This window comes from Eisenbergiella massiliensis (genome assembly GCF_003435485.1).
Genome location: NZ_QVLV01000004.1, coordinates 58,182 through 115,852 on the forward strand (window position 1 = coordinate 58,182; position 57,671 = coordinate 115,852).

At 46.3% G+C, this 57,671-nt stretch carries 43 protein-coding genes (1 of these 43 only partly in view); 34 read left to right on the forward strand and 9 right to left on the reverse strand.

Annotated elements, in window-relative coordinates; all coding sequences use genetic code 11:
* The 4 genes from DXC51_RS07300 to dgoD form a co-directional block, all read left to right on the forward strand.
* On the forward strand, window positions 1–620 hold the 3' portion of the coding sequence (locus DXC51_RS07300) for a carbohydrate ABC transporter permease (RefSeq protein WP_021637996.1). The gene continues 232 nt to the left of window position 1, outside the view; the window shows 620 of its 852 coding nt (coding positions 233–852); the start codon falls outside the window, past its left edge; the stop codon is at window positions 618–620.
* 32 nt (window positions 621–652) lie between these two features.
* Complete coding sequence (locus tag DXC51_RS07305) at window positions 653–1,225, forward strand: RpiB/LacA/LacB family sugar-phosphate isomerase (protein WP_021637997.1); 573 nt, start codon at window positions 653–655, stop codon at window positions 1,223–1,225.
* A gap of 475 nt (window positions 1,226–1,700) precedes the next feature.
* Window positions 1,701–2,342, forward strand: coding sequence for a bifunctional 4-hydroxy-2-oxoglutarate aldolase/2-dehydro-3-deoxy-phosphogluconate aldolase (locus DXC51_RS07315; RefSeq protein WP_243003149.1), 642 nt, complete (start codon window positions 1,701–1,703; stop codon window positions 2,340–2,342).
* Between the two features lies 1 nt (window position 2,343).
* Window positions 2,344–3,492, forward strand: a complete 1,149-nt coding sequence (gene dgoD / locus DXC51_RS07320) for a galactonate dehydratase (RefSeq protein ID WP_117544193.1) — start codon at window positions 2,344–2,346, stop codon at window positions 3,490–3,492.
* Between the two features lie 131 nt (window positions 3,493–3,623).
* Here the strand turns inward: dgoD and DXC51_RS07325 are convergent, their stop codons facing one another.
* The 4 genes from DXC51_RS07325 to DXC51_RS07340 form a co-directional block, all read right to left on the reverse strand.
* Window positions 3,624–4,904: a Gfo/Idh/MocA family protein gene (locus DXC51_RS07325; protein WP_117544194.1), complete on the reverse strand. Its 1,281-nt coding sequence runs from the start codon at window positions 4,902–4,904 to the stop codon at window positions 3,624–3,626.
* Window positions 4,905–4,969: 65 nt separating this feature from the next.
* Window positions 4,970–5,578: an HAD family hydrolase gene (locus tag DXC51_RS07330; RefSeq protein ID WP_102289395.1), complete on the reverse strand. Its 609-nt coding sequence runs from the start codon at window positions 5,576–5,578 to the stop codon at window positions 4,970–4,972.
* Window positions 5,575–6,498: a LysR family transcriptional regulator gene (locus tag DXC51_RS07335; RefSeq protein WP_021638004.1), complete on the reverse strand. Its 924-nt coding sequence runs from the start codon at window positions 6,496–6,498 to the stop codon at window positions 5,575–5,577. Before DXC51_RS07335 ends, DXC51_RS07330 begins: the two co-directional genes overlap by 4 nt.
* A gap of 134 nt (window positions 6,499–6,632) precedes the next feature.
* Window positions 6,633–7,316, reverse strand: a complete 684-nt coding sequence (locus tag DXC51_RS07340) for a phosphoribosylaminoimidazolesuccinocarboxamide synthase (RefSeq protein ID WP_021638005.1) — start codon at window positions 7,314–7,316, stop codon at window positions 6,633–6,635.
* A 464-nt stretch (window positions 7,317–7,780) separates the two neighbouring features.
* On the opposite strand from DXC51_RS07340, the gene DXC51_RS07345 reads away from it, so the two are divergent.
* The 14 genes from DXC51_RS07345 (at window position 7,781) to DXC51_RS07405 (ending at window position 23,760) form a co-directional block, all read left to right on the forward strand.
* Entirely contained in the window at window positions 7,781–9,772 is a 1,992-nt protein-coding gene (locus DXC51_RS07345) for a helicase-related protein (RefSeq protein WP_021638007.1), read from the forward strand.
* Between the two features lie 208 nt (window positions 9,773–9,980).
* A complete protein-coding gene (locus tag DXC51_RS07350; protein ID WP_181970049.1) occupies window positions 9,981–10,625 on the forward strand; it encodes a TetR/AcrR family transcriptional regulator in 645 nt (214 codons plus the stop codon).
* 55 nt (window positions 10,626–10,680) lie between these two features.
* On the forward strand, window positions 10,681–11,412 hold the full coding sequence (locus DXC51_RS07355; protein WP_117544196.1) for a hypothetical protein: 732 nt from the start codon (window positions 10,681–10,683) through the stop codon (window positions 11,410–11,412).
* A gap of 62 nt (window positions 11,413–11,474) precedes the next feature.
* Window positions 11,475–11,633 carry a hypothetical protein gene (locus tag DXC51_RS29465; RefSeq protein WP_181970050.1) on the forward strand — a complete coding sequence of 53 codons (159 nt, stop codon included), beginning with the start codon at window positions 11,475–11,477 and terminating at the stop codon, window positions 11,631–11,633.
* A 320-nt stretch (window positions 11,634–11,953) separates the two neighbouring features.
* Window positions 11,954–12,427, forward strand: coding sequence for a hypothetical protein (locus DXC51_RS07360; RefSeq protein ID WP_117544197.1), 474 nt, complete (start codon window positions 11,954–11,956; stop codon window positions 12,425–12,427).
* A gap of 104 nt (window positions 12,428–12,531) precedes the next feature.
* Window positions 12,532–13,098, forward strand: coding sequence for a hypothetical protein (locus DXC51_RS07365; protein WP_025489204.1), 567 nt, complete (start codon window positions 12,532–12,534; stop codon window positions 13,096–13,098).
* A 65-nt stretch (window positions 13,099–13,163) separates the two neighbouring features.
* The gene (locus DXC51_RS07370; protein ID WP_025489205.1) at window positions 13,164–13,442 is read left to right on the forward strand and encodes a hypothetical protein; all 279 of its coding nucleotides are present in this window, start codon (window positions 13,164–13,166) and stop codon (window positions 13,440–13,442) included.
* 140 nt (window positions 13,443–13,582) lie between these two features.
* Window positions 13,583–13,921, forward strand: a complete 339-nt coding sequence (locus DXC51_RS07375; RefSeq protein ID WP_117530472.1) for a hypothetical protein — start codon at window positions 13,583–13,585, stop codon at window positions 13,919–13,921.
* Window positions 13,922–14,182: 261 nt separating this feature from the next.
* Window positions 14,183–16,360 (forward strand): thioredoxin domain-containing protein, encoded by a 2,178-nt coding sequence (locus DXC51_RS07380; protein ID WP_117530471.1) that lies wholly within the window; start codon window positions 14,183–14,185, stop codon window positions 16,358–16,360.
* Window positions 16,361–16,635: 275 nt separating this feature from the next.
* Window positions 16,636–19,365, forward strand: a complete 2,730-nt coding sequence (locus DXC51_RS07385; protein ID WP_117530470.1) for an AAA domain-containing protein — start codon at window positions 16,636–16,638, stop codon at window positions 19,363–19,365.
* Between the two features lie 234 nt (window positions 19,366–19,599).
* On the forward strand, window positions 19,600–21,321 hold the full coding sequence (locus DXC51_RS07390) for an AAA family ATPase (protein WP_117530469.1): 1,722 nt from the start codon (window positions 19,600–19,602) through the stop codon (window positions 21,319–21,321).
* A gap of 335 nt (window positions 21,322–21,656) precedes the next feature.
* Window positions 21,657–22,448: an NERD domain-containing protein gene (locus DXC51_RS07395; protein ID WP_117530468.1), complete on the forward strand. Its 792-nt coding sequence runs from the start codon at window positions 21,657–21,659 to the stop codon at window positions 22,446–22,448.
* Between the two features lie 193 nt (window positions 22,449–22,641).
* A complete protein-coding gene (locus tag DXC51_RS07400) occupies window positions 22,642–23,127 on the forward strand; it encodes a YbhB/YbcL family Raf kinase inhibitor-like protein (protein WP_207660854.1) in 486 nt (161 codons plus the stop codon).
* A gap of 90 nt (window positions 23,128–23,217) precedes the next feature.
* Window positions 23,218–23,760, forward strand: coding sequence for a M50 family metallopeptidase (locus tag DXC51_RS07405; protein WP_117530467.1), 543 nt, complete (start codon window positions 23,218–23,220; stop codon window positions 23,758–23,760).
* A gap of 217 nt (window positions 23,761–23,977) precedes the next feature.
* On the opposite strand, the gene DXC51_RS30725 is transcribed toward DXC51_RS07405, so the two are convergent.
* Window positions 23,978–24,151: a GNAT family N-acetyltransferase gene (locus DXC51_RS30725; RefSeq protein WP_408608850.1), complete on the reverse strand. Its 174-nt coding sequence runs from the start codon at window positions 24,149–24,151 to the stop codon at window positions 23,978–23,980.
* A 310-nt stretch (window positions 24,152–24,461) separates the two neighbouring features.
* On the opposite strand from DXC51_RS30725, the gene DXC51_RS07420 reads away from it, so the two are divergent.
* A complete protein-coding gene (locus DXC51_RS07420; RefSeq protein ID WP_117530498.1) occupies window positions 24,462–25,433 on the forward strand; it encodes a glycosyl hydrolase in 972 nt (323 codons plus the stop codon).
* Between the two features lie 50 nt (window positions 25,434–25,483).
* Here DXC51_RS07420 and DXC51_RS07425 read toward each other — a convergent pair whose 3' ends face one another.
* Complete coding sequence (locus DXC51_RS07425) at window positions 25,484–27,817, reverse strand: helix-turn-helix domain-containing protein (protein WP_117530464.1); 2,334 nt, start codon at window positions 27,815–27,817, stop codon at window positions 25,484–25,486.
* Between the two features lie 276 nt (window positions 27,818–28,093).
* Here DXC51_RS07425 and DXC51_RS07430 point away from each other — a divergent pair, with 276 nt between their 5' ends.
* From DXC51_RS07430 to DXC51_RS07450, 5 genes are all read left to right on the forward strand, one after another.
* The gene (locus tag DXC51_RS07430) at window positions 28,094–29,698 is read left to right on the forward strand and encodes an extracellular solute-binding protein (RefSeq protein WP_021638025.1); all 1,605 of its coding nucleotides are present in this window, start codon (window positions 28,094–28,096) and stop codon (window positions 29,696–29,698) included.
* A gap of 85 nt (window positions 29,699–29,783) precedes the next feature.
* On the forward strand, window positions 29,784–30,704 hold the full coding sequence (locus DXC51_RS07435) for an ABC transporter permease (RefSeq protein ID WP_021638026.1): 921 nt from the start codon (window positions 29,784–29,786) through the stop codon (window positions 30,702–30,704).
* Window positions 30,705–30,747: 43 nt separating this feature from the next.
* Window positions 30,748–31,617 (forward strand): carbohydrate ABC transporter permease, encoded by an 870-nt coding sequence (locus DXC51_RS07440; protein ID WP_035322900.1) that lies wholly within the window; start codon window positions 30,748–30,750, stop codon window positions 31,615–31,617.
* Window positions 31,618–31,643: 26 nt separating this feature from the next.
* Complete coding sequence (locus tag DXC51_RS07445; RefSeq protein WP_117544198.1) at window positions 31,644–33,287, forward strand: glycoside hydrolase family 2 protein; 1,644 nt, start codon at window positions 31,644–31,646, stop codon at window positions 33,285–33,287.
* 358 nt (window positions 33,288–33,645) lie between these two features.
* Window positions 33,646–35,979, forward strand: a complete 2,334-nt coding sequence (locus DXC51_RS07450) for a sensor domain-containing diguanylate cyclase (RefSeq protein WP_025489218.1) — start codon at window positions 33,646–33,648, stop codon at window positions 35,977–35,979.
* A 7-nt stretch (window positions 35,980–35,986) separates the two neighbouring features.
* Here DXC51_RS07450 and DXC51_RS07455 read toward each other — a convergent pair whose 3' ends face one another.
* Entirely contained in the window at window positions 35,987–37,171 is a 1,185-nt protein-coding gene (locus DXC51_RS07455; protein WP_117544199.1) for a helix-turn-helix domain-containing protein, read from the reverse strand.
* A gap of 240 nt (window positions 37,172–37,411) precedes the next feature.
* Here DXC51_RS07455 and DXC51_RS07460 point away from each other — a divergent pair, with 240 nt between their 5' ends.
* The gene (locus DXC51_RS07460) at window positions 37,412–39,856 is read left to right on the forward strand and encodes a glycoside hydrolase 5 family protein (protein ID WP_117544286.1); all 2,445 of its coding nucleotides are present in this window, start codon (window positions 37,412–37,414) and stop codon (window positions 39,854–39,856) included.
* A gap of 19 nt (window positions 39,857–39,875) precedes the next feature.
* On the forward strand, window positions 39,876–41,297 hold the full coding sequence (locus DXC51_RS07465) for an MFS transporter (protein WP_243003150.1): 1,422 nt from the start codon (window positions 39,876–39,878) through the stop codon (window positions 41,295–41,297).
* 78 nt (window positions 41,298–41,375) lie between these two features.
* Here the strand turns inward: DXC51_RS07465 and DXC51_RS07470 are convergent, their stop codons facing one another.
* Both DXC51_RS07470 and DXC51_RS07475 read right to left on the reverse strand, forming a co-directional pair.
* On the reverse strand, window positions 41,376–42,947 hold the full coding sequence (locus tag DXC51_RS07470; RefSeq protein ID WP_117544200.1) for a response regulator transcription factor: 1,572 nt from the start codon (window positions 42,945–42,947) through the stop codon (window positions 41,376–41,378).
* Window positions 42,944–44,671 carry a sensor histidine kinase gene (locus DXC51_RS07475; protein WP_117544201.1) on the reverse strand — a complete coding sequence of 576 codons (1,728 nt, stop codon included), beginning with the start codon at window positions 44,669–44,671 and terminating at the stop codon, window positions 42,944–42,946. Before DXC51_RS07475 ends, DXC51_RS07470 begins: the two co-directional genes overlap by 4 nt.
* A 270-nt stretch (window positions 44,672–44,941) precedes the next feature.
* Here DXC51_RS07475 and DXC51_RS07480 point away from each other — a divergent pair, with 270 nt between their 5' ends.
* The 8 genes from DXC51_RS07480 (at window position 44,942) to DXC51_RS07515 (ending at window position 57,626) form a co-directional block, all read left to right on the forward strand.
* Window positions 44,942–46,468 (forward strand): ABC transporter substrate-binding protein, encoded by a 1,527-nt coding sequence (locus DXC51_RS07480; RefSeq protein WP_117544202.1) that lies wholly within the window; start codon window positions 44,942–44,944, stop codon window positions 46,466–46,468.
* 80 nt (window positions 46,469–46,548) lie between these two features.
* Window positions 46,549–47,466, forward strand: a complete 918-nt coding sequence (locus tag DXC51_RS07485; protein WP_035321183.1) for an ABC transporter permease — start codon at window positions 46,549–46,551, stop codon at window positions 47,464–47,466.
* Between the two features lie 13 nt (window positions 47,467–47,479).
* Window positions 47,480–48,364, forward strand: a complete 885-nt coding sequence (locus DXC51_RS07490) for a carbohydrate ABC transporter permease (RefSeq protein ID WP_021634791.1) — start codon at window positions 47,480–47,482, stop codon at window positions 48,362–48,364.
* A 108-nt stretch (window positions 48,365–48,472) separates the two neighbouring features.
* A complete protein-coding gene (locus DXC51_RS07495) occupies window positions 48,473–49,801 on the forward strand; it encodes a glycoside hydrolase family 1 protein (RefSeq protein WP_117544203.1) in 1,329 nt (442 codons plus the stop codon).
* A 15-nt stretch (window positions 49,802–49,816) separates the two neighbouring features.
* Entirely contained in the window at window positions 49,817–51,367 is a 1,551-nt protein-coding gene (locus tag DXC51_RS07500) for a DUF5597 domain-containing protein (protein ID WP_117544204.1), read from the forward strand.
* A gap of 23 nt (window positions 51,368–51,390) precedes the next feature.
* Entirely contained in the window at window positions 51,391–53,808 is a 2,418-nt protein-coding gene (locus tag DXC51_RS07505; RefSeq protein ID WP_117544205.1) for a glycoside hydrolase family 3 N-terminal domain-containing protein, read from the forward strand.
* On the forward strand, window positions 53,805–56,378 hold the full coding sequence (locus DXC51_RS07510; protein WP_243003151.1) for a glycoside hydrolase family 3 protein: 2,574 nt from the start codon (window positions 53,805–53,807) through the stop codon (window positions 56,376–56,378). Before DXC51_RS07505 ends, DXC51_RS07510 begins: the two co-directional genes overlap by 4 nt.
* Window positions 56,379–56,636: 258 nt before the next feature.
* The gene (locus tag DXC51_RS07515) at window positions 56,637–57,626 is read left to right on the forward strand and encodes a hypothetical protein (protein ID WP_117544206.1); all 990 of its coding nucleotides are present in this window, start codon (window positions 56,637–56,639) and stop codon (window positions 57,624–57,626) included.
* Window positions 57,627–57,671 lie beyond the last annotated feature (45 nt).

Sequence of the window (57,671 nt, forward strand, 5' to 3'; positions counted from 1 at the left end):
TACTCTGCAGCGCGCTGTCCTGCGCATTTATTATCCTTATTTCTGCCCCGGCGGCCTATGTCCTTTCGAAGAAAACGTTTATCGGCAAGAAGCTGACCTTCAATATTTTTGTGGTAGGCATGAGCATTCCGCAGGTTATGCTCATTATTCCGCTCTACTGCTGGTTTGTGCGCGCAGGGCTTGTGGGGCATCTGATCACATTGATTATTTTATATACCACCCTGAATGTGCCGTATACGGTATACTTCCTGACCGCCTTCTTTTCAAGCGTCCCTTCCGCGCTGGCGGAGGCTGCCAGGATAGACGGCTGTTCCCAGACGGGCGCGCTTTGGCGGATCATGGTTCCCATGGCTTCGCCTGGAATTATTACCGTAACGATTTTTAATTTTATGAATACCTGGAATGAATATTTTATGGCCCTGATTTTTGCCAACGGGAACGATGAAATCCGCACCCTGTCAATGGGCCTTCAGAATATAATTACGGCAATGACCTATACGGGAAACTGGGCCGGGCTTTTTGCGGCTGTTATGATGGTGTTCCTTCCCACCTTTATTTTATACCTGCTGCTGTCGGATAAAATCGTATCCGGCATTACGGGCGGCGGTGTCAAAGGGTAGGGGAGATTATTGGGAAACGGAGGAAACAGGGAATGAAAATGGTAAAGGATAAGCAGATTCTGGTGGCGGCTGATTTCGGCGGCTTTGAATTAAAGGAAGCAGTGGTAAAGCATTTAAAGGAACGCGGCTGGACGGTTACGGATGTGGGCATGAAGGCCGGGGATACGGGAGAGCCGGAGATGTACCAGCGCATCGGCCTCAGAGCCGGGGCCATGGTTGCGGAGGGGGAATTTGAACGTGCCCTGCTGTTCTGCGGAACCGGGATGGGGATCCATATCGCGGCCAGCAAATGCCCTCATGTACACAGCGCGGTCGTTGAAACCGTCCCTGCCGCCCTGCGGTGCGTGACGGCCAATAACTGCAATGTGATGGCCATGGGCGGTTATTATGTGGCCCCGCGTACGGGAATGGCCATGGCGGATGCATTCCTGGAGCATAAGCTGGGCGACGGCTATGAGGACTGGGAAGGCTTCTACGAATATCATAAGCTTGGATATGATGAGCTGGAGAATTTCGATTATGAAGAATATAAGGCAAACGGTTTTCAGATAATTAATCCCGGAAAGGCGCCGCTTGGGCCGGAGCCTTTGGGGCATGCTTATTGATGGGGAATATAAAGGATGAGGAGGGGCTGTTCGCTAATGCGGCAGCCCCTTAAAAATTTGAAAAATATCAGGAAATCTATAGAAAAATATAATGGATACATGAAAATCACCACGACGGCTCAGGTTTTTTCGGTAGGCGTATTTCTTTATGTGGACGATATGTAAAAGCCTTCGTTATGTTCCCAGAATGCTTTCTTTTGGTTGTTTGAAATGCGGATAAGGTCCCGATGGAGCTGTACCATACTGTTTTCCATTTTTCCTACGCAAAAGTTTTCCCGCACAAAAATTTGCCCGGGAAAATCCAACAATATAATCCCTTCTATGCCGGGCATAAAAGTAGTAATATGATAATATAATGTTGGTTTTATGCGGATGCCATATCGGATGCCATATCGGTTGCCGGGAGGACAGCAAGTGCCCGTTCCGTAAGGCATAACGGCATCCACCGTCATTGGGAAAGGGGGAACAATAAGCTATGAATATGCGGGAAACCGTACAGGAAAACCCATTGCTGGCTATTATGCGCAATGTGCCGCTGGAGCAGACGGAGGATTATGTGGGGGCGGTCATAAGGGGAGGCGTCCATTTTTTTGAAGTGGCGATGAATACGCCGCACGCGCTGGAGCAAATCCGCCTGATCAGAAACAGTTTTGGAAAGGAAATTCTGGTTGGGGCGGGAACCGTGCTGACGGCGGAAGCCGCGGAAAAGGCGGTGGAAAGCGGGGCGCAGTTCCTTCTGTCGCCGTCGTCGGATGAACAGGTGCTGGCTTACTGTCAGGAGAATGATATTATGATGATGCCGGGAGTCCTCACGCCTTCTGATGTGGCGCTGTGCCTGCGGTATGGTTTTTCCACGCTCAAGCTGTTTCCGGCAGGGGGGATGTCTGCCGGCTATGTGAAGCTTCTGAAAGGGCCTTTTGATAATACGGAGTATGTGGCAATCGGCGGTGTGACGCCTGAAAACCTGACGGATTTTTTCAGACAGGGCTGTATTGGGGCGGGGCTGGGCAGCAGCCTGGTGCCAAAGGAAGCGGCGGCAAAAGGGGATTGGGAAGCCTGTGCGGCGTACGTCAGAGCTATGGTTGATAAAATAGAGAAGGTAAGGGGACGCGGATAAAATGAAAATTACAAAGGTGAATACCTATTTGGTACGGCCCAGATGGGGCTTTGTGGAGATCGAAACGGATGAGGGAATCACCGGATGGGGAGAAGCTGTCCTGGAGGGACATGCGGGGACAGTGCTGCGCTGTGTGGAGGAAATGGAGGATTATCTCCTGCAGGCAGACCCTTCGCGGATTGAAGATATCTGGACAACGCTGTACAGGGCGGGCTTTTACCGGGGCGGCGGCATTATGATGAGCGCCATTTCCGGAATTGACCAGGCGCTGTGGGATATTAAGGGAAAGATGTTTCAGGCGCCGGTATATGAGCTGATGGGCGGCACCTGCAGGGATAAAATGCGGGTGTATTCCTGGGTTGGCGGAGACCGCCCTTCGGATGTGGGCAAAGCGGCCAGGGAAAAGCTGGAGGAAGGCTTTACCGCGGTTAAGATGAACGCAACGGAAGAGCTGCAGATGATTGATTCCTATGACAAAATTGATGCCGTATTGGAGCGGGTGGCGGCGATCAGGGAGTCCTGCGGAAGGGCGTTCGGGATTGCCATAGATTTCCACGGACGCGTGCATAAGCCAATGGCTAAGGTTCTGGCGAAAAAGCTGGAGGAATTTGACCCGATGTTTCTGGAGGAGCCGGTTTTGTGTGAAAATATGGAAGCCTTTGCAGAGATAGCGGCAGCGTGCAATATCCCCATTGCCACAGGGGAACGCCTGTATTCCCGGTGGGATTTCAAACGCCTTCTGCATGCGGGCGGCGTGGATATTATCCAGCCTGACCTGTCCCATGCCGGCGGCATTACGGAGGTGAAAAAAATCGCGTCTATGGCAGAGGCGTACGATGTGGCCCTCGCGCCCCACTGCCCTCTGGGGCCGATAGCCCTGGCCGCCTGCCTGAATGTGGATGCCACCTGCTATAATGCGGTAATTCAGGAGCAGAGCATCGGCATTCATTACAATGTGGGGAAAAGTGTCCTGGATTACGTGAATAACCGGGAGGATTTTGCATTTACGGACGGCTTTGTCAGCCTGCCCCGGAAACCGGGCCTTGGTGTGGAGGTAAATAAGGAGCTGGTGGAGGAAGAAAACCGCACGCCCCATAACTGGAAAAATCCTGTATGGAGACATGCGGACGGTTCCATTGCCGAGTGGTAGGGCGGCTAAGGATTCATCGTGGAATTGTTGGGGCGGAGGAGAATCCATCGTGGAATAGGCAGGGCAGCAGAAAATACATCAGAGAATTGGTAAAGAAGCAAAAATTAAATGGGGAATCAGGAGGAACGCAGTCAATACCTCACTGATTCCCCTCCTTTTTCCCGTGATTCTTCCGCAAGAAAGACCAGCCTGTGTCCCACCATGGAGTCTGCCAGTGTGGTGCAGCAAAAAGAGGCGGCCTCGCCGCGCAGCAAAGAGAAAAAGTCCTGCACGACGGCCTGATCCCCATTCCCGTGAGGATTGCCGAGCTGGTCGGCGGAGACATCGACGATGCGGCTGAGCTGCCCTCCCGGATGCTCCGGCTTTATGAGGCGCACCAAAAACTGCTGGCTTTCAAAATTGCCGATAATCTCACCCTTTGTGCCGGTAATATGGATATTCCTGCCGGAAGCCGCTGCCCCGCCGTTCATGGAGAAGGTGCCGGTGGCCCCGTCGGAAAATGCGATCAGGATGGACTGATGATCAACGATTTTCAGCCCGCAGCGGTAGACACAGCGGCTGTAGGGGTTATCGGCTTCGGACAGCAGCCTTATTTTTTCCTCCGCTGTGGGCTGAGAAACCCCGCTGTCATGCCAGATGTTATTTGCCCACCGCTGGGGATTTTCGATATAAAGCCTTTTGGCGGAATATGTACAGCTTCGTTCGGCAGGACAGTTGTTTAGACAATGGGTACCGGCATTTTCAGGGGCCATTTCCGGGATAAACTGAAAGACGGAACCGACGCTGGCCACGGTCTTCGGGAGATTTCCCTTCATCAGCCAGGCCATGATATCCAGATCGTGGCTGCATTTGGATAAAAGCATTCCTGAGCCGCACAATTCCGGCGAGGCATATTTTCCCCGCACGTAGGAAACGGACTCATGGAAATAGCTGACCTGTTCATTCATCTGGATATTAATGATCCGCCCAATTTCACCGCTTCCCAATATCTTCCTGATTTCCCTGTAAAAAGGTGCATAGCGGAGCACATGGCAGATCATGACGGTCCGTTTGGTCTCATCGGCGCACCGCAAAAGGGCATCGGCTTCCTGCTGATTTACAGCAAAGGGCTTTTCCAGAAGCACATCGTAGCCTTTTTTGAGCAGTGGGATCGTTGTTGCCACATGCAGACGGTCCATGGTACAGTTAATCACGGCATCCGCAAATTTGGGGACAGCGGTAAGCTCTTCCACCGTCCTGAAGCAATGGCTGTCTGGAACATGAAAAAGCTGCTGCGCCGCATGTACCCTTTCCTGATTGATGTCAACAATGCCGGCGATGGTAAAAAGCTCAGGATGCGATAAGGCCTCCCCTGCATAAATCATTGCCCGTGCGCCCATGCCGACGACGATCACTTTTACCGGATTTATCATATAGGAAAATCTCCTTTGTGTTTTTGACAGACAGAAGGGTATTTAGGGTTAAAAAGATAAGTGCTTCAGCCGGCCCCAACGCCCAGTTTCTTAAGTTCCTCCCGAGCCTGCGCCTGGTTTTCGAACCGGAAGGCATGGATCCCGATGGCCCTTGCCGCATCAACGTTAGGCTGTGTATCATCCATGAAAACGCATTCCCCGGGGGTTAAGTGATACCGGTCCAGAATCAGATGATAGATTTCCGGCATAGGCTTGATGAGCTTATCCTGAAAGGAAAGGATGCCGCCGTCCACATAGGGCAGAAAATCCAGCCCATGCCAGCATTCCCGCAAGGCCTTCTGTGAGAAATTGGAGAGGACCAGAATCTGGAAGCCCTCTGCCTTCAGCTCTTTCACCCAGGGGATCGCATAGTCATATTTTGTTACCAGGCCATGGAAATCATCCAATGCCTTTCGGATTTCCGTTTCAATTTCAGGGTCGTTTGCAACGAAACGCTGCAGGATTTCCTCATCGGTCAGGCAGCCCCTGTCATATTCCTTCCAGACCTCGCTTCTGACCGTGGCATCGGCGAGACGCTCAATCATTTCCCCGCCGAAGCCCTGCCCCTCATAAAAAGTGCGCCAGTCAAAGCCGGCCAGCACGCCTCCGATATCAAATATAATTGTCTTGATCATTTTATTTCTCCTCGTTTCAATGTATCCTTCATCATTTCCAGAAGCGCTGCCGCGGCCAGGCTTTTCCGGCTTCTTTCATCCGTCACCACAAGAAAATCCCGCACCGGCACCGGCTCTTCGAATTTCAGTTCCATCAGCTCCCCGCTGGCAAGCTCCTGCGCCGCAAAGTCCCGCACAACGCTTCCCACACCCAGATTGCGCAGCGCAAACTGAACGATCATATCGCTGGTTGCCAGTTCAAATTCCGGATTAATGCGGACGCCTCTTTCTTCCAGGAAGCTCTGCACATATTTCCTTGTGCTGGTGGGCTTCTCCATGGTGATTAACGGGAGCTGCTCCAGAAGCTTTAAGGGATGCGTCTTTCCTGCATACTGGGAAAAATTTTTCCCTATAACGAAAATATCTTCTATTTCCTTCACAGGAAGCATGCCGATGCCGTCTTCCGGCAGAATCGGCCCGGACACTACGCCGAAGTCAATTTTCCCTTCCCGCAGAAGGTCCATGGTGGCGGGCGTCGGCCCGTTTGTCACAGAAACCTTGATTCCCGGATTTTTTTCATGGAAGCGTTCCAGATAGGGGAGCAGGAAAAAACGCAGCGTCATATCGGAAGCGCCGATGGTGATTTCCCCACGTTCCAGATTGCACATCTGCAGAATCCGTTTTTCCCCCGCCTCGAACTGTTCATAGCCCTTTTCCACATAGGAAAAAAGCTCCCGCCCTTCCGCTGTGGGGGTGATGCCGTGGGAGGTGCGTTTAACGAGTACCACGCCCAGCGCAGTCTCCAGCTGCTTCAGGCTCTGGCTCACCGCAGGCTGGGAGAGCGACAGCGCGCCGGCGGCCTGGGTGACCGAGCCGCATTTGACCACATGATAAAATACTTTATAATATTCCAGATTTGCCATCATAAAAAAATCCCTCATACCAGGCCGTTTTCCTTGGCTGCCATCCTTTCAGACGGCAGCCTGTAACGAACTTCAGTATAAGGGATTATGTCTGTTTCTGTCAAATGCAACAGTGTGGATAACTGTAATGCAGAACGGATAAGGGATGCTTATTATGCAAGAATCATCTTGGTAAGATCCATGGGATCTACGATCTTTCCGTCCTTGTAAACTCTCATATTGCCGCTGGCGATTTCGTCGATCAGGATAACCTCGCCGTTCTTGTCATAGCCGAACTCAAACTTGATGTCATACAGATCCATGCCCTTCTTCGCAAGATCATCGGCAACGACCTTTGTGATAGCCAGAGTCTGCTCTTTCATGCTGTCGTACATTTCGGGAGTCATAACGCCCAGCACTGCCAGTGCATCCTTTGTTACCAGCGGATCGCCCTTTGCGTCATCCTTGAAGGTAGTCTCAACATAGCCGCCTTCAATGCGGGTGCCGTCTTCCATATATTCGCCGTAACGGCGGATAAAGCTTCCGGTTGCTACCAGACGGCAGATTACTTCCAGGCCATGGCCAAATACGGTTGCAGGAAGAACTTCCATGGTGGCGTTTTCCACATCTGCGCTTACATAATGGGTTTTTACGCCGGCTGCCTTAAGCAGTTCGAAATAGTGAACGGAGGTTTTCAGGTTCTCTCTGCCGATGCCTTCGATTGTCAGGCCTACAGAGTTTTCACCGGGATCGAATTTTCCGTCTTTTCCGGTGCAGTCATCCTTGAATTTCAGCAGAACGTTGCCGTTTTCCAGCTGATAAACATCTTTTGTCTTACCTGTGTAAAGTTTTTCCATGATTTAAGACTCCTTTGTATGTTTTATTTTTTGTAAAAACGGTGGTTCAGGCCGCTTTCCGGGTCCGTTTACATTCATCATATTACAAAATTTAATATAAGTAAAATCAATAATTATTATATCTGATATTGGCTTTAATTATATCACTCTGTTGCATGCCTTTTCCCGCAGACAGCTGGGCAGCGGCAGATATTCCCGGCGGCTATAATTATAAAATATCTTTTTTGGGCGGTTGTGTCAATAAGTTTGCGGGAATATGGCCTGATTGTATTTTGTTGTCCCTTTTACTAGAAGGCGGCTGAGAAGATAGGATACCGGCAGCAACAGTATGGAGGTGATGGCTGTAGCTGACCTTCCTTTGCACAGTAATAATTTAGGATAGTAAGAACGGGCATGTTATGATAGAATAATGCCAATGGCGAAATGTCAGCTGAACGGAGTTTTTGGATAAGAGGAAGGTTTTTATGGTACAGAATGAAAAGCTGGTGCAGTTTTACTATTTGCAGTACAAGGAATGCGCTGCCAGGCTGAAGAAGAAAAACAACGATGGGAAAAAGAATTACGAGGAGAGAATCACGCGGCTGCTGCATGAGATGCGGAATGTGAAGACCACAAAGCTCAGCCAGCCGCATTTGGAGGAATACCACAGGCAGATACGGAATCTGTCCTATTATGCGTTCCGGCAGAACAACCAGTTTGCGATCATGGAGATCCGGGATCTTCTGATGAAGGAGCTGGTGCGACTTGATCTCTCGGACATGCGGCCGGAGGAGCAGGAGCTGATTACAGTGAAGTTCCTGGAGTTCCTGCGGGAAGAGAAGCCCTTTGAGATCTGCAAGAGAAGCATAAAAAGCCTGTCGAAAAGCTACGCGGAATCAGGAATTAAAAACCAGATCATAGATATGGTTCCCACCAGGCCGGAAATGGAATTTCCCCAGGCCCTGGAAATGAAACGGAAATTCATCCTCCATATCGGCCCGACCAACTGCGGTAAAACCTATCAGGCGCTGGAGCGTCTCAGGGAAGCGCAGAACGGTGTCTACCTGGGGCCGCTGCGCCTTCTTGCGCTGGAGGTCTATGAAAAGATGAAGGAGTACCGGATCCCATGCACCATGCTGACCGGGGAGGAACGTATCTATGAGGAAAACAGCAGGATTATTTCCTCCACGGTGGAAATGCTTGATATAGATCAGAAATACGATGTGGCGGTCATTGATGAGGCGCAGATGATTGCCGATCCGGACAGGGGGCATTCCTGGACGAGGGCAATCCTGGGCGTCCAGGCGCCGGAGGTGCATGTCTGCATGAGCCCGGCGGCGGAAAAGGCAGTTATCCATCTGATCAGCCTGTGCGGCGACACCTGTGAAACCCGCAGGTATGAGCGCAAGACAAAGCTGGTATGTGAGGACGAGGCCTTCCGGTTTCCGGAAGATGTGCAGGAGGGCGACGCGCTGATTGTTTTTACAAAAAGGGCGGTGCTGGACATCGCTGGCCGCCTGGAAAGAATGGGCGTCCGGGCAAGCGTCATCTACGGCAGCCTCCCCCCGGAAATCAGGCGGCGCCAGATCCGTATGTTTTCCGGCCACGAAACCAAGGTGGTGGTTGCCACGGACGCTATCGGCATGGGGCTGAACCTTCCGGTAAAAAGGATTGTTTTCGTCCATACCAGCAAATTCGACGGGAAGAATACGCGTCCCCTGCTGGCTGCGGAGATCAAGCAGATCGGCGGCAGGGCGGGAAGATATGGCATTTATGATACCGGCTATGTGAACGCGGTGGGCCAGGAAGGCCTTGATTATATTAAGGAGCATTTCGATGAAAAGGAACCGGATGTGTCCTGTGTAAGCCTGGGCTTTCCCCAGGTCCTGCTTGATATGGACGAGCCGCTGGATGCGATTTTAAAAATCTGGAAATCCGTGGCGACGGAGCCGCCCTTTGAAAAAATAAGTATCGAGGATATGCTGTTTTTATATGAAAAGGCATACAGGGACCGGAAGGAAATCGACGGCTTTGAGGATAAGCATATGCTTTACCGCATGCTTACCTGCTCCATTGATATCAAAAACCGGGATATTGTAACGCTGTGGCTGTATTACTGCAAAACCTATACGGCGGATGCGTGCCTGCATTTCCCGGCCCTGATCATGTGCAGCGATTCAGGCCTTGCCCGGTATGAAACCTTCTATAAGATGCTGGATCTGTACTATCAGTTCTCCGTCCGCCTGGGCAAGAACATTGATCTGGAAAGGCTGGACAGGGAACGGGAAAAAACCGAAGAAACGATCATGCGCTATCTGGCGAAAAACAAAAAGGAGTATATCCAGAAATGCCAGTACTGCGGCAGCCTGCTTCCTCTTGGCGCATCCTTCCGTATCTGTGATAAGTGCTTTGCGGAAACACGCAAAAGCAAAGGCGGCAGGAGGCACCTGTGGACCGGTGCAACGGCAGGAGGCTGATAAAGAAAGAAGCAATCAGGAAAAATAAAACAGGAAAAGTTTCAGGAGGGTATATTTTTTAAAATATATCCTCTTTTCGTCTTTAGGAAGATGCTATTGCGGGCGGGCAGAAAAATGTACCCGTCAGGCTGCAAAGTAAAAATTGACGGTAAATTCAACTTATGCTACATTAAATACATACAGCATGTATCTAAAGGAGAAAAAAATTATGGGAAGGAATAAGTACCCGGAAATAACAGAAAACCGCATATTGGAAATGGCCATGAAGCTGTTTATTGAAAAGGGATATGAACGTACTACCTTACAGGATATAGCAGACGCCATAGGAATGACGCGGGGAGCAATTTATCACCATTTTAAGGACAAGGCGGAAATGGTCGAATCAGTTATGGCGTGCATGTTCCATAAAACTGTCCCTTACGAAGAGATAAAAAACAATAAGAAAATTTCCGCTTTGGAGAAAATCAGGCAGATTTTAATCTATGCGGTATCAGCTGACGAACAGGTTGACATGTATTTCCCATTATCAAGGTCATTGATCAATAACCCCAAACTTGCGGCCGCTTACATGGATTTTACAAAAAATAACCTGACAGTGATTTTTTGTGGATTAATTAAGGAAGGAATGAAGGATGGGAGCATATGGGTAAAGGAGCCGGAAATCATAGCGGAGCTGCTTGCCGTCGTCTTCAATATATGGATTTCCCCCATCATATTTATGGATGCAAAAGAAAAATTTACAGTTAAGTTAAGATATGCATCGGATATTCTTGAAAGCGTGGGCCTGCCGATTATGAACCAGGAAGTGGAGGGCGCATTTGAAAAGATAATTGCCGCGCTTCCGGAAAAATAGAGATACCGGTTTAATCTATAGAAACTATAATCACAGAAAAAAGGAGAGTTATAACATGGCACAGGAATATTTGGCACAGGAATCCAGTAAGGTGAATCGGACCTACAGGAAAACACTTTTCAGGCTGACCGCCGTATTTTTCATTCTTTTAGCGTTCATTTATTTTCTCGGGAGGAATTCATTTGATTTAAACGATCCATCTGGCCGGGAAATATTATTAATACTGAAGATACTTATTGGAATCATGCTGCTTGCCATAGTAGTTGGGTTATTCAGAACGAGACGCACTGCCATGAACGGCGAAAATTTATTCCTGCCCTTTGGGGAAGATACAAAAGAGGCCGTGGCAAAGAAGATCAACCAGGAAGCGGCGGAAGGAAAGCTTCTGGTGGAGGAGTATATTGATGAATTTGCCGAAGGAAAGGCGCCCCATGGAGAAAAAGTCACGCTGACGCCGTCTTATCTGTTGCTCGGCAGTGACCGAAATAAGATAACGGTAATCCCGCGTAATAAAATTTACTGGATTTGCGCACAGGTTGGGCAAAAGGGCGGCCCTTTTTATGTACGGCTGCTGATATTTACGGAAAATAAAATGTACGCCCTGACCGGAGTGGATATTGAACATGTGGAGAAGATTGCGGAAAAGCTGTATCAATACATACCAAACGTTTTCTGCGACTACGATCCATTTTTATTGTCCTATGAGCTGGAAAAGATCTTTGCCAAGGACCGGGCGGAGTTTGTGAAATTATATGAGATAGAGAAAGCGAAGCATGTAACAATGTAAGAAGCTTTATTGGAACGGGCAGGCCGCTGTTACTCAATATCAATAATGAGGTAAGCCCGGTTTTGTGTCTGGACATAATGAAAAGGCCTTCCATTGCCGGCGTAAAAGTTGGAGATGTGATTTATCCGGTGACGTTAGAGGATGGGATGCTGTTTGTGATGGCGAGGCTGCCAGTGGGCTGGTCACAAGGAAAGAGGAGCTTCCTGACGGAATTCATATAGAAGCATTACGGGAGCCAATTCCTCATCTTTGCCATCAGGAACCTTTTAATTGCTGTGCAAAGACGGCGGCGGGTGGAAAGCATGGCTCCAGTATTGGCCCCCGGCCTGTTCCCAGGGAGATGATACCAACACTCCGGTTTGGGCCTGGCAAGTCTAAGCAAAAGCCATTGAAGATAGACTCAAAAGGGGAATTAACGACAGTATCTATCGCTGGATTCGTCCATAAAATGAGCGACGAAACTCAGCAGGTTTTTGACTCTCTTTTTGGCGGATAACAAAACGCGTTTAAAAAGAATCTACAGATGAGGAAACTATAAACTATGAAAAAGGTAACGAAAACGCTCTCCCCTGAAGCATTTGAAGCCGTATGCAGCATTTGGGAGCAGCATATCAATGAATTTATCTTCCAGCTTTCTGACGGAAGTATCCCCACCTTAAGAAATGCGGAGTGGAGTGTGAGGAAAAAGCGCATTTTTGTATGTGAACCAGATCCGAATGGAAAGAAAAAACGCGGCGCATGCGGGCCATATTTCAGCTCATTCACCTCATTAAACCGTGCCGCGGCAGGTGCAGTATGGAAGTTATTTAAGAGATTTTCAAAAGAACATGGCTTAAATAGTCTGGAAAGGCTGCGGAACAATGAAAAGGAATTGGGCAGGTATGATTTCAGGGCATCGAACAGCGAAACAGAAGACGAATTTTCCTGCAGCATATATTTGCCGGGAGAATGGAACAAAGCGGGGATACACATATCCATGACCATCGGCCCGCGCTACAGGAACGAAGATTTATGAAACCGGCAGTTTCAATGGACGTTTTAGGTGCTGCAGTTTTATTGAAAATGGCGTATTCGGCGGCGAAGACATTTAAATATAACAGATAGTGGTACGGAGAAAATATGAAATATAAATTTACCGAAGTATTAAACGACCTTGTAAATTACTTTCTTCTCGGTGATATTCAGTTATTGGAAGAATGGAAAAAGGGAAACAACCTTTCGGATAATCTGGCAATGGAATTTACAACAACTGAAAGTGCGGAAGCGGCTGTTTGTAATGGCATCATACTTCCCATGGCTGGAATAGAAAACTATCCCTATACAATTTATTTTGATCTTGAAAATGAAACACCGGAATTGCTTGGAAGAGAAAGTCGCCTGCAATTCCGGCATGGCGGCTATTCCCTTAAGATTGCCAACAAAAAACTTATGTTGTTTACATGGCGAATCCTGGAACAATTTACTGCCAACAAGGTGGATGATTTAATCAGGGATTACTTACTTCGCAGGAAACCCATCATTGAACTTGAAAATGGATGGTACAGTATCGAGGTTTTAGGCGGGGAAACCTTGCAGGATGGTGAATATGAGCCTACCCTTGAGTTTTTAGTACACAGAACAGACGGACAGGAAGCTAAAAAGGTAAATATCAATGAAAGTTTTAAAATCCAAAGTTCCGCCTATTAAGCACGAGAGCAGCTTTCTTTAGTACTTACCAGGAGCGTCAGAGGGCCGCAAAGGAGCGAGAAAACATGTATCTGATTGCAGAAGTCATTTTTTACGCCGGACAACGCAAACAACTGCCCGCTGATGGGTATCGTCCGGATGCCGTATTTAGCGGATTGAACGAATACCGGGGCATTACTTTTACCGAACTGCCTATTGAAGGGTTTGATGCTCCGACCCCTGCCGCTATTAAATTTTCCTTTCAGGATGCCCATTACCAGGAAGTGGTTCCAGGGCAGGTCTTTAAGATCATGGAAGGCCTTCATCAAGTAGGGGAAGGAAGAATTATCTCAATAGAGAAATGAGATAATTCTTCCTTCCTTAATAATGCGTATGAATAAAATAATCATGGAAAAATCACGAAAATGGAGGGTGGTGATATGAGGGAGGGACAGTCTGCAGCGACCGGATTGATTAAAAAGTTTGAATTCTGCGGAGAAAGAGAATGAATGAAAAATATGTTTTTATTGATAGATGGTGTTATACAATGCCCGATACCGTCCCGGATGAAGATGGTATTATTGTTTTAATTTCAAAAAAATCTTTCGGTCCTTTGGAAGTCTACGAATGTGGCTTGGACAATAATCATAATCCCTATGAGCGTTATGAATGGCTTGAAAATGATTTGTATGAGGACGAAAAATATTGCAAAAATATTTCAGAAGAAGAATTACTGAAGCAAATTTTTGGCATTATTTCAATATTTAAAAGCAACGGATTATCTGACTGGATAAATTTTTATATGGAAATACTTGGCAGGCTGGCTCCGGGTCTGCCGGGCTGAACTGCTGTTACCCCTTTGCAGCGGAATAAAAATATTATGGTCAATACACCATCGGAAAACTCCTGTTCAGAACTTAAATACAAGCGTTGTCCTGGAATAATACATAAAGAGGGTTGCAGCTTACAGGACCGGACACGGTATTGACAGTATAATTTGGTAAAGACAGGGTTACGATATTAAAGAAAAAATAAATTTCAAATTATCTTGAAGGATATATTGGCGGCTGCAAATATATCCTTTTTTTAAGAAAGGGGTGGCCATATGGATAATACGAAAAATATTCCCAACAGGTTAATCCATGAAAAATCTCCTTATCTGCTGCAGCATGCATATAATCCGGTGCAGTGGTTCCCGTGGGGAGAGGAAGCATTTGAAAAAGCAAGGCAGGAAAACAAGCCTGTTTTCCTGTCTATTGGATACAGTACCTGTCATTGGTGCCATGTGATGGAGCAGGAATCGTTTGAAAATGAGGAAATTGCGGAGCTTTTAAACAGAGAGTATATCTGTGTGAAGGTGGACAGGGAGGAACGCCCGGACGTGGATGCAGTCTATATGTCGGTCTGTCAGGCCATGAACGGCCAGGGAGGCTGGCCTCTGACCATACTTATGGCACCGGACGGCAAGCCCTTTTTTTCAGGCACATATTTTCCGCCCCACGCGCGTTACGGAAGTCCTGGACTGGAAGAACTGCTGACCGCGGCAGCCGGGCAGTGGAGAACGCAGAAAGAAAGGCTTCTGGAAAGCGCGGAGCAGATAGCGGCGTATTTAAAAGAACAGGCACAGACAGGAAATCGGGCTGCGCCGGGGATGGATACGGTTCAGCAGGCCTTCCGCCAGTTTGCGGACAGCTTTGACCCGGAAAACGGAGGGTTCGGCGGCGCACCGAAATTTCCCACGCCCCACAACCTCATATTCCTGATGGAGTATGGAAAAAGGACGGAAAACAGGGAAGCATTGGCTATGGCGGAGACAACGCTTGTGCAGATGTACCGGGGCGGGATCTTCGACCATATCGGCGGCGGTTTTTCCAGATATTCCACGGATGAACGCTGGCTGGTCCCGCATTTTGAGAAAATGCTGTATGACAATGCGCTGCTTGCGATGGCTTATCTGGAAGCGTATGGGCAGACCGGACGCAAGCTGTATGAATGTGTGACCCGCAGTATTTTACAATATGTGGAAAGGGAGCTGACGGATGAAAACGGCGGTTTCTTCTGCGGGCAGGACGCGGACAGCGATGGCGTGGAGGGAAAGTATTATGTGTTTACGCCGGAGGAAATTAAGGCGGTTTTGGGAGATGAGGTGGGAGAGAAATTCTGCGCCCGGTATGGAATTTTTCCCGGTGGCAATTTTGAAGGAAAAAGTATCCCCAATCTGCTGGAGAATGAGGGATTTGAAGAAATCTGCGGGGTATTTGATGACGTAATGCATGAGAAAGGCCGGACGGAGGCCTGCGGGAAAAAATGTAAGAATATCCATGAGGAGCGATGGGGTATAGCGAATAGTGACGGCGGCTGCGGAAATGGTGCACAGGACTTAAGAACGCTGTATGAATACCGGCTGCGGCGGACACGGCTCCATAAGGATGACAAAATCCTTGTTTCCTGGAACGGTTTCATGATTTGCGCCTTTGCGAAGGCCGGGGCGGTGCTTGGCGAGGCAAGGTATGTGGATATGGCCGTGCGGGCTGAGGCTTTTCTCCGGGAGCGGCTTGTAAAAGATGGGCGTCTGCTGGTACGCTACCGGGACGGGGATGCTGCGGGAGAAGGGAAGCTGGAGGATTATGCCTGCTACAGCCTGGCCCTGCTGGCGCTTTACCGGGTAACCTTTCAGACGGATTATCTGAAGCGGGCAGCTGCCTGGGCTGAGTTGATGCTGGAACAGTTTTTTGACCGGGAAAACGGCGGCTGCTATCTGTATGCGAAAGACGGGGAACAGCTGATTGTGAGGACAAAGGAAATATATGACGGTGCGATGCCGTCAGGCAATTCCGTGGCGGCCCGGGTCCTGCAGCAGCTGGCACAGCTTACAGGTGATGATGAAATGCAGCAGGCGCTGGAAAAACAGCTGTATTTTCTGGCCGGATCCATGGCCGGATATCCGTCAGGGCACAGTTACGCACTACTGACAATCATGGATGTACTGTATCCAACAAAAGAACTGATATGTACGCTTTCCTCCGCCGTAGCCGGGGAAGAGCGCCGGAAGCTGCTGGCACAGCTTGGATATCTGGAGGAGACAGTCCCGGGGCTTGCTGTCCTTGTAAAAACGGAAGAGAATGGGAAGGAACTTTGTGAATTGGCGCCTTACACCAGGGATTACCCGGTGCCGGAGACGGGGGCACAGTTTTATTTATGTGTTGGCAGCGAATGCAGGCAGCCGACATCGGAGTTTGGGGAGGTGCTTCGGTGGCTGGGAAAGACTGCGGCAGATAAATGATAAAAAAGAAAGGGCGGTAAAGCTTAGGAAGAGCCGGAAATGAACCGGAGAATGATTCTCAGGCCTGCCGCCCTTTTCCTATTTTGAAACCCGCAGGTATATATCCATGTCCGGGATTGACGGCAGCAGCTTCAAGGTGTAAACTAAAAAACAATAATAACTGTCAGGATTATATGCCGGAAATATTACGAAAAGTACATATATGCTTTAGATTCAGATAGAAAGAAAATGATCATACAAAATTCAGATTATACGGTACACAAGAAAGAGCTGCCATGAATACTGCAAAGCAAATGATTATTGTTAAAAACGAAATAAAAACGAAAGATATACAATCTTGTAAATATAATCCTGACAATTCAAAGTGGGATATTGTTTATTATAACAGTTGTAAGGTATTCAGCTATGCATTTAGTAATGTTATATATTTAACAAATCCCATTATATTAAATCCGAATATGTACCGTATCAGCAGAGCTGGAAAAGTTTTTTTTAATATTCACGCGATTTATGTATTCCGTAAAGACAGCAGAGCATATTGGCATATATGTTTCCTGGATGGCAGTGAAAGGGATTATTCGCAGGAGGATTTAATAATAAATGAGTCCTGCCTGACAGATAATGAATCCAAAAATGTTTTTATCTATTTATCCCAGATAGCGAAAGTCAGTGAACTTGTAAATGAAAATACCGGTGAGAATATATTGGCAAAACGTTATGAAAAAATAGATTATATTGATAACAAAACATCGCTAGTCCCTTATTTGAATCCAAACAGGGGGCAGATAGCCCGAAGAAGGGAGAGTATCCCCATTTTTCCGTTTGGCTGTAATAAAAGTCAGTACCAAGCGGTGAAAAATGCGCTTGAAAACCAGATAAGCGTAATCCAGGGGCCTCCGGGGACAGGGAAAACGCAAACGATATTAAATATTATTGCAAATATTTTAATGCGGGGCCAAACTGTACAAATCGTTTCTAATAATAATGCCGCAATTGATAATGTCTATGAGAAACTGGCTTCGCCCCAATATAACCTTAGTTTTATAGCTGCTTCCCTTGGAAATGCGGAAAATAAAAAAACATTTATAAGTAATCAAAAATCATGCTATCCTGATTTATCGTCCTGGATTATGCAGGAACAGGATAAAATATCACTTGATGAGATAAAAAGCAGATCGCTTCAATTGCAGCAGTATTTTGAAAAACAAGAGAAGCTTGCATCCCTAAAGCAGGAATTGTCCCAGTTGGAACTGGAAATAAAGTATTTTGATGAATATCAGAAGGAAAGTGAAGCCAGTTTAGAGCTTCGTATAAAAAAACAAATTGACTCTGAGAAATTGATGGCATTATGGCAGGATTTTCAGACTTTCGCAGATAATAGCAGGAAACCGGGGATCCTGTTCAGATTAAAGAATATACTGCTATATGGTATTGGTGACTGGAATTTTTACAACCAGAATTTAACTGAAATAATCAATGCTTTGCAAAAACTTTTTTTAGGCTGCAGGCAGGATGAACTAAAAAAGGAAATTTCTCAGCTAACAGAAGAGATGCATAGTGTCAATCGTGACTTGACAGAGGAAATGTGCAGCCAGTCAATGAGAATATTGAAAGATGTGCTGGCAAGAAAATATGAAAATGGGAAAGAACGACAGATTTTTTCAGAAGTAGATTTATGGAAAAATCCCCAGGCAGTTCTTTCAGAATATCCGGTAGTGTTAAGCACAACGTTTTCTTCCAGAAGCAGTTTGAATGAAAATGTTGTATATGATTATTTAATTATGGACGAAGCGTCTCAGGTGGATGTGGCAACCGGTGCGCTGGCCTTGTCATGTGCAAAAAATGCAATAATTGTAGGTGATACAAAGCAATTGCCCAATGTCGTGCCAAATGAGGCAAAGCAGCAGGCAGATGCGGTCTTTCAAAATTTTCATATCGGGGAGGGATACAGGTTTTCTAAAAGCTTTCTGCAATCCATTCTTGAGGTGCTGCCCAATGTAACACAGGTATTGCTTCGGGAGCATTACAGGTGCCATCCTAAAATCATTAATTTCTGTAATCAGAAATTTTACGGCGGCGAATTGATTATTATGACAGAAGATAAGGGAGAAAAGGATGTTCTCGCAGCTGTGAAAACAAAAAAAGGGAACCATGTAAGAGAACATTACAGCCAACGGCAGATTGATGTAATTAAAAATGAAGTGATTCCCGTACTGAATACGGAACCGAATAAAATCGGTATCATAACACCTTATAAAAAACAGGTTTCGGCTTTGCAGACAGATATTGCCGGTATTGAAATAGCTACTGTACATAAGTTTCAGGGGAGGGAGAAGGATACAGTTATTATCTCTACTGTTGATGATGAAATATCTGATTTCGTGGATGATCCTTATCTTTTAAATGTTGCGGTATCCAGGGCAAAGAGAAAACTGATTTTGGTGGTATCAGGGAATGAACAATCACCGGAGCGTAATATATGTGATTTGATTGCTTATATCCGGTATAATAATTTTGAAGTTCAGGAAAGTAATATTTTTTCCATATTTGATTATTTATATAAACAATATACGGAAGCCAGACGCGTATATCTCCTAAAGCATAAAAAAATTTCAGTATATGATTCCGAAAATCTTATGTATGCGCTTATTACCGATATTTTTAAGGAAAAAGCATGTTCAGGCCTGGATGTTGTATGCCATACCCCTTTGCGAATGCTGCTTAAAAATCTCAGTCTGCTGAATGACAGAGAATGTGAATATGCTATGAATCCGGCCACTCATCTGGATTTCCTTATTTTTAACAGAATCAGCAAACAGCCTGTTCTGGTCGTTGAAGTGGATGGTTATGATTTCCATAATGAGGGAACCGTACAGGCGTCCAGAGATGGCTTAAAGGATCGGATATTGGAAATGTATGGAATACCTATGGTCAGATTCCGGACAAATGGGAGCCGTGAAAGAGAAATCCTTATTGATAAATTAAAAGATTATGCAGTCTGCTGAAGGAAAGTGCAATTATCAGAATGATTTCGCTTCTTTTAAATACGTTTTACCCTTTTTTTCAACGCTTTTGTTTCCCCATGCATTTAGAGTATAATAGCAGCAGTTGAATACCTATCGTCAGCTTCCTTTCAGCGGGGATACTGCGATGTGCCTGAGAACGAAAAGAACGTGATTTATAAAATTGAAAAAAGGCATGAGTAAGGTATAATCGGTTTAAAGAAAGTGAGGTATTATATGAGGCCATTTCCGATTGGAATTGATGATTTCAGGAAGCTCAGGGAAAATGATTACTACTATGCCGATAAAACCATGTTTATTAAAGAATTTTTGGATAACAGAGGAGAGGTAAGGCTTTTTACGCGTCCAAGGAGATTTGGTAAGACTCTTGGCATCAGTATGCTGAAATATTTTTTTGAAGATGAATGCGGTGCCAGGGAAAACAGATATCTTTTTGAAGGACTGGAAATCATGGAAGCCGGAGAGAAATACCTGAAGTATATGGGGAAGTATCCGGTTATCAGCTTGTCCATGAAAACGTCAAAACAGCCCAGTTTTAAAATGGCGTATGAATGTCTGCAGGATGAAATTGCCCAAGAGTTTGACCGCCATAGTTTGGTCCTTGCCAGTGATAAACTGAATGAAGCTGAAAAAAAACAGTATAGGGAAATGATGAATAAACAAGGGCCGGATTCCGTGTGGGCTAAGGCACTGGACTTTTTATCAAGATGTCTGAAGAAAGTCTATCAACAAAATGTAATTATTCTTTTGGACGAGTATGATGTTCCGCTGGAAAATGCATATTTACGTGGTTTTTACGGAAAAATGACCGATTTTATCCGCTCACTTTTTGAATCAGCTCTTAAATCAAATCCTAATCTGGAATTCGCAGTCATAACGGGATGCATAGTCTCGGCTAAAGCCGATCCATTGGGAGAATCTTCGATTCTCCGCTGCAGGGGTAAAGAAAGTATTTTTACCGGCTTAAATAATCTGGAAATTATATCGCTTATGAACCATAATTATGCAGAACATTTTGGGTTTACACAGTCAGAGGTTGAGCATCTTCTGGCGGCCTATGGACTGCAGGAAAAGCAGCAGGAAGTGCAGCAGTGGTATGACGGATATCTTTTTGGGGGTACAGAAGTTTATAATCCATGGAGCGTACTGAATTATGTAAAGGCGGCGGTGTCGTCACCGCAGGCTTTTCCTCAGACATATTGGGCTAACACTTCTTCAAATGATATTGTCAAAAAATTAGTAGAACTGGCAGATGGAAGCATCAGGCAGGAAATGGAGTCTTTGATAGAAGGAGGAACTATTGAAAAGCCTGTACACGAAGAAATTACCTATGATGAGGTATATAAATCTGAGGATAATCTATGGAACTTTCTTTTCTTTACAGGTTATTTGAAAAAACAGGGAGAGCGCTTTGACGGAGAAACATTGTATCTGACGCTGGCAATTCCCAACACGGAAGTAAAGTTGATTTACCGCAACACCATTCTTGACTGGTTTGATGAAAAAATCAGACAGAAGGATCTGACCGGTATTTATAATGCACTTCTGAAAAAAGACACACAGCTGCTGGAGATAGAACTGTCAAAGAATCTGATGGAAACAATCAGTTTCTATGACTACAGGGAAGATTATTATCATGGATTCTTAGGCGGGCTTCTGAAAATGATGGATGGTTATACTATAAAGTCAAACAGAGAGAGCGGTCTTGGAAGAAGCGATCTCCTGCTTTTGTCAGCTCCCTATATTGGGAAAGCAATTATTATAGAACTTAAAGTAGCAGATACTTTTGCCATGCTGGATGAGACAGCGGCTGTTGCTCTGGAACAGATTAGGGAAAAGCAGTATGGCGCAGAGCTTATGCTTGAGGGGTATCGGACCTTTACTTATTATGGGATTGCATTCTATAAAAAAACCTGCAGGGTTTTGACTGAAGCATAACGCAAGAAGGTTTTCCAGACAATAAATGAATAACAGGTTTGCTGCATCAGGAATTAGTACTTAACATGGAATATAAGGCATTTAAAAAGTGAAAATAGCGGATAGCAAAAAGGAACGGTGTTACTTGACCGTTCCTTTTATAAATTATACTTTTTAATCCGTTTTTATGTGATTTTACATACCTTATTATTTTCGCACTCCCAAAATTTCAGCATATATTCATAAAATAACCCTGGGCGTCGGCATATCCGCGATTGACGACAGTAGCTTAAAGGTGTAAACTAAAAAACAATAATAATTGTTGGGATTATACCGATTTATCTTGGGGAGGGGCTATGGCAAAAGGTTTCATTGACTTATTGCTGGATGATATATTTGATGCGGAATGGAAAGGCCGATATGGGGAAAAAATGACTGAGTGGGAGCTTAATCTGGTCAGGCTGTTCGGCCGAAAGGGATATGTACTGCGTAATATTTATGTGCCTAAGAATAACGGCGAAACATCTGAAATTGACGTTGTTTTTATTACGCAGAAAGGCATATTTGTAATAGAGAGCAAGAATTACTCGGGCTGGATTTTTGGTGGTGAAAAGTCTGCTTACTGGACGGCCATGCTTCCGGATAAAAGTAAGAATCGTTTTTATAACCCTATAAAACAGAACAGTACCCATATAAAGTGGCTGGGACAATACCTGCAAAATTCAGTCCCCTTGTTTTCTGTCATTGTATTTTCGGAGCGGTGCGAACTAAAAAAAGTAGCTGTAGAAAGCACCGATGTTCTAGTTATTAAAAGGGACAGATTGTATGCAGCAATAAGAAGTATATGGGACAGGACAGCGGATATATTAAGTGAAAGTATGACCGAAGACATATATGTAAAGCTGAAAATGCTGACTGACGTGGATCAGGCAGTCAGGGCAGCTCATGTTGATCGAATTAATGAAAAATATAAAAAAACGGAGACTGTTAACAAGCCGGAAGGTATTACTGAACAGAATACTTCTTTAAAATGTCCTCGCTGTGGCGGGACGCTTGTATTGCGCACAGCAAGGAAAGGCGCCAATGCAGGGAATAGCTTTTATGGCTGTTCGAATTATCCAAAATGCAGATATGTGCAGAATATTTAGGATATGATTATGTACAAGTCTGCCCGATTGTCTGGAAAGGGAAAAGACGGTTATTCCTATTGATGTCGAAAAAAGAACGTATATTAAAAGAATTTATTGATGGGGATACCGTGTATGAAATGGTCTTGCACGACAAACTGCCAGAGCATGCATAATGAAAAATGAAACAAGCGAAATGTGGAAAGGAGTTTTTATGTTAATAACCAGCACTGCGTTTAAAGAAGGGGCATGGATACCTGAAAAATATACTGCGTGGGGAGAAGATATTTCTCCTGCTTTGCATTTGGAAGGCATACCTGCCGGTACAAAAGCGTTGATGATTACTTTGGATGATGCTTCCCATCCTTTATTTCCGAATTATAACCATTGGATTATCTGGAATATTCCTGTATGCAGCGATATCCCGGAATCCATTCCAAAAGGAGAAGCGGTGGCGGCACTGTCCGGCGCGGTTCAGGGAATGGCATATGGAAGACATTGTTATAAAGGCCCGAAACCGCCGTTTAAAGCAATACATAATTACACCTTTACAGTTTTTGCATTGAGTGATTTTATGGATTTGCCTGCAGCATCTGTAAAGAAAGATGTATTAAAACAGGCGGAAGGGCTGATATTGGGAAAAGCGGCGTTGACTGGAAAGTTTCAGAGCCACAGAAAAAGCCAGGATAATATTGACTGAAATATAAAGCTTTTTATAGAGATTAAAACGTACCAACATGTATTAAAGAAAGTGTATAAATCCGCCATTCCAGGCGAAGCAGGGAGAAAAATGATTAAAAACAGAAAAGCCAGGATTTTGGTATATGTATTGGTAAGTGCCTGTATTGTTGTGCCGTTATATATTTTATGCCATGAGGTGGGGCATGCCGCTGTTGCATATTTTTGCGGGGCGGACACGATTCATATCAGTATTACAGGCGCATATATGAATTCTTCGGGTGGAAGCTACAACAGGGTGACTTCGGCTATGCTTAATATTGCGGGAATGCTGTTTCCCGCCGTTATTTCCATTATTTATCTTTTATTGTATAAACGGGAGAAAGGCAGTCTTTTTTACCGGCTGTTTTCCTTTTTGCTCGTGGCTGCTTTTTCCATGCCGGCCGCTGCGTGGATTTTGGTGCCTGTGCTTTACATGCTGGGCAAAGCCCCGGTGGGGGATGACGTGACGAAGTTCCTGGATGTAACGGGAATGAATCCGGTAATCCTGATTTTGTTTGCAGGAGGCCTTCTTGCAGTAAGTATATTTCTTGCATGGCGTAAGGGGATTATCCGAAATTATTGGGAGGAGCTTCGAAAAGTGGAGCAGGTGTAGAAGAGTATGACATATTCAGGCGCAGATATAAAATCAAAATCTGTAAAATTTGTCGGAATATTTGCATAATTCCGGTTGACTTTGACACTGTGTTGTACTTAAAAAAAGCGGCAGATAATGGATACTACCAGTCCAAAGGGAAAAATATGATTGAAGTACAAATGGCTGATGAACAGTTTGGGTTTATGCAGGAGAAAGACACAACCTTTAGCAGCATTTATAAATATATCCAATATCTTTGCGTGATTTTTCCTTGATAGGGTACTTCATTTTCCAAAACAGCGCCATTCTTTTTCATTGTTGCCGAAGACCCTATATTATCGCTGTCACAAGTCAGAAGGACTTCATTCAGTCCTAATTTTTTGGCCTCTATTAATGCCAAACGCAACATCTCAGAAGCATATCCTTTTTTCTTTCAGATATGCGGATACTGTATCCTATATGTCCAAGATATTTATACATTTCTTCTTTGAGATTATATCTCACATTAATCATTCCGATTATTTTACCATCACTTTTTCGGACAGCAATAAATTCATGTACTTTTCATCCCGGCAGGAAAAAACTGAATGAAGAAAAAACATAAAAAAAGGAACTGTTGTGTTAATTCGTATGTTTTCAGATCTATACGATTGCCCCGCTACCTTCTTCCTGTTAAGCTGGATAAGAACAAACCTATCACCGAAAAAGGGAGGAAACAGATGAAACTGGCAAATAAGAATGCAATACCTGAAGCTATTAAACTGTATGAATATTTATGTGCACTCAGCGGAAAAGGAATACTTACGGGTCAGCATACACAGACACGGGGGATGGAAGAAATCGGACATATCCAAAGGCTGACAGGAAAAAAGCCGGCTTTGTGCGGCTTTGAATTGCTTGGATATTCACCGAATATCAACTATGAAGATATGGGTGAGGCCTGCAGGAAGGAAGTCGAAGAAAATCAAGATACTTTAAAGGAAGCCATGAGGTGGGCTGAGGAGGAAAAAGGGATAATAACCTTTACCTGGCACTGGTTTTCCCCTCTTGGAGGCAGGGACAAAAGCTTTTATACGGAAAATACGGATTTTGACGCAGACAGAATCCTGGTTTCAGGCAGTGTGGAAGAAAAGGCTTTTTATCATGATATGGATATAATGGCAGAATTGCTGCGCCCGTTCCTGTGTAAGAAGATTCCCATATTATGGAGGCCGTTTCATGAAGCGGACGGCACATGGTTCTGGTGGGGAGCAAAAGGGGTGGAAACCGCGAAAGACTTATATCTGAAAATGTTCATGTATTTTACTGAGGAAAAAAAGCTTCATAATCTGATCTGGGTCTGGAATGCAGTATCCCCGGAAGGATATCCTGGAGATGCTTATGTGGATATTGTGTCCAGGGATATATATAGTGAACCCGGCAGCAAAACGGATTATGCCGCAGAATACAGGGAGCTGATCCGGAATACGACAGCCCAAAAGCCTGCGGCACTGGCAGAAATTGGTGTTCTTCCGGATATAAAGCTTCTGTCAGAATCAAAAATACCTTGGATTTACTATATGACATGGAGCGGAAAGTTCGTCCTTACAGAAGAAATGAACTCTTCAGAGGAGCTTCAGAACCTATTCGGGAATGCCTACAGTATAGACTTAAATACCTGCAAACAGGTTCTGCATTCGAATGAAAAATAAAGGAAAAGGACGGAAAACATGCATAAATGCCTGCTTCCGTCCTTTTCCTATTATGTTTTGGAGATGAGCTCCGCCTTATATTTTCCGGGCGTAATCCCGGTAATTTTCTTAAATATTCGGATAAAGGCGTTGCTGTCCGGGAATCCGACCATCTGGGCAACCTCCGTCACCTTCATATTTGTATCCTGGATCAGCTGGATGGAATTACGGATGCGCACTTCATAAAGATAATCAATTACACTGCTTTGGTACTGTTCTTTATACTTCTTTGACAGATAAGAAGGCGATATATGAAAATGTTCGGCAAGCGTATTCAGGTTAAGATCCGCGTCAAAATAATTATTCTGTATAAAACGCCGGATATCGGTTCCCCATCTGTTATTATCCAGCATTTCTTTTTTCTCCTGCAATTGTTCCGAGGCTTTTTGAAAAGCTTCCTGCACTTGGGTCAGCAGTTCAGGAAGCGGTATCTGGAAAAAAGTATCTCCGATGAAATCCAGGCAGGACGGAATGAAGCTGTAATGCGTCTGACAGTACAGCCGCAGTCTGGCAGTAACCTGATAGAAGAAATAATAGCAGCTGCGCGCATCGGCAGAAGAAAGCCGGCTGCTTTCCAAATCCCTGCGTAAAGTAGAGAAATAGTCGGACAGCTGGGGCTGGCTGCCAGAAAGGATCAGGTTTACGACATAATCGCTGGTATTCAGGTGTATGGCTCCGATTTCCTGTTCCTGAGGAATGGAAGCATAATGGCATAACGGATGATTCCCAAAAAGCTTGATATACTCTAAGGCCGCGTCTGCCTGCAGATAGGCGGTGGATAAACCGTCTTTATGGTGAATGCTGCTGATGCCTGCCTTCAGTTCTATTTGATAATTCCGGGTCAGGAAGGAAAAAAGCTCCTGCACGATATGCTCCAGGGACTGTTCCGGCTGGGCTGCTTCCCCGGGAATGCATGTAATCACGGCAATCTGCCTGTGTTGGATGCAGAAATAATTGTCAGGAAATTGACCGGAAAGCAATTCTTTTAAAACATTTTCTATTATAAAATAAACAAGCTGTTCCGTATTATCCGCAGGTGAGGGTTCGGAAGAAAAACCGGACTCCTGTGAGGTTTCAGGCGACAACAGGAGGACACAGACTCTGTCTGCTGGAAAATGCAGTGAAAAGGCTTCGGCAACGGGACCTGAGATTTGATGGAAGGCAATTTCACCTGTCAGAATTTTCTGGACATAGTTATTCCGCAGAAGCGCCCGCTGTTTTTCCAGCTCGCTTTGATTGTGGGTCAGGATTTTCATTATCAGATGATATTCGTTGGTGTCATTATCATCATCACCGCCGTACCCTTTGATATAATGGACGATCTGTTCCACCGGTTTATAATTCCTTCTGGAAAAATAAAAGATGACGAACAGCCCTGTTATCACACATACGGTCAGCGTAAAAAGAAGAACCTCAAGAAGCTTGTATAAGTCAGCCTTATATACAGATTTATCAGTGACGGATATCAGGCCGACTTCAGGGATTAAGGTCGGATAAAAATCAATCAGATAAGATTTTCCAACAGAAGCCGTTGAGGTATCATAAAGCGAACCATCGTCTCTGCTGTCAAAAAAAGTAAAAATGGAAGGAAAAGACAGTTCTTCCAATACAGCGCTGCCGGAATCTGAGGACAGAAGAACCCCATCTGTTTTTATCAGGGCGAAAACTCCGCCGAATTCAGGAAACAGATCATTCTGAAGCTTATGGATGAGACGCTCCCGGTCTAATTGGACAGCCATAACGGCAAGCGGGGCGCCATGGATATCGGATTGAAGGGTTTTGGCCAGTACCAGGCAGGAAGAATTTTCCGGCGTCATGCAGACAATGTGTGTGCCGTCCAGTTCCTCCAGAATCTGCTGCCAGTCCTGAAAACTGATGCCCACATTATCCATATATGGAAGCATTGACATTTCATGGGCGGAGGCGGCGGTTACAATGTAATCGGATGCCGGGAAATATACGTTAAGCTGCTGAATCAGTGCGTTGGATACCTGCAGCATTTTCAGATCCCCGGACAAATAGTGCCTGTCCAGCGCCGGCGTGGAATCCACGGCACATTTGCCGTGGGCAAGCATATTGATGTAAGAATTCAGCTGAAGGTGATTGGACAGATTTATGGCATCGTAAAATGCGGAGTCAATCTGTTCTTTTGAATTTTCAAGGATAAGGTGCTGGTTGGAAAGCGTACGCTGTTCCACCAGGTTATAGCTGTGAAAATAGTAAAATGAACAGATAAGTATGGGCATGAGAAGCACGCTTGTATAAGACAGGATCCACTGCCACATCAGTCCGGAAGGCTTAGATTTACTTTTGTTTTTAAGGCTGTGTTTATAATGCATCGTCATAATTCCCCCGTCAGAATATATTTTCCTTATTTATAACATGCCATATATCTTAATAAAAACCAATCAAATATTTATAAAATGATCCGATATTTCGGCTTGTTAAAAAAATCCCGCTCTATAAGATGATTTTCGTTTTAATTGATTTACAAAAAAAACAGGAGGCTGCTATAGTAAGGGTGTGAACCGACAACAGGCGCGCTGATGGTTGGTAAGAAATTATTATAACAGGAACAAAAGGAAAGAGTTAACAGAATTCTTAGAAGAAAGGTAAGATAAATGAAAAGAAACTATATAAAATATGGGAAAAAGATATTGGCTTTATCACTGGCAGCAGTTTTAGGAGCAGCGTCCTTGACTACAGGCTGCGGCCAGAGCAGTTCAACGGAAGCTTCTAATAAGGAAAACAGCAGCAGTGAAGCTGCTGAAGCAGGAACAGAGGCCACGGCTCCTGTCCTGACGGTTTGGTCGGACTGGGGAATCAGTGATTATTTTAAGGATCAGGGAGACGCCTATTACTGGAAAGCAATAGAGGAAGCAACCGGAGTGGATCTGCAGTTTATTGACAGCTCAGGCGGAAAGGACGCACTGTCTATTCTGGTTGGTACCGATGATTTGCCGGATATCATAATAGAATATGATGGAACACTGCCCGGAGGCGTCCAGAAAATGCTTGCAGACGGTTCTATCGTCCCTTTGAATGACCTGATGGATGCAGGAAAACTGCCTAATTTTAAAGCCTACCTGGATTCCGATCCGGAGGCTGATAAGCTGTGTAAGAACGATGACGGCTTATATGCCTGGGCGCCGATGATCCGTAAACCCGATTCCCCGCTGGTATTTAACGGGAATATGATCCGCCAGGACTGGCTGGATGAGCTTGGGCTTCAGATGCCGGAAACCATCCAGGAGATGGAAGATACGCTTCTTATATTTAAAGAAAAGAAAGGATGCGACGCAGGCTTTTCCTTTGCCTATAAGAACTATGATCGTATCGTCAACGCCTATGGGATTTGCGAAGGAATGTATATAGGAAAAGATAATAAAGTCCATTTTGGAGCCATTGAAAGCGAATATCTTGACTTTTTGACCCTTTTTAACCGCTGGATGGAGATGGGAATTCTGGATCCTGATGGATTTACGCAGGAGATAGACGCCTTTTATGCAAAAATAGCCAGCGGAAGAACAGGACTTGTCTGGGGAAATACCGGGGGAGAGCTTGGAAAAATTGAAACAATGAAATCTGAGAATCCGGAAATGGATTTCCAGCCGGCGCCGAATCCTGTATTGAATAAGGGGGATGTTTTCCCGGTTGATCAAAGTAATTACCGTGTAAACAGCATTGGTTATATGATATCTTCCACCTGTGCGGATATGGATGCGGCGGCCAGGGTAATTGACTATGTTTATGGTGAAGAAGGAAATATGAGAGCCAATTTCGGAGAAGAAGGCGTTACCTATGAAATGAAAGACGGAAAACCTGTATTTACTGACCTGGTACTTAATAATCCGGAAGGCCTCAGCATTCAGAAAGCGCTTTCTCTTTATGCCGGAAATAACAATAAGCCGTTTCTTGTGGAAAAGGACATGATGCTTGGGAACTATGCTCTTGAGGTACAGAAAAAGTCGCTGGAGGTATGGGCTACCCCTGATGCGCCGGTGAAGAAAATGCCTCCTTTGACCATGACTGCTGAGGAAGCCCAGGAATATAATTCATTAATGACGGATATCCAGACATATCTGGATGAGTTTAAGCTGAAGTTTATTATGGGGACGGAATCCCTTGAAAATTATCCTCATTTTGTGGAAAACATTCAGAAAATGAACATAGACAGAGCAATTGAAATCCAACAGGCTGCATATGAAAGATACCTGGCAAGATAAGAGATAAGCAACTTGATTTTCCAGAAAATGGGCCGGGAGAAGCCGGAAGGCTTTTGCCCGGCCCGCAGTCTACAGGAGGTATACTGTGAAGAAAACGGGATTTTTACCAAGCTTATGGGAAGATTTGAGAAAACATAAAGGATTGTATCTGATGCTGCTTCCCATTGTAATTTTTTACCTTGTCTTTTGCTATTATCCGATGTATGGAGCCCAGATCGCTTTCCGGGATTTTTCTCCAAAGCTGGGGACCGTGGGAAGTCCATGGGTAGGGCTGAAGCATTTTAAGGAATTTTTCAACAGCGTTTATTTTGGAAGGTTAATCCGGAATACGCTGGGAATTAATCTGAAAAATTTAGTTTTTGGTTTCCCTGCGCCGATTCTGCTGGCGCTTATGCTGAATGAGGTCAGATCGGATAAATTCAAGAAAACGGTCCAGACGGTAAGCTATCTGCCGCATTTTATTTCTACGGTTGTAATAGCCGGCATGATACTGCAGTTCACATCGACGGACGGCTTCATAACACAGCTTATGACTTTGTTTGGATTTCCAAAACAGAATATGATGATGAATCCGGATTTTTTTCAGCCGGTGTATGTAATATCCGATATCTGGCAGGGAATTGGCTGGGGATCGATTATTTATATTGCAGCGATCTCGGGAATCAGCGCGGAATTATATGAAGCTGCCAGGATTGACGGGGCCGGGCGGTGGAAGCAGGCGCTGCATGTTACGATACCGGGAATCCTTCCCACCATTATTACAATGCTGATACTCCGGATTGGCAATATGATGAGCCTGGGGTTTGAAAAAATTATTCTTTTATATAATTCATCAATCTATGAAACCGCGGACGTCATTTCCACATATGTGTACCGAAAGGGATTGCTGGATCAGAGCTACAGTTTTTCAACGGCAGTCGGGCTTTTTAACTCCATGATCAATCTGTTGCTGCTGGTTGCGGCAAACAGGATCTGCAAACGGGTGACGGAACACAGCTTATGGTAAAGTGATTTACAGGCCCGGTTTGGCGGGCGGATGGGAGCAGAAAATGATAAAGAGAAGTATGGGAGAAAAAGCTTATGGATTGTGCAATGGCGCCATATTAGTCCTGCTGGCGCTGGTTACGCTGTATCCATTTCTTTATGTAGTATTTGCATCCGTAAGCGATCCCGTTAAATTGCTGGGAAATACCAATATGCTTCTGTGGCCGGCAGGCTTTACCCTGAATGCCTATAAAAAGGTATTTTCCAACGCGGCAATTTACACAGGCTATATGAATACGATATTTTATGTGGTGGCAGGCACCTCGATCAATATAGTAGCCACCTGCATGGCGGCATATGTATTATCCAGAAAGCAGCTTAAGCTGCGGCGTTTTTTTACGCTGTTATTTATATTTACCATGTATTTTAACGGAGGACTGATACCGAACTATCTTCTGATTAAGGACCTGGGAATGATTAACAGCAGACTGGCGCTGATTATCCCCGGCGCGGTCAGCACGTTTAACCTGATGATCATGATTACCGGTTTTGAGGGCATACCGCAGGCATTGGAGGAATCGGCAAGAATTGACGGCGCGAATGACTGGGTTATCCTTTTTAAAATCATCATGCCCCTTGCAAAGCCGACCATTATGGTAATTATGTTGTATTACGCGGTGGGACACTGGAATTCCTGGTTTAATGCCATGATATATATCAGGGATGCGGATAAAATGCCGCTGCAGATGTTTCTGAGGGATATTCTGACGAGAAGCCAGCTGGGAGCGATGGCCGGGCAGATGGAAGTGGAGGATGTGGGACAAACGATCAAATATGCCACGATTATTGTTTCTACAGTCCCTATTTTATGTGTTTATCCTTTTATACAGAAACATTTTGTAAAAGGGGTCATGGTCGGGGCGGTAAAAGAATAAGTGCGCTTAAGGGAGGAATATACGGAATGGAGAGACTTTTTAAGACACATGAAATAAGAAAGCAGCGGGAACTGAGCGGTTTATGGGATTTTTATAAGGAAGGCGCGCAGGAGGATACAAGGAAGGTAATTGTTCCCAGCTGTTTTGAGACCTACCCGGGACTGGAAAACTATACTGGTGTGGGCTGCTACGAATATAAGACCTTTTTGCAGGGAAACATCCGCCTTTGCTTCAAGGGTGTCAGCCATACGGCTAAGGTATATCTGGACGGCAATCCTGTTATAGAACATTACAATGCCTATACCCCTTTTTCCGTGGTACTGAAAGGGGTGGAAAAAGGGATACATACATTGAAGGTAACCGCTGATAATTCGTGTCATGAGGAATCGGCGCTTCATGTTATTAACGATTATTATAACTATGGGGGGATCAGCAGGCCTGTAATTGCAGAGAATATCGGGGACATATTTATTGAATGGCTGCATTTTACACCCTGTTTTGAGGAAAATACCTGGAAAGGGGAAGCCGCCCTGTGCATTCATAATCTGTCACAGGGCAGAAGGGTAAAAATAAAATATTATCTGAATGATACCCTGCTGGGAGAAGCGCCGGAAGAGGTAAAAGGAGGAAGCAATGTTGTGAAGACGCAGTTCAGCTTCCCCGAGGTAACAGCATATCAGCCGGAAAACCCCGTGCTGTATTATCTGAAGGCAGTGCTTGAAGTCGATGGGCGGGAAGAAGATGATTTGATCGAACGCATCGGGTTCCGGGAGATTACGGTGAAGGACGGAAGGATTTTATGGAATGGCCGCGCTATTTGCGTTAAAGGCTTTAACCGGCATGAAGATCACGGTTTATTTGGCTGTGCCATACCTGTGGAGGCCATGGATTATGATCTGCGCCTGATAAAAGAGAGCGGGGCGAATGCAGTGAGAACCTGCCATTATCCGAATGATGAAAGGTTCCTGGATCTGTGTGATGAAATGGGGATTATGGTATGGGAAGAGAGCCATGCCCGCGGATTGAGTGAAAAACAGATGAGGCATAAAAATTTCCGGAGCCAGAGTCTGTCCTGTATTGATGAGATGGTGCGGGAGCATTTTAACCATCCCTGTATTTTCACATGGGGTATCCTGAATGAATGTGCAAGCGATACGGAATATGGACGGGAAGTATATCAGGAACAGTATAACCGGCTGAGAGAGCTGGATCAAAGCCGGCCGCTGACTTCTGCCACCTGCAAGCATTTCTGCGATATCTGCCTGGATCTTCCTGATATAGTGTCGGTCAATATCTATCCCTTGTGGTATAACGATGAACCGGTCGATGAATGCCTGGAAAAAGAATATGAATGGATTCAGTCCGCTGGAGGGAAAGGAAAACCCGTATTGGTCAGTGAAATCGGCGCAGGCGCGATAGCCGGGATTCATTCTTCCTGCAGGCAGAAATGGTCGGAGGAAAGACAGGCGGATATTTTAAGGGAGCAGCTGGCCGGCGTACTGTCCCATCCCGAATACAGCGGTGTTTTCCTATGGCAGTTCAGTGACGGGAGGGTTCCTGATGAATGCTTTTACGCCAGGCCCCGATGCATGAATAACAAAGGTGTTGTTGATGAATACAGGAGGAAAAAACTGGGGTTCGAGGCGGTAAAGGAGGCTTTTGGAAAGTAATGCCCGCTCATTTGCCAATACGAAACATACCTTTAAATTACGATAAAATCAATACAAAGTTCAGGACATAAAAAGGGCATAAAGGGAGACTGATGAATTGTAAAGTTCAGCAGTCTCTTTTTTAAAAATAATTTTTGAGGAAAAACTCATTTATCAATATTGAACACATCCGGGGATTGTGATAAAATAGACCGGAGTCCGTGACATAAGAAAAGAGCTTAAAAAGGAGACTGTCGGATTAAAGAAGTTCAGCAGTCTCCTTCTTTTTGCATAAATGATAGGATATTGCGGCAGAGCATGGCGGGAAGCCATGGTGACGGGCACGGCCGGGCGTCCGCACTGTATTGGAGGTTAAGCTTTGGGAAATAAGAAAAGCAGTGAAATAAATAAGCGAAAGTACCGAAGGTATTTTATAATGGCGCTGTCCCTTGCAATATGTCTGAGTGCGGTTTCGGCGATTGCGACAAAAGCGATATCTGATCTGGCTGTCAGCAGCTGTTTCAGGGAATTACAGGATTCTACGGTTCAATATGCCGCAGATATCCGCACGGATATAGAATATGACCTGAAGCTGTTGGAAGTCATAGCGGATAATATGACGAAACAAAATACGTTGCTTCCCGGGGAGAAAAAGGAATTATTTACTTTGTCAAAAGCAGGGATTTTGCTTGATGAAATAGTACTGATACTTCCTGACGGCCGGATGTATGCGGACGATGAAGCCTGCCTGGAACAACTGAAAGCTGTTTCCTATACGGAAGAGGCGGCGGCCGGGGCACATGTTTCCGGCAGAATTGAAGACCGGGAGAAGCCGGGGAAGTTTTATCTGTATTATTTTGTACCGGTTGTAAAAGATGGAGAAACAAAGGGGCTTCTGTGCGGTATTATTGATTTGGATACGCTGAAACAAAGGTATACGGGACAGCTGGCTGAGGAAACCTCGTTCCAGCTGCTGGAGAGCGGAAGCGGCGCTTTTTTAATCGATTCCATACATTCTGAGCTGGGAAATAAGGTGAACTTCAGAAACCGTACTGCCAAAAAAGGTTATGGCATGGAACAGGTTATGGAGGATATAGAGGGGGGAAATCCGGGTAAAACTGCGTTCTTTTCCAGGTCAAAGCAGGAATATATTTATTGTGTGTATGAACCTGTCGGAATCAATGACTGGATGATTATGCTGGGACAGCCGGAGAATATTGTTTTGGGCGATGCGGAAAATATCCGTTTTATATTAAGACATTTTATTATATTTGAAACAACTGTATTTTTACTTTATCTTCTGTTTGTGTTTTGGGAAATAAGAAAGACTTTTCGTGAAAGGGAAAAGGAACTGGGCCGTGTTCAATACATATTAAAAATAGAAGAGATACTTTTTAATGCTGCCAGGAGCACGGAACGGATTGGGGAAGCTTTAAGCATAATTGCAAAAAAGCATTCAGCCCAATATGCATTTTTCATTATTTATAATGAAAATGGGACTGAAAAAATGTACACCTGGGGAGGAACGGCGCAGGATGTGAAGGATCCGTACGGCAAAGAGGATTTTCCGGTGCTTTGTTCCAGGCTTCTTTGCCAGGGCAGAATTATCTATTATGATAAGAAGGAAATGGACGCAGAAGGCGTGGCAGAATATCAGAAGCTCAGGCAGCTTGGGATTTCAAGCCTGATGAGCATTCCGGTGGACGATCCGGATCATGCCCATATCGGGACGCTTGGCGTTGCCAATATGGGGCAGCGTTTTTCTTCCACTGAATTACTGGATTGCGTTATGCTCAGCTTCTCCATGGCTGTAAAAAATATTATCTCATTCCGGGAAGCGGAGGAAATGGGAATCCGGGATAAGCTGACGGGGCTGAAAAACCGGAACAGCTACCAGAGTGCGCTGGAAAGCTATGAAAATAACACCGACAGCAATTTCTTCTGCATTTATGTGGATGCCGATGGCCTGCACGACATAAATAACCAGTACGGCCATGAAGCGGGAGATAATCTGCTGAAAACAGTGGCAAAGGTAATAAAGGAAGAATTCGGGGATGAGGATACCTACCGCATCGGCGGAGATGAGTTTGTAGCGTTCTGTAACGCCCCTGCTTCCGGGCAGGTAAAGCAGAAAATACGGAATGCAAAGAAGCGTATAGAAGAAAAAGGGTATCATATTTCCGTCGGCATGGAAAGCATGAAAAACAAGCCGTTCATTTATGAAATGGTAAAACAGGCCGAAAGGAATATGTTTGAAGCAAAACGCAGCTATCACGAGGATACGGGAGATATACAGAATATACGCGGTATGAACAGAAAACTGGAAAAGACGCTCATGGAAAAAAGGGATCTGGACGTTTTCCGGTCGGTTCTTTCCTCCAAATATCTGGGTGTTTATATTGTGGATTTAAAAATCGATACCTTCCGTTATATTTATATCCCTTCATACTTTGACGCCGCGGCGGAACAATCCGGAGGAAAGTTCAGCGAAGCTGTAAAAATCTATGTGGAGACTTTCGTACTGGAGGAATACCGTCAGCCATTTCTGAAGCTGCTGGATTATGACAACGTTGAAAAACGGCTGAATGGCGGCGAAGAACCGGAGCTGCTTTACAGACGGCCGGACGGAGTGGAAATTATGCTGAAAATATATCTGTCGCCGGAATATGGGGAGGACTGCTGGGAAAGTATATGGACTTTTGAAAAGGTTTAAAAGTGATTTATAGACGCCTCCCCTGCTTACGGTATTGCATTGGCGTGATTCCATATTTTTTCTTAAATACATTTTGAAAATAGGCCTGGCTGGAGAAACAGAGATAACTGCTGATTTCAGCCAGGCTTTTATTGCTGTGGGTCAGCAGGCTTTTTGCCTCCTCAAGCCTGCAGCGTGTGATGAAAGCGCCCACATTAATGCCAAGCTCCGTTTTAAACCGTTTGGTGATATAGGAAATACTGCGGCTGATCTGTGCGGCTACATCCTCCAGGCTGATGGGCTCATTGGTGTGGCTGCGGATGTAATTCATGCAGACATAGACTTCTGAGGAGATACCCTCCGGGATACGGGATTCTCCGGCCCGGCGGCAGAAATCCATCAGCATGGAATACTGCAGTGCATGTATTGCCTCAATTCGGGAAAGCTGTTCGCATTCCTGTATGTAAAGATCGATAAGCTGATAGGCTTTTTCAATATCCATTCCGCCGGGGATTGCACCCAGCATGCCCGCTTTGACGGCTGCGCTGATAAAAAGGTTTTTTGCATGGCGCAGCGGGGTGCTTGCCATTTTCCCTTCTCTCGGCGTTGTCCTGTCTGCGGAAAGGAACTCCTTCAGCCTTTCTTCGCTGCCATCCCGTATATACTGATATAATTCCATTTCAAAATAGTAGCTGTTATGCAGATTTTCATTTTCCTGGTTGTCCAGAAGCTGCTGTAAATGCTGCTCTTCCCTGCCTGCCAGAAGGGTCGTATCCTGTTTATAAAGATCATCTGCGTTGGTAACCTTATGGTTTAAGCACAGGTGGATCAGGTTCAGGTGCCTTGCTAACTGCCTGTGGCTGATGAGGGGGATTGTATAGAGATACTCCGCCATTATCTCCCGGCACTCCAGGGAAAGCGCCTGTTCACGCATATATTCCCGCAGCACCTCTTCTGTCAGCGGGAGGTTAAAGGCGGGGCCGAGAATTACCTCATAGTCCGTATTTTCCACGGTAACCCGCCCGTATTCGATATCGGGAGAAAGGTAACAGAATTCCGGGTTCTGCTCAGAAGGCCACATCTGCCAGAAGGTCTGCGGCTCGATGGACAGGTGCTCGGCAATGGAGGAGTAGGCGACATAGCCGCTTTTTAAAAGGCTGACCGGTATTTTTGTCACATCAAAATAATTTCTGCAAAAAGCGATATAGTCCATATGCTGTTCCTCCTCTGCTATTTTAATTATCCGGATGCATGGACAGGAATTTCATGCCCTGATATTTTCAGTATAAGCGGTGTAAATTGGAAGTTCAATACCAAATATTATAATTACAAACTTTATTTTGTAATAACTCTTCCAATCCCTGTGATATGATCCCCTAAGAACAGCAAAGTCTGTCCGGCGGTGTCATTGCTGCCGGTTTCAGGAAGCTTTACAGGAAAGGGAGCGGAAGGTATGAAGCAAAGAATCAGGATTCATAAGGCAGAGCCGAACACAGGGGCGCTCAATTTTTCCCATCTGCTGGATGCCCCGGCAGGGAAACATGGTTTCGTCCGGGTAAAAGACAGCCATTTCTATTTTGAGGATGGGACGAGGGCAAGATTTTTGGGATTTAATGTGGCGGCGCGGTCAAATACGCCGGATCATGAAACTGCGGATAAACTGGCTGAGCGCTTTGCAAGCATGGGGGTTAACGTAATCCGTCTGCATGCGGCGGATGCGCCTGTGGGAGAGGAGGCGCGCACCTGGACAAGCTGTAAGGAAGCGCCTTTGATAGATTATGCCAAAGGAAACACCAGGAATTTTTGCGAAGAAGGCCTGGATCGCTTTGATTATTTTTTTGCAAAATTAAAAGAAAAAGGGATTTATCTTCACATTGATTTGCTGGTTGCAAGAGATTTCCAGGAGGGCGATGGTTTAGACTATCCCGGGGGCATGCCGCTGTGTACAAAATGCTTTCCGGTTTTCAATGACCGCCTGATTGAACTGCAGAAAGAATATGCACAAAAGCTGCTTACCCATGTGAATCCTTATACGGGCCTTTCCATGAAGGACGATCCTGCGGTGATCACCGTACAGATGACAAATGAAGAATCTGCCATTAAGGGAACTGTGGAATGCAAAGAGATAGAAACTCTGAAGCCCTACCGGGATGAGGTTCAGAGGAAATTCAATCATTTTCTTCTTATGAAATATGATACCCGGGAAAAACTCAAAAAGGCATGGACCCTGAATGGCTGCTGCGCGCTGGCTGAGGATGAGGATCCGGGGCTTGGAACGGTGCGTATTGCAGAGGGGAGCTTTGTACAGCCCGTAAACGACCCTATGGGACAGTGGGATGCCCCCTGCGGTCCGGCCCGCTATGCGGATTATATGGAATTCGGCATCCAGGCTAACCGGCGGTTTTATCGGGATATGAAAAATTATCTGCGCTCCCTGGGGGTTAAGGTACCGATAGTCGCCAGCAATCTGCTTGGCGGCGCGGCGGATGTATATGGGCATACGGATGGTGATTTTATGGAAAATAACAGCTATTTCAACCATCCCCTTCTGCCTTTTCAGGATACCATATTCATAGTGGCAGGCCCGACGGAGTATGTTTCCGTCAATCCGCTGACCATGCAGACCGGCATAGGCTCTCTTGTAACAACAATTCCGAGCCTGGCAGCCACTGCAGTTGTGGAAGGGAAGCCATTCATGATCAGTGAATGGAATGAATATGGGGAGCATCCCTTTCATTCCACGGCATTCGTACATACGGCGGCTTATGCCTGCCTGAACGACTGGGACGGCCTGATCCTGTACAACCATCATACCTCGGAATGCTGGGATGATCAGCCGGCTGATGAGATTTGGAATGTATTTGACTGCTATAATGATCCGGCTGTTATCTGTCAGTGGGGCTTCATGGCGTCCGTCTTTTTAAAAGGCCTGATAGCCCCGTCGAAAAACAGGGTGGAGGTAGTACATACGCAGGAGGATTTGCTGACACTGCCGAACTGGCATGCCATGCCCAATACCTTTCTGCCCTATGTTACCGGGATGCGGAATGTTTTTCTGGACGGGGGAAACAGCTATCGGGGAAATGCGGATGTGGCTGTAAACGCAGGATTCCTGAATGGCGCGGATTTGTCAGAGGCGAAGCATGCGGTCTGTTATGCATGGTCGCCATATCGGGATGCCTTCCGCCGCTGCAGGGAAGAAAACCGTCTGGTACAGGCCTCGGAAAATACGGAAGAAATACAACCTGGCATACATCTGGGAGAAAAGGCGCTGGTATTTGATGAAATTTCCAAAATCGCAGGAAACGGCGATTACCGGAAATTCGCAGAGCTGTTGGACAGGGCTTTGAAAAAATGGGGAGTGGTTCCTGAAGACGCCGGATTGGCAGACGGGACCCTGGTTTCGGATACAAAAGAGCTGGTTTTTGATCCGGATCATGCGCAGTTTAGTATCCGTACGCCTTACTGCAGCTATTTCAGCGGCGCGCCGTCCGAAACAATTGCTCTTTCCGATGAAATCTACGTGCAGGTAAAAAATGAAAGGATTTCCCTGGCGCTGCTGCCAGAAGATAAGGAGCTGTTGTCGGAAGCGAAGGAGTTTATACTGACCGCCCTGGGGACGACGGGCATGGATGAAACTGTCTATAACCCCGGACCGTCAATGATGGGCATTTCCTTTACGGCTGTGACTTTCCAGGGGAAATTGTTCGTGGAAACGCTGGAAGGAACCCTTTTGGTGAAAGCGGAAGCGGCGAGGCTTGAGGTTTTAAATCCGGTAGGGGAACCGATTGGTTCCTATGAAGGTGAAAAGACGCGGGAGGGCGTTCGCTTCAAGCTGACGGGAGAGTTTGCAGGAGCAAATTATATTTTACATATAGATAAGAAAACAGCGGATTGAAACAAAGGAGAGGGAAGAGATGAGCAGAACAAAAAAAGACCTCGGTTTTGATAAGGCCGGGGTGAAGCGGGTAATGAGAAAACGGGATTATATGGCTGATATGGGCGGACAGTTTGCCCTGGGGCTGATGGGAAACCTGGTAGGACAGCTGACCTATTTTTACACGGATAAGGTTGGGCTGGCTGTGGGCGGCGTAGGGCTGATGATGCTGATTTCCAAGGTTGTGGACGCACTGACGGACATCTGGGTCGGGAACATAATTGACCATTCAAAAGGCGGGAACAGAAAATATTATAAATGGATGATCCGTATGGCAGTGCCGCTTTCCATAGTTATCATATTGATGTTTACGGTACCGATCCAGGCGGGACAGATACCGGCCCTTATCTATGTGATGGTTACCAATATCCTCCTGACGGCTGTCTGCGGGACACTTATCGGAACCCCCTTTTCCGCTGTGATGGTAGTACGGACCAACAGCCAGAGTGAGCGGGAAAATATGGGGGTATTCCGTGCGGTAGGAAGCTATGGCGCAGGCATGATGATTGCCATTGCGACAATTCCCGTGACCAATATATTGGGAGGGACGCAGAATGCATGGATCAAGTATGGCGTTGTAATTGCCCTGTTGGTTTTATTGCTTCTTCTGATTTGCTATAACAATGGACGTAAGGCGGAATTTGTTGAGGATTCCGCAAAGGCTGCACAAGAGGAGGAGGAAGCAGTTCCGCTGAAAGAAGCAGTCCGGCTCCTCTTTAAAAACAAGTACTGGGTGATTGTACTCAGCTTCAATATCATTACACAGATAACGAATACGATTTCCGGCACATCCGGTGCATATTACTGCAAGTGGATTTTCGGAAACGATAACCTGGTTGCCCTGATGGGAGCGTTCGGTATGCTGGCAACTGTGGCGGGATTTCTTTTGTCCAAACCGATTATTTCCAAAATGGGTGTAAAAAAGACCGTCAATATCGGCCTTCTGGGAGCGGCATTTACCGCTGCGGTCCGCTGTGCAGTCCCGGCAAATATGGGAGTATATTTTATTGTGGGGCTAATCGGCAGCTTTGTACAGATTCCGCTGATGTGTCTTTACGGTGTGCTTCTGGCAATGGCAGTAGACTATAATGAATATAAGTATGATAAAAAGCTTGTGGCGGTTTCCTCAGGAGCCATCGGCATTGGAAATAAGATTGGCGGCGGAATTGCCTCCGTTATCCTGTCCGCCTTTTTGGCAATCGGCGCCTATGATGCCACGCTGCAGGTTGCCACCGCTTCCATGCGGTACGCAATATACGGCTTTTCCAATTATCTGCCGCTTGTAACGAATCTGGTGATGTATTTTGTTTTCCGTGGGTTTGACCTGGAGAAGAAGCTGCCGCAGATACAGGCGGAACTTGCTGAACGGCGGGCGAAAAAAGCGGATGGTAAAGAGATATAGTGCAGCGTATAAAATTATAAGCATGAAAAAAGCGGCAGCTGATGCCGCTTTTTTCATGCATAATAATAGAAAGGTAGTTCAGTCTTTCCGTTCATCCGTAGGGGATACCCCCATAACTCTCCGATAGGCCTGGGAAAAGTAGGAGAAATTATCATATCCGAGTTTTGAGGCAATCACACTGACGGGAAGAGCGGTGGTTTGCAGCAGGTTCCGGGCCGATTCCATTTTGATTTTTAAAATATATTCTTTGAGCGTAATACCGCATTCGTTTTTAAACAGACGGGACAGATAATCGGCATTCATAAACAATGCGGCGGCCACATCTGCGGCGGACAAGGGCTGGTCTATATGATTTTCCAGATAGATTTTGGCCCGTTCCACCGCATTTTTTTCATTTCCGCAGGAGCTTTCCTCTGACTGGAAGTAATGGGTCGTCTCCTTAACGACTTCACGCATTTCCGGCAGGGAACGGGCATTCTCGCCCCGTTCCAGCAGGGGCAGGATTTTTTGTAGCTCCCTTCCCGGAGTATTTAACGCGTTGAGTATAATCTGCTGGAATTGAACCCAGAAGATATGGAGAAATCTGTGGTTTACCTGCTTTTTTTTGATGGCGTCATCAAAAAAATGATATACTTCCTCACATACAGTCTGCCCGTCCCCTTCTGCAAGAAGGTTTTCCCATCTGCGTATCTGTAAGTTATCCGCATACCTGGCAAAATGAGGCTGTGAATCGGCCGTACCGGTACTGAATATTCCGCTTGTCTGCAGGACATTGTCCCTTTTGGCCTGAAGCAGCCCCCCTGACAGTGTATTGAGCTGATTCAACGGGACCGCCGGGCTGCAGTAAAATGCGATGTCACAGTGCATATGTCCGGAAATTATGGGGTAGGCTCTGCTTAAAGGCTCCAGTATGGTATCCGGATCGGTGAAACGTCCGTTCGGTGCGTAGATAAGCCACCCCATAGAGGTGGAGTCAATCGTAAAAGACAATATTCCGTAATGTTTTTCTTCGTATACCTCAGTGACAATATTGTTGAGGGCGAAGTTCCATTCCTGGGCGGGCCAGGGCAGGGTATGCCACCGCAGTATATGTCCCCAAATGGAAAAACAGTCAGTTGCGGGGGTAACCTCCTTTCCCAACCGCCGGAGCACATCGCGTAAAGCAGAAATGGAAAGTGTTTTGCCGGCGGCCCAGTCGCTGAACAGGTTCTGAAGCAGGCCGGGGGTGTGCAGCTTGGCAAGCGTTCCATATTGCTCCAGTTCTTTTTCCGCATGTTCTTTTTTTACCCGTTGAATCGCCTTTGCCACGGTGGATTGAATATCCTCATAACGTGCGGGCTGCAGAATGTAATCAAAACAGTTGAGCTTGATGGCTTCTTTGGCATACATAAAATCAGCGTGGGAAGTAAGAAATATACAGACAAAGTCCATTCCCTGCCTGCGTGCCCATCGCAGAAGGGAAAGCCCATTTTCACCGGGCATTTCTATATCGCATAAAAGAACGTCGATTCGTTCCTTTTCCAGTATTTCCCTGGCCTGGACGGCATTGCCTGCAGTTCTGACGGATGTAATTCCCAAAGCATCCCAGTCCAATCCGGACATAAGACCGCTTAAAATACTTATTTGATCGTCTACCAGGAGAACAGTCATTGTAAATCACCTCCGGAAATGTTTGCATGTATGGGAAGAAATAGCTCAGCACAGGCGCCGCCGGCCAGATTCCTGAAATACAGAGTGGCTTTTTCCCCATACAGAAGACGCAGCCGCTGCTTCAGATTGGCTATGCCCACATGATAATCATTGTATACCTCATTGGCCGGGCCATTAAGTGTTTTCAGGATTTCTGCAGGGAAGCCGGCACTGTTGTCAGAAACTGTAATGTTTAAGTAACCGCCGTCCTCGCTGGCAAGCTTCCGGCACTTGATACGGATTTCCAAAGGGGTATCTATCAGCGAGGAATGCTTAATGGAATTTTCCACAAAGGTTAAAATACTCAGGGGCGGAATGGATGCCTGTGAAATGTCAGCATCTATTTCAAAATCCAGCTGCGGCGGCAGTTCCGTTCCAATCTGTTGGATACGGATATAGCTGTTTACGGACCGTATTTCTTCCTCCAGAGAGACTGGCTTGAAGCTGTTTTTAAAGGTACTGCGCAGATACGTGGAAAGATCGAGAATCAATTCCTGGATGTCAGCGTATTTTTTTTCTCCGGCCATGGAGTAAATCATATTCAGGCAGTTCAGGAAAAAGTGGGGACGGATCTGCATGTGTAAATATTGCAGCTGTGCCTGCTGGGTTTCCAGCTTCTGTTCATAAAAATCGATCTTTTGCTGGCGGATAATATCCAGCATGGTATTAACGGTTCCGGAAATATCATTTACTTCCTGGATTCTGGATTCCTGCGGCACCCGGATCTGTGTATCTCCGTTTTGGATGGCCTGCGTGGTTTGGGTAAGGGTGTTTAAGGGCTCCAGTATAAACTGCCGCAGGCTGAGCCAGCAGAGAGGAATGGAAATCAGCAGTCCCAGGGTAATCGCCAACAGTACGCGCTGGGTGAAGTTGAGCATTTTTAACAAAGAAACGGAAGGCGTGGCATAGACAATATATCCGTTTTCCCGGGAAAGGGGAAGGAAGGTTAAATCATATTTCCTGCCGTTATCAGCCTGAAAAGTAACACCGGTATCTTTTCCGGGGAGGGGAATGGCATCTGCATGAAAAGCAATATTGCAAGCATAGGGAGTTCCGTCCTGCATGATGTAAAAAATCAGATTATTTTCACCCAGCACAGAATAGCTCTGCCGGGCCGGATCTATCATAGCGGCAAAAACAGTTTGGTTGCGTACATAGGTATTTAACAGCACAGTGCGGTCAGAGAAGGAAAGAGGAATCCATCCGGCTGCCGAGGGCCCGGCTTCGGCAGCAGCCTTGACCGCTGCGCGCAGAACGGCAAGATCTGACTGGGGATAGGAGCCGGTATATGAGATCCGATAATAATCAAAGGCTTTGGAATAGGTACAGAAGCTGCCTAAAAGTTCATTGGCTTTCAGCTGTACCTTACATGGAACCCCGACTGCCTGGGATGCCACATATGCATCTGTTTTTGTCCTGGCGTAAATAATGGAAGCAAAATCCATGCTGTTTACAACGGTATCGGTTAAAAAGTCCTCGGTTACACGGAGCGTATTTTCAAATTGCGCCTGGTATGCAGAAAGAGTACTGTAACGGGAATTGCGGACAGCGGTCTTCTGCTGCCAGACGGTATACACATCAAAAAGTACCACAACGATGAACAGCGGGAGTACGATAACTGACATAGTCAATATTGCCGTGTTGCGGAAGGATGTTGTATTATGACTCTTGGAAAAAACATTCATACTGTAAGCACTCCCTGTATTTTTATTGTGTTTCAAATATTTCAATCAGCTTCTTTTTCAGGGATTATAGCATATTATAAGAAGGTTTTGGGGAAAAGTCGGAAAAGCAACATCCGGAAGTAGGATTTTTAACATCAGCTTCCTTTGCGGTACAGCCATACATCGGATTTTCAACAATTCTCTTCGGATAAATTACAGAGAAGCAGCCGTATAAAAGATAAAATTGATTTAACAGTTATCCGAGATGGTAATGATGAAAGGAGCAATTTTATGAAAAACTTTTTAAACAGGTTGGGAATGACAGTTCTCACCGCTGCAATGCTGACACTTCCTGTCACCGGCTGCGGAGGCAGCAGTGATACAGGGGCGGCAGGCAGTACTTCGGCAGCGGAAAACGCATCTTTTGCAGCAGCCGGGAGCGAAACAGATAATGACGAAATAGTAAAACTCCGTGTCTGGGGCTTTGGCTACACGGCGACCTCTGATGATTGTGCAGCAGTGGCGGAAGCAATTAATGAGATTACACGGGACGAAATCGGTGTAGAAATCGAGCTTGTGCGAAGCGGTGACGGTGAAAAACTGAATCTTGCGCTTACCTCCGGGGAGCAGCTGGATCTGGTGAATTATCACACCTATTCAGGCGGCCTGGTTACGCTTGTCAATAACGGAATGGCAACACCCCTTGAGGAGTTGGTGGAGCAGTACGGACAGGATGCTGTGTCAGCTGTTGGTGAAGAGAATCTGGCTATGGGAAAAGTAAATGGTACTTTGTATTCCATTCCTAATGTAACCTGCTTTGCAAATAGTTACGGTATGGCGGTGCGTCAGGACATCCTTGAAGAGCTTGATGTTGATCCCAAGACTGTTAAGACCTGGGAGGAAATGCATGATTTGCTGGTCCGGGTAAAAGAAGCCCATCCTGATATGTACCCTGTGGTAAACAGCTGGGCAGGCGGCGGCATGCAGAAAACCTTTGCTTTTGATAACCTTGGCACCGGTTTCTGGGATGCGCTCGGTATTCTGGAAAACGTGCATGATGGCAGTACGAAGGTTGTAAATATGTACGAAACGGATTCTTATCGTGAATTCTGTGAAATGATGTATCAGTGGAAACAGGACGGGCTTCTCATGCCGGATGTTACCACCAGCAATGAGAATAATCTGTGCAGCTCCGTAGGCTTTGCCGCGTTTGAGAATAACGGGCCTTTAAAATCGCAGCAGCTTTCCAAGGATTGGGGTAAAGAAGGGGTTGTTATTGAGCTTGTAAGCCCGTTTATAACATCAGATGCCGGCGGATCTTCTTTCTTCATTCCTTCTGTATCAAAGCATCCGGAAAAGGCGATGCAGCTTTGGAATCTGATGTACAAAAATAAGGAAATTGCAAATTTGCTTACCAATGGTATTGAGGGAGTACATTACGAGTATACGGACGAGAGCCGCAGTTCTGTCCGTTCCCTGGAAGGCAGTACCTGGGATTCCATGGACTGGCCCTGGCCAAACAGTTCTCTTGCCGCAGTTTATGAAGGGACTGATCCGGATATCTGGGCACAGAACATTGAATTCAGCAATAGTGCAAGTGTAAGCCCTGCGCTTGGATTCCGTTTTGATAATTCCAGTGTTTTAAATGAAATTACCGCCTGCAATAATGTAATTGCCAAGTATGATGTGGGGCTGCGCTGGGGGGAACTGGATCCTGAGGAAGCGCTGCCGAAGTTCAATGAAGAATTGAAAGCGGCCGGCCTTGACACTATTATTGCTGAGAAACAGGCACAGCTTGACGCATTCCTGGCACAGTAAATATGATTTGAAGCTGACTGAACGGCGGGCGGAAATATCCGTGCCGCCGTTTTCTATCAAAAACAGGAGGAATAGATACCATGCAGAAAGCTTTACGCTCACTGAAACGCTATTGGCCGTTATACCTGATGCTTCTTCCGGGTACGGTTTATCTGCTCATTAATAACTATATTCCCATGACCGGCATTGCAGTTGCCTTTAAACAGTATAATGTCCGGGACGGCCTTTACCATAGTCCGAATATCGGGTTGAAAAACTTTGAATTCCTTTTTAAGACAAGCGATGCATGGCTCATTACACGCAATACGGTTTTGTATAATCTGGTATTCATTATTTTGGGGGCGGTGCTGGCAATTTCGGTGGCTATTATTTTAAATGAAATCCGCAGTAAACGCGCAAAGCAGACGTATCAGACCATTATTTTGATTCCGTACCTGATTTCAATGGTGGTGGTCAGCTGCCTTGTCTTTGCATTCCTTAGCAACGGCAGCGGATTTTTGAATCATACGCTTCTTCCGGCGCTTGGCCTGGAACCCGTCAGCTGGTACAGCGAGCCAAAATACTGGCCGTTTATCCTTGTGCTGGTAAATACCTGGAAGATGGTCGGCTATAACTGTATCCTTTATTATGCCACCATCTGCGGCATAGATCATAGTCTTTACGAGGCAGCAGTTATGGACGGCGCCAATCGCTGGCATCAGATTACATATATTACCCTGCCTTGTTTGAAATCCACAATTATTATATTGACCTTGATGAATCTGGGCAATATTTTCCGTTCGGACTTTGGTTTGTTTTATCAGATCCCGATGAATTCCGGCGCATTGCTTGAAGTAACAAATACGATCGATACGTATGTGTACAGAGGGCTTATGCAGACTAACAATATTGGAATGTCTTCGGCGGCAGGCGTATATCAGTCTATTGTAGGTTTTGTTTTGGTGTTCACTGCAAATATGATAGTTCGCAAAATAGACAGCGACAGTTCTCTGTTTTAGGGAGGAGTTAAAAATGGTAGAAAAGAAAAAAGGTTTTCAAATATTTGCGCATTTCGTTATGATATTCATTGCGGTCTGCAGCGTGGCCCCTTTTATACTGCTTGTTATGTCCTCCATTACGGAGGAGAAGTCACTGATTGCCAACGGATATTCCTTTTTCCCGAAAGAATTCAGCCTCTATGCATATCAATATTTGCTGACGGGTTCGGGAGCCCTGCTGCGTTCCTATGTTATTTCTTTTATTGTGACGGCAGTAGGTACGCTGAGCAATCTGATTATTACAATTCTCTATGCTTATCCGCTTTCCAGGAAAGAACTGCCGGGGCGTAATTTTTTTGCCTTCTTCCTGTTCTTTACCATGCTGTTTTCCGGTGGTCTGGTGCCTTCCTATATCATGTGGACGCGTACCTTTCATATTCAGAATACAATTCTGGCGCTGCTGGTTCCGAATCTGCTTATGGGTGCCTTTAATGTTATTATGATGCGTACATATTTTACCGCGAATATACCGGATGCCGTGATAGAGGCGGCGCGTATCGACGGCGCTGACGAATTCCGTATTCTGTTCCGGGTCGTGCTTCCCATGGCGCTTCCTATTTTGGCAACAATCGGTATGCTTGTCGGACTGAGTTATTGGAATGACTGGATGAACGGTTTGTATTATATTAATGATGATAAGCTTTACAGTGTACAGGTATTACTGACAAATATCCAGCGCCAGATGGAATCTCTGAAGCAAAGCATGGGAACCGGGGGAAATGTATCAGTCGGGGAGCTTCCCTCCACATCAATCCGTATGGCAATTAATGTTATGGGAATTCTGCCTGTAATGCTTATTTATCCGTTTATTCAGAAGTATCTGGTCAGAGGTATTGCCATTGGAGCTGTCAAAGGATAGGTGTGGCCGAAACTAAAAAAGTAATTTTATAATTCTGTATATTATTTTACAATGAAAAAAGGTGGAAATATGTTATCCTTCATATAGAACAGGACAAGGAGGTAGGGAATGAGTTTTTCAAAGGATTTTCTATGGGGGGCAGCCAGCGCAGCCTATCAGGTGGAAGGCGCCTATAATGAGGATGGGAAGGGGATGGGCATCTGGGATGCTTTATCTGCTGGGCATGTGAAGCACGGGGACAACGGCAATGTTGCCTGTGACCATTACCACCGTTATAAAGAAGATGTGGCGCTGATGAAGCAGCTGGGGCTGAAGGCGTACCGGTTTTCAGTAAGCTGGCCGCGCATTATGCCGGAAGAAGGCTGTATCAATGAAAAAGGGCTGGAGTTTTATGGGAATCTTGTGGATGAACTGCTGGCAGCAGGAATCATGCCCATGTGTACCTTGTTCCACTGGAATCTGCCCATGTGGATTCATGAGCAGGGAGGCTGGCTTTGTGATAAGGTCAGCGATTATTTTGCAGAGTATGTAAAAATTGTGGTGGAAGCCCTGTCGGACAGAATATCCGTCTGGATGACATTAAACGAGGTATCTACTTTCCTGGGAGCAGGCTATATGGATGGTGTCCATGCTCCCTTTGAACAGTGCAAAGCAGGAACACCAGAAGCAAAAGAGCGGATCTGCGCTCTGACGAAAAATATTCTGCTGGCCCACGGCAAAGCTGTGCGTGTCATCAGAGAACAAGCCATTCTGCCTTCCGAGATTGGGATTGCCATGGATGGCACCTTATACATGCCCTGGGCGGAAACGGAGGAAGAAATCGAGAAAGCCAGAACAGCCACCTTCCCGGAAGGTGTGAGCTGTAAGGCGGTTAACTGGTGGCTGGAACCCGCAGTAAAGGGGAAGCTGCATCCTGAGATGGAAAGAATTATCAGTACGGAAGAATTGGGACAGATTCATCAGCCCCTGGATTTTATGGGCTATAACTGCTATAAAGCCAACAATTACGATGATGACTTCGGTCTAAATCCGGCATTATATCCGGGAATTCCCCGTACGGCAATGGATTGGGCAATTACGCCGGATGCCTTGTATTGGGCAGTCCGTTTTTACCATGAAAGATACGGCCTGCCGATTATGATTACGGAGAACGGCATGGCAAATGTAGATTTTGTCATGAGTGACGGCAAAATACATGATCAGCAGAGGATTGAATATCTCAAAGGCTATTTAAAAGGCTTAAAACGTGCTGTTGATGAAGGGTATCCGGTCATCGGTTATCTGTACTGGTCAATTCTGGATAACTTTGAATGGGCGGAGGGCTATGACAAACGGTTTGGGTTGATATATGTAGATTACCGCACGCAGGGGCGTACACTCAAGGACTCTGCGCTATGGTATGCCGGTGTGATACAGGAAAACGGTGAAAAGCTGTAAAAGGAGGGACAGGATATGAGTGGTATACCGGAAATCAGGACAGACAGAGGAATTCCCACACTTTATGTAAAAGACGTTCCCTTTTTTGCATTAAGCGGGGAAGTACATAATTCCAGTGCAGAGAGCCTTTCGTATATGGAGAAGAAGGTGTGGCCCAGGATTGCAGGAATGAATTTAAATACATTAGTTGTACCGCTTTATTGGAACCGGATAGAGGCACAGGAGGGCATTTTTGATTTTACACTTTTAGATGGGTTGATTTGTCAGGCAAGAGAGCAGAAGAAGCATTTGGTTTTTTTATGGTTTGGATTATGGAAAAATGCGGAATCCACCTATGTGCCTGACTGGATAAAGCAGAATTGTGAGACTTACTTTCGTGTGGAAACAGAATATGGAGAAAAGCTGAATACCATTTCGCCTTTATGCGAAGCTGCTGTAGGCAAGGATGCCAATGCTTTTGCCCATGTTATGAAGCACATCCGCGCTATTGATGAAGAATTCTCTACTGTGATTATGATGCAGGTGGAAAATGAGACAGGTCTTTTGGGAACGCCTTGTGATTATTGCGCAAAAGCAAGGGAGGAATTTGTGCGGCCAGTGCCGGAAATACTTCTGGAGCTTCCTGCAGCACAAAAAAGGCCGGGTACATGGAAGGAGGTTTTCGGGGAGGATGCGGAGGAAGTTTTCATGGCCTGCCATATGGCCGGAGCCGTAGAGAAAATCACGGCGGCAGGCCGAAGCGAATATCCCCTGCCCTGCTTTACGAATGCCTGGCTGTATCAATTTCCCTGGTATGCAGGTTCCTATCCCTCAGGAGGCCCGGTCAGAAAAATGCATCAGGTCTGGAAGCTGGCAGCCCCTTCTTTATTTACGCTGGCGCCGGACATTTATGTACCCTATGCTGCTAAAGTGATGGATGAGTATGGATATGAAGGAAATCCGCTGCTGGTTCCGGAGATACGCAAGGATGCGGTAACGGCATCCTATGCCCTGTATGCTCTGGTGAAGCACAACGCCCTGTGTTATTCACCCTTTGGTATTGAAGATTTGGGGGAAGATACGGAAAATGTCAGCACTCCTACGGAGGAAATGATCAAGGCTTTAAAAATGGATCCATTATCCTTTGATTTAACAGGCAGCAGACAGGCATTATCAGCAGTTTATGGATTGTTTGAACAAATGAAACCACTGTATTTACAGATGCGCGGCACGGATCATATGCAATGCTGGCTGCAGAGGGATGAGAATGACCAGGGAGCCTTTTTCCGGTTTAAAGAGTATGATTTGGAAGTGGACTATTTTCCTAAAACTGCAGGATGTCCAGCGGCTGCAGGAGTTGTGTACGAACTGGGGAAAAACAGATTCCTGCTCATTGGCATGATGAGCAAATTTATATTCCATCCAAAAGCGGGCAGGAAAAAGAAAGTAAGCTTCCTGAAAATGGAAAAAGGCCAGCTGAGGAATGGCATATTTATGCCGGAGCTGGAAATGAACGGAGATGAATATATGGCGATGCTGATGATGGAGCAGCCGGTATGTTATCAGGTGGAACTTTTCCAGTACTGAGTAAGCAAAAGAAAGGGATTTATATGAGCGAAAAATATAAGGATACAGGCTTACGTCCCGAAGAGCGGGCGAAGTCACTGTTAGAAGAAATGAGCCTGGAAGAGAAGATGGGACAGGTAAACTGTGTTTTCCCGTTTGACAGGGTATGCTTTGATTATGATTATATTTCCGAACAGACAAAATATGGAATCGGTGAGGTCAGTACCCTGGAAATGCGCCGCATGGAAACGCTGGAGGAAGCGGCAGCGTGGCAGAGGAAGGTTCAGGAGATTGTGATGGCTAACAGCGAGCATCATATTCCCGCAATTTTTCATATGGAGGGACTCTGCGGCGCTTTTATCCAGGATGCAACAAGCTTTCCTTCCGGTATTGGCAGGGCATCCTCTTTTGACACCGGGCTGGAAGAAAAAATTGCGGAAATTGTCAGCCGTCAGGAGGCGGCCTGCGGCATTACCCATGTATTGGCGCCGGTTCTGGATATTTCCAGGGATTCCCGCATGGGGAGGCAGGGGGAAACCTATGGTGAGGATCCGGTGCTGGCTTCCGCTATGGGAACGGCTTATACAAGAGGCATCCAAAAGGGAGAAACTGCAGGAAGAAGGACAGAGAGTGTGGCAAAGCATTTTCTGGCTTTTCATAACTCGGAGGGCGGTATCCATGGGGCAAACAGCATGACTCCGGAAAGAACGCTTGAGGAAATCTATGGTAAGCCTTTCCAGGCAGCCATTACGGAATCCAATCTGCGCGGGATTATGCCCTGCTACTGCACATTAAACGGAGAACCGGTATCCGCTTCCCGCACCATTTTGACAAAGCTTCTGCGGGAAGAGATGGGCTTTGACGGGCTGTGCATCAGCGACTATGGCGCAATCGGAAATGTGCATAACTGTCAGCATGTGGGAGAAACAGCAGAGGAGGCGGGGCTTTTGTGCATGGAAGCCGGCATGGATGTTGAAATGCCAAATCCTGCGGGCTATAACGATAAGCTGGCCGCACAGTTTGCCAAAGGGGAGGCGGATACGGCGTTATTAGACAGGGCGGTGCTGCGTGTCCTGACTGCAAAATTCCGTATGGGGCTGTTTGAACATCCCTTTGCTTTGCAGGGGGAGGAACTGCGGAAGGCGTTTTCCCATGAGAAGGACAGGGAGGTATCCTTGCAGTCAGCCAAAGAATCAATGGTTCTCTTAAAAAATGAAGGGGTGCTTCCCATTTCAAGAGATACGAAAAAAATTGCGTTGATCGGCCCTCATGCCGACTGTGCGAGGAAATTTTTCGGCGGCTATACCCAGATGTGTATGATGGAATCCACCTATGCGGTTGCTAATTCCATAGCCGGTGTCAGCGGCAGCGAAAATGTGGACAATAAAAAAATAATTACAGTTCCCGGAACCAACATCCAGTCTGATGAAACGGAAGAATTTGATGAGATTTTAAAACGGCAGAAGCCGGGATGCAGGAGCCTGTTGGAAGAACTGCGTGAAAAAATGCCGGATGCGGAAATCATTTATGCTTACGGCTATCCCATAGCCGGAACGGATACCTCACGTTTTGCCGAGGCGCTGGAGGCGGTGCGGAAAGCGGATGTGGTCATTTTAACCCTGGGAGGCAAGCACGGTACCTGTTCCATGGCATCCATGGGAGAAGGCGTGGACGGTGCGGATATCAATCTGCCGGAATGCCAGGATGCCTTTATCAGGCTGGCGGCGGAATTGGGAAAACCTATGATAGGGGTTCATTTTAACGGCAGGCCTGTTTCCAGTGATGCGGCTGACCGGTATCTGGATGCGATCCTGGAAGCCTGGAACCCTTCGGAAGCCGGAGCGGAGGCAGTAGTGAGTGTCCTGCTGGGAGACTATAATCCGGGCGGGAAAATGCCGGTAACAACAGCCTATCACGCGGGGCAGCTGCCTGTTTATTACAACCATTTCCATAATTCGTCCTGGCATCAGACAGGAAGCATCGGGTTTTTAAATTATGTGGATCTGCCCCATACCCCCAGGTACTATTTCGGGCACGGGCTTTCTTATACCACCTTTGCCTATTCCGAGCTTCAGATATCCAGAGATGAGGTTGCGCCTTTTGAGAAGCTTACGATTTCCCTGAAGGTGGAGAATACAGGGGACAGGGCAGGGGATGAGGTGGTGCAGCTTTATCTGCATGATGCTTTTGCCAGCATGGCAAGGCCGGTAAGGGAGCTGGCTGGTTTCCTGAGGGTTGGATTGGAGCCCGGCGAGAAAAAAACGGTGGTTTTTACTGTCGAACCCAGCCAGATGGCTTTTCTGGATAAGGATATGCGCTGGAAAATCGAGAAGGGGACGATTGAGGTTGAAATCGGCAGCTCTTCTGACGATATCCGTTTGACCGGTTCCTATGAGGTAACGGAAAACGGATGGATTGCAGGAAAGGATCGGGCGTTTTATGCGAAGGCAGCTGTGGAATGAGAAAAAAGGATGGAGGAGTCGTGCAGATGCGGCATGAAATACTAGCAAAGAAAATTGTGGAGGAATCCGTAGTCCTGTTAAAAAATGAGGAACAGGTACTGCCTTTTGCTAAAAACCAAAAGGCCGCCTTTTTTGGCCGTTCACAGCTTGTCACTTACTTTTCCGGGAATGGCTCCGGGGCCGTGAAGGGTGCAGAAACCAATCATATTTTAGCTGCCTGTATGGAAAGAGGCATATGTCCTGCTGAGGAACTGAAATGCTGGTATCAGGCGCAGGCGTCAGAAGAAGAGGAACGCCCGGAAGAAGAATTTGATTTCTCCAGGGTAAAGGATCTGGTCAACAGCGGGCTGATGTATGAAATTTTTGGCAAATACCATGCGCCTGCCCCGGAATATGCCGTGCCGGAGGAGCTGTTGAGAAAATCAGCAGATTTTACGGATACGGCTGTGCTGGTGCTTGGACGGAATGCCGGCGGGGAAGAGTGTGACCGCCATCTGGAAGAGGATTATGAACTGACCGGAACAGAAAAATCCCTGATTGACGGAGTATGCAAAAGCTTTTCACGGGTAGTGCTGGTGTTAAACTGCAACGGTTTGATCGATCTGGGCTGGACCGAGTCATATCCTGCCATAAAGAGCATTCTGTTTCTGGGGATACCGGGACAGAAGGGGCCTGAGGCGCTGGCAGGGATTCTGGCCGGGGAGGTGAACCCTTCCGGCAAGCTGCCTGTTACCGTAGCCCGCCGATATGAAGATTATCCGGCGGCCGGCCATTTTTCCTGGGATAAGGATCATCCGGAGAAGCTGCTTACCTATGAAAGCTATGGGCTTGATGCGGAGCAAAACGGAAGCATCGGCTTTACCAAAAGCCCGGTGACGGTATACCGGGAAGATATCTACGCAGGTTATCGTTACTTCGACAGCTTTGAAAAAAAGCCTCTGTTTGCCTTTGGTTTCGGCCTGTCTTATACCACATTTACCATCAGCGGCATACAGGCGGCAAAGAATACAGCAGGGCTGTGCATTTGGGCACAGGTACATAATACGGGAAATTGTGCGGGCAAAGAAACTGTGCAGGCATACCTGTCCGCTGTAACGAAGACAGAAAGGCCATATCAGGAGCTGAAGGGATTTGCCAAAACCGGGCTTATGCAGCCGGGAGAAGAGCAAAGGCTGGAAATCAGTATTCCCTGGAGAGAACTGGCGGTCTATGATGAGGCCTCCGCCTGTTGGATATTGGAAAAGGGAAGCTATCTGATAAGGCTTGGTAATTCTTCTGCGGAAACAAAAGCTGCAGCCCTGCTGGAGGCTGCATGGGATGTGGTGCTGGAACGCTGTCACAACAGCTTGGGAATACAGGCATGCAATCGGGGGAAGGTAAGTTTCCTTTCCCGAAGCGGACAACGAAATGTATTTAAAAAAGAAGAAATAAGTAATGCAGTAAGGTTAACGTTGTCGGCAGAGGAGGGAATGCGGCTGGAGACGGAGGCTGCAGAGTATTTGTCGGAAAGGCGGGATAAGCTGACGGCGCCGGAAGAAAAACGGGGTCAGCTGCAGAAATTTACGGAGCAGCAGCTTGCCGCCCTCTGCGTAGGCTATGGCCCCGGCGTACCCTTTTCTGCGTTTGGGGACGGAAGTGATCCGGAGACGATTTTTGATGAAAGCGGGAATCCCCTGACAACCAACAGCCATCCTGTGGGCGTGAATGGATATGTTTCCCCTGCTATGATTGAGGAAGGCATTTATTCAGTCAGCTATAAGGACGGACCGGCAGGCATCGGACAGACCGCATGGCCTTCGGAAATGCTGATTGCCTGTGCTTTTGACCGGGAGCTGTGGCAGCAGTTTGGAGATGCGGTGGGAGAGGAATGTGAAAAGGCCCGGGTGGATATTTGGCTGGCCCCGGCAGTGAATCTTCACCGCAGCCCTCTGGGAGGAAGGAATTTTGAATATTTTTCAGAGGATCCGTTTCTGACCGGTGTCTGTGCCTGCGAAATAGCCAGGGGCGTACAGCAGAAGCATCAGGTGCTTGTCTGCCCCAAGCATTTTGCTGTCAATGAACAGGAAACCTGCCGCCGTGGGAATGCGAAGAAAAATTATGATGCGGTCGATTCGATTCTGACAGAACGGGCTGCCAGGGAAATATATTTAAAGCCCTTTGAAATGCTCGTTAAAAATGCACAGATACATGTCTTAATGACCGCCTTTAATAAAATAAACGGAACCTTTGCCGGAGGCAGCAGGGATTTGTGCACCCATATTCTCAGAGAGGAATGGGGATTTGAAGGCGCCGTGGTGACAGACTGGGGTGATATGGATATCGTAGTGGACGGCGCAGACGCTGTGGCGGCGGGCAATGATATCGTGATGCCCGGCGGTCCGCCCGTGATTGCCCAGATTTTAAAAGGCCTGGAGGAAGGCAGAGTGGGCAAAGAAAAACTGGAGCAGGCGGCAGGCCGTCTTCTGCAGATGGAAAGCTTTCTGTATGATAAATTATCTGCGGACTCACGTATAGAGCTGTCAGGGCTTAATGTCCCGATAGAAAGAAACATCGTTTTTCTTTCGTTATAACGAGCCTTTACTGTGTGTTTGTGCTTTTATGCGGCGTGGTTTTTACGGGAACGGAATTAAAACGGCAAAGCAGGCTGTTCATGATGGAAGAACTGAAATAGTCATTTTCTGCCTGTAAAGCACTGAAATAGTCATTTTTTCTGCCTTGACAGAAAATCCTGTTTATAATATGGTTAAATTAAATAACGGTTTATTTATACTTTATGAAATTAACGCCATAAATATAAACGTGAATGATGTATATACAGGGAGGTTTTTATGGGCAGAAACAGCGGCGGCGGAAGCCGCAGAACAGGCAGCTCTTCCTCGGGCGGCCGTTCCTCCGGGAGCGGCCGGATCAGCGGCGGGAGAACCAGCCATCCTTCTTCCACCCGTTCCAGCGGTTCCTCATCAAGCGGAAGGATATCCTCCGGCCGCAGCAGCCTGGGATCCTCGGGCAGTTCTTACAGAAGCAGTTCTTCTTACGGATCGGGGTATCACAGTTCATCATCAACGTCTCATTCTTCGTCATATTCCAACTCGTCACAGAATAACAGCTGGGATGACGACGACTATTCTCCACAGGGAGGCTACGGTTATTCCTATGGAGGAGGGGGATACCGTTCAGGCAGTTGTCTCGGCTTGTGCCTTGCGCTGGTGGTAGCTTTTATTTTTGTGATAATTGGCGCCGTTTCGTTTTTCTCAGCAATTTTCTCATTGGGCGGACGGCATGACAGTTTTTACGGATACGTCGCCCCGCAGACGGTACAGCAAAGCGGGAAAGAGCACACCAATTCTTCCAGCCAGCCGAAAACGAATTACAGCGGGCAGTCCTCCGGGGCAATTGAGCCTGTTGTAGGGGAATATTTTACGGACAGGCTGGGGTGGATAAAGCAGTCGGCGACCCTGAATGCCGGTATGGAGGCGTTCTTTAAAAAGACAGGCGTAAAACCGTATCTTTATCTGACGGATAACGTCTACGGCAGTACGGAGCCCTCGGATAAACAGATGGATACATTTGCCAATTCACTTTATGATAAGCTTTTTACTGATGAGAACCATTTTCTGCTGGTATTTCAGGAATATGGGGATTATTATATGACCTGGTATGTTTCGGGAAGTGATGCGGCTGAGGTGGTTGACGAAGATGCAGCCAATATCGTTTTGGATTACGTGGATGAGTATTATAGTTCGGATATGGGAGAGGAAGAATATTTCAGCAATGTATTTTCTATGGCGGCCGGGGATATCATGGAGGGCGGGCAGTAAAAATGCCGGGGAAATGGTAGACCAGTTGGACAGATATTAGTATTT

Bases quoted from the DNA above. Each gene is read 5' to 3' on its own strand.
- DXC51_RS07355 (WP_117544196.1), top strand. From the start codon at position 10,681: ATGGCACAGGAATATTTGGCACAGGAATCCAGTAAGGTGAATCGGACC.
- DXC51_RS07335 (WP_021638004.1), bottom strand. From the start codon at position 6,498: ATGAGGGATTTTTTTATGATGGCAAATCTGGAATATTATAAAGTATTT.
- DXC51_RS07440 (WP_035322900.1), top strand. From the start codon at position 30,748: ATGATAAAGAGAAGTATGGGAGAAAAAGCTTATGGATTGTGCAATGGC.
- DXC51_RS07425 (WP_117530464.1), bottom strand. From the start codon at position 27,817: ATGACGATGCATTATAAACACAGCCTTAAAAACAAAAGTAAATCTAAG.
- DXC51_RS07515 (WP_117544206.1), top strand. From the start codon at position 56,637: ATGGGCAGAAACAGCGGCGGCGGAAGCCGCAGAACAGGCAGCTCTTCC.
- DXC51_RS07490 (WP_021634791.1), top strand. From the start codon at position 47,480: ATGGTAGAAAAGAAAAAAGGTTTTCAAATATTTGCGCATTTCGTTATG.
- DXC51_RS07495 (WP_117544203.1), top strand. From the start codon at position 48,473: ATGAGTTTTTCAAAGGATTTTCTATGGGGGGCAGCCAGCGCAGCCTAT.
- DXC51_RS07445 (WP_117544198.1), top strand. From the start codon at position 31,644: ATGGAGAGACTTTTTAAGACACATGAAATAAGAAAGCAGCGGGAACTG.
- DXC51_RS07400 (WP_207660854.1), top strand. From the start codon at position 22,642: ATGTTAATAACCAGCACTGCGTTTAAAGAAGGGGCATGGATACCTGAA.
- DXC51_RS07405 (WP_117530467.1), top strand. From the start codon at position 23,218: ATGATTAAAAACAGAAAAGCCAGGATTTTGGTATATGTATTGGTAAGT.
- DXC51_RS07345 (WP_021638007.1), top strand. From the start codon at position 7,781: ATGGTACAGAATGAAAAGCTGGTGCAGTTTTACTATTTGCAGTACAAG.
- DXC51_RS07475 (WP_117544201.1), bottom strand. From the start codon at position 44,671: ATGAATGTTTTTTCCAAGAGTCATAATACAACATCCTTCCGCAACACG.
- DXC51_RS07360 (WP_117544197.1), top strand. From the start codon at position 11,954: ATGAAAAAGGTAACGAAAACGCTCTCCCCTGAAGCATTTGAAGCCGTA.
- DXC51_RS07380 (WP_117530471.1), top strand. From the start codon at position 14,183: ATGGATAATACGAAAAATATTCCCAACAGGTTAATCCATGAAAAATCT.
- DXC51_RS07395 (WP_117530468.1), top strand. From the start codon at position 21,657: ATGGCAAAAGGTTTCATTGACTTATTGCTGGATGATATATTTGATGCG.
- DXC51_RS07500 (WP_117544204.1), top strand. From the start codon at position 49,817: ATGAGTGGTATACCGGAAATCAGGACAGACAGAGGAATTCCCACACTT.
- DXC51_RS07375 (WP_117530472.1), top strand. From the start codon at position 13,583: ATGAATGAAAAATATGTTTTTATTGATAGATGGTGTTATACAATGCCC.
- DXC51_RS07470 (WP_117544200.1), bottom strand. From the start codon at position 42,947: ATGACTGTTCTCCTGGTAGACGATCAAATAAGTATTTTAAGCGGTCTT.
- DXC51_RS07505 (WP_117544205.1), top strand. From the start codon at position 51,391: ATGAGCGAAAAATATAAGGATACAGGCTTACGTCCCGAAGAGCGGGCG.
- DXC51_RS07365 (WP_025489204.1), top strand. From the start codon at position 12,532: ATGAAATATAAATTTACCGAAGTATTAAACGACCTTGTAAATTACTTT.
- DXC51_RS07370 (WP_025489205.1), top strand. From the start codon at position 13,164: ATGTATCTGATTGCAGAAGTCATTTTTTACGCCGGACAACGCAAACAA.
- DXC51_RS07460 (WP_117544286.1), top strand. From the start codon at position 37,412: ATGAAGCAAAGAATCAGGATTCATAAGGCAGAGCCGAACACAGGGGCG.
- DXC51_RS07480 (WP_117544202.1), top strand. From the start codon at position 44,942: ATGAAAAACTTTTTAAACAGGTTGGGAATGACAGTTCTCACCGCTGCA.
- DXC51_RS07325 (WP_117544194.1), bottom strand. From the start codon at position 4,904: ATGATAAATCCGGTAAAAGTGATCGTCGTCGGCATGGGCGCACGGGCA.
- DXC51_RS07315 (WP_243003149.1), top strand. From the start codon at position 1,701: ATGAATATGCGGGAAACCGTACAGGAAAACCCATTGCTGGCTATTATG.
- DXC51_RS07430 (WP_021638025.1), top strand. From the start codon at position 28,094: ATGAAAAGAAACTATATAAAATATGGGAAAAAGATATTGGCTTTATCA.
- DXC51_RS07455 (WP_117544199.1), bottom strand. From the start codon at position 37,171: ATGGACTATATCGCTTTTTGCAGAAATTATTTTGATGTGACAAAAATA.
- DXC51_RS07350 (WP_181970049.1), top strand. From the start codon at position 9,981: ATGGGAAGGAATAAGTACCCGGAAATAACAGAAAACCGCATATTGGAA.
- DXC51_RS07510 (WP_243003151.1), top strand. From the start codon at position 53,805: ATGAGAAAAAAGGATGGAGGAGTCGTGCAGATGCGGCATGAAATACTA.
- dgoD (WP_117544193.1), top strand. From the start codon at position 2,344: ATGAAAATTACAAAGGTGAATACCTATTTGGTACGGCCCAGATGGGGC.
- DXC51_RS07330 (WP_102289395.1), bottom strand. From the start codon at position 5,578: ATGATCAAGACAATTATATTTGATATCGGAGGCGTGCTGGCCGGCTTT.
- DXC51_RS07485 (WP_035321183.1), top strand. From the start codon at position 46,549: ATGCAGAAAGCTTTACGCTCACTGAAACGCTATTGGCCGTTATACCTG.
- DXC51_RS07420 (WP_117530498.1), top strand. From the start codon at position 24,462: ATGAAACTGGCAAATAAGAATGCAATACCTGAAGCTATTAAACTGTAT.
- DXC51_RS07390 (WP_117530469.1), top strand. From the start codon at position 19,600: ATGAGGCCATTTCCGATTGGAATTGATGATTTCAGGAAGCTCAGGGAA.
- DXC51_RS07305 (WP_021637997.1), top strand. From the start codon at position 653: ATGAAAATGGTAAAGGATAAGCAGATTCTGGTGGCGGCTGATTTCGGC.
- DXC51_RS07385 (WP_117530470.1), top strand. From the start codon at position 16,636: ATGAATACTGCAAAGCAAATGATTATTGTTAAAAACGAAATAAAAACG.
- DXC51_RS07340 (WP_021638005.1), bottom strand. From the start codon at position 7,316: ATGGAAAAACTTTACACAGGTAAGACAAAAGATGTTTATCAGCTGGAA.
- DXC51_RS07465 (WP_243003150.1), top strand. From the start codon at position 39,876: ATGAGCAGAACAAAAAAAGACCTCGGTTTTGATAAGGCCGGGGTGAAG.
- DXC51_RS30725 (WP_408608850.1), bottom strand. From the start codon at position 24,151: ATGTTGCGTTTGGCATTAATAGAGGCCAAAAAATTAGGACTGAATGAA.